Genomic DNA, 55,489 nt, shown 5'->3' with positions numbered 1-55,489 from the left:
CGCACCATGCTGCATCTGCCCGGGCCGATCTTTCCGTTTCAGGGCGGCATGGAGGTGTCTTTTGTCGGCCTTGCCGGCTGGGTGGCGATCGGCGTTTGTGCAGGACTTCTGTCGGGACTGCTGACGCAGATGGTCTATGCCTGCGAGGACGGTTTTCAGAAGCTGCCGATCCACTGGATGTGGTGGCCGATGCTTGGCGGCCTGGTGGTCGGCATAGGCGGGCTGATCGAACCGCACGCGCTCGGCGTCGGCTATGACAACATCACCGACATGCTGGATGGCCGCACCGTCGCGACGGCGGCACTCCTGCTGCTGGTGGTCAAGGCGATCATCTGGTCGGTAGCGCTCGGCTCGGGAACGTCGGGAGGTGTGCTGGCGCCGCTGTTGATCATGGGCGGGGCTATGGGCGCTGTGCTCGCCGGCGTTCTGCCTGCCGCGGATCCGGGTTTCTGGGCACTGCTGGCAATGGCCGCCACCATGGGCGGCACGATGCGCGCGCCGCTGACCGCCACGTTCTTCGCCGTCGAACTGACCGGCAACACACATATGCTGGTGCCGCTGATTGCTGCCTGCGCCGCGGCGCACGCCGTCACCGTGCTTCTGATGAAGCGTTCGATCCTGACCGAAAAGATCGCCAGAAGGGGACACCATCTGGTTCGCGAATACCGTGTCGACCCTTTCGCCCTGACCAGGGTGCGCGAGGTGATGACGTCGCAGGTCGAAAGCGTGCCGGCGACGATGACGCTGCATGGCGCAGCAGCCTTCCTGACGGCGCCGGAAACACGGCATCCGAGTTTCCCGGTGGTCGACGAGAACGGTCAGGTGCTGGGCCTCATCGATCCGCCGGCGATCTTGCGCTGGAGACGCGCCGGCACGCACCGCACCACCACGCTTGGCGCGTTGCTGGCCGGCAGCAAGGTGACGCTGGCCTATCCGGACGAATATCTCGAAGGCCTCTCCGACAAGCTGCTGATGGCCAACGTCTCCCATCTGCCCGTCGTCACTCGCGAAGGCTCGTTGCTGGTCGGCTATGTCGGCTGGAAGGATCTGATGCGCGTGCGGTCCAGGAAACAGGCCGAGGAGCGCGAGCGTTCGACCTTGCTTGGCTTTGGCACCAGACGCAGGAAAAAGGACGACGCGGTCGAAAGCCTTTAGATACTTTCTCCTCGCTTCGCCCACTCCAGCACATGGAGCCTCAACGCCGAGGACAGGTTGGTGTCGCGGGGCCGCGTCTCGTCGACTTCGGCGACAAGAGCAGCGAGCGTCAGCTCCCTGGTCGCCGCGATCGCGACGAGGTCGTCATAGAAGGGCTTTTCAAGCGAGTAGCTGGTGCGGTGGCCGCGAATGGTCACCGAACGCTTTTCGACCGGGCTCATTGACGGCCGGGGTCGCCGGGCTTTTCACGACGATGCCCGGCAACGAATTTTTCGCTCTTGTCGGCGGCGACGCGGTCGCGTTCCTTTTCGGCCTTGGAGCGGCCGTGCAGCGCGCGGTTCTGTTCGGCGGCGCGCAGCTTTTCGTCCCGCGCCTTTTGCTTGCGGGCCTGGCGGAGATTGACGATTTCGGCCACGGCGTAAGTCGCCGGCCTATTTCTTGCGGAAGGCGTCGAGCGAGACCACTTCGGCGCCCTTGGTAGCGGCGTCCGCGGCCGCGGGCTTCTTCTCCGCCTCGGCGGCGGCCTTCTTCTCGGCCTTCGGCTTTTTCTCGGAGACGATGGTCAACGGCTCCGGAGTTGGCGCAGCCGGTTCATCGGCTGCCGCACCATCCGTCTTGACGTCGAATTCGAGTTCGAAATTGACCGAGGGATCATAGAAGCCGCGCACGGCCGAGAACGGGATTTCGAGTTTTTCCGGCACATCGGAGAAGGACAGGCCAACCTCGAAGCCGGTATCGGTCACCTTCAGGTCCCAATACTGGAACTGAATGACGATGGTCATCTGCTCGGGATAGCGCTCGCGCAGCCGCGAAGACACGCGTACGCCCGGCGCGCCGGTCAGGAAGGTGATGAAGAAGTGGTGGTTGCCGGGGAGGCCGGTGCGCGCGACCTCGGCCAGGACCTTGCGCATGACGCCGCGCAACGCCTCCTGGGCCAGAATGTCGTAGCGGATGTGGTCGTCGGCCATGTGGCGGTCGGGTTCCGTTGAATCGTCCGCATAGCTGTAATCAAGCTTGAGCGCGGCGTAAACCGCATATAGATCACCCTCGCGCGGAAGCGAAGACTATTGCCAGCGATTTGATCGCTCAGGCGCTGGCGAGCGCGCTTTGCTTTTCGGACGATGCCGCGGAGCGGCGCTTGCCGAAGGCGCGCAGGAAGGTACGCACGCCATTGGTCGCGGATTGCAGCACCTCGTCCTCGCGCGGCGAGCCGCCAAGCATGAAGGTGGTCTGCAGTTCGGCATTGACGAGGCCAAGGAACTGGCGTGCCGCCACGTCCGGGTCCTCGATCGTGAGATAGCCGCCATAGGCGAGGCGGGCGAAGCGGGCGGCGATTGCCGGCCATGTCCTGCCCGGTCCCTGTTCGCGCCATTCGGCAAACAGTTCGGGATAGCGCTCGCCTTCGGTCTGGATCAGCTTGCGCAGGAATTTTCCATCGCGGTTGCAGATGCAATTCTGATTCAAACGCACCGCAAAGCCGATCAGGTCGGCTTCGAGATCCCCCGGCTGATCGGGGAAGGTGGCAATGGTGGCGAAGATGCCGGCATTGCAACGTTCGGTCAGATCACGGACCACAGCGACGAACAGTTTTTCCTTGTCGCCGTGATGGTTGTAGATGGTCTGGCGCGAGACGCCGGCTTCGGCGGCGATCAGGTCGATGTTGGCGCCGGCGAAACCTTCGCGGCAAAACACGGTGGCGGCGGAGTCGACGATCGACAGGCGCTTGGCCTCATGACCGCGTGGCGGGAAAATGTCAGGAGAAACGTGCAGCTTCATAAAAAACTATATAGAGGCGATTGACGATTTAGACAAGAGTGTCTAAATTTGTGGACACAAGATAAAGAGATTTCGCATGAGAGAGACGAACAGAACTCGCTCTCGAGGTGTCGGAATCTCACGGGATGGAACGTCCTAGGTTAGACGTCGCCTGGCGGCGGCAACCAGATTTGAAAGAAGCCTCTATCATGAGTCCCAAATTCCTCCGCATCGCGGTCGTGCTCGGCTTGTTGTCCGCCATCGGCCCGTTCGCCATCGACATGTATCTGCCCGCGCTGCCGTCGATCGGCGCCGATCTGCATGCCGGCACCGCTGCCGTGCAGATGAGCCTGTTGATCTTCTTCCTGTCGATGGGCTTTGGCCAGATCGTCGTCGGGCCGATCTCCGACATGGTCGGCCGCAAGCTGCCGCTCTACGGCGGCCTTGCGCTGTTCATGGTCGGCGGCATCGGTTCGGCAATGGCGCCGACCATCGAATGGCTGATCGCTTTCCGCTTCCTGCAGGGCCTTGGCGCCAGCGCCGGCATGGCCGTTCCGCGCGCCATCGTGCGCGACCTGCACACCGGCAATGAGGCTGCCAAGCTGATGTCCTTGCTGATGCTGGTATTTTCGGTGTCGCCGATCCTGGCGCCGCTGACCGGCAGCGTGATCATCGAGAATTTCGGCTGGCGTGCCGTGTTCTGGACGGTGACGGGCGCGGCTCTGCTGGCCACCATCCTTCTGGCGACCTCGCTCAAGGAGACGCGGCCGGTGGAAGATCGCGCCGGGTCCTCCTTCGGCACCGCGCTGTCGGCCTACCGCTTCCTGATGGGCGACCGTAACTTCCTCGGCCTGACGGCGATTGCCGGCTTCGGCATTGCCAGCTTCTTCGTCTATCTGTCGAGCTCGTCGTTCATCCTGATCGACCATTACGGCCTGTCGCCTTCGGTCTACAGCGTGTTCTTCTCGATCAACGCGGTCGCCTTCATCGGCATGTCGCAGATGACGGGGCTGCTGGCCGAGCGCTTCGGCCTGCGACGCGTGGTGCGCGTCGCGGTGACCGGCTATGCCACGACGATGGTGGTGCTGTTCGCGGTGATGGCGACGGGCATCGACCGGCTCGACGTGATGGCGGCGCTGCTGTTCGTCGGCTACGGCTTCCTTGGTCTGGTCATTCCGACCACGTCGGTGCTGGCCATGGAAGAGCATGGCGAGATTGCCGGCACGGCGTCAGCGCTGATGGGCACGCTGCATTTCGCCATCGGCGCACTGGCCATGGGTGTTGCCGGCGTGTTCTTCGACGGTACGCCGCTGCCGATGGTGGCCGGCATCACGCTCTGCGCGGTGATTTCCTTCACGCTGGCCAAGGTCACGCTCGGCCGCTCTCGCGAGGCCGTCGAGGCGCCGGCCGAGTAGGCACTGCTCGCAGGTATATGAAAAGGCCGGGTTTTCCCGGCCTTTTTTATGTCTGAGAAGCTGCGTCCGTCGCCTCGTTCATCACCTCGGTATCACGTTTAAGTTGGTACCTTGCATAAGAAGGTACCTGCCGATATGGTGTACTGGACTTGCCGGGAGCGACCGTGACCGATCCAAATGATGTCCAGCTGAAAAAGGGCGCGCTTGAACTGTGTGTCCTTGCCTTGCTCGCCCGGCGGGAAAGCTATGCCTACGAGATCGCCAGCACGCTGGCCGAGCGTGTCGGCATGGGAGAAGGGACGATCTATCCGCTGATGCGGCGCATGCAGAGTGACGGGCTTGTCGCGACATGGCTCGTCGAATCGACGAGCGGGCCGCCCCGCAAATATTACCGGCTCACCGCAGTCGGCAGGACAGTCTACGAGGCGCGCAGCCGGGAATGGCGAAGCTTTGTCGATGCCGTCGACCTTTTCCTGGGAGAGATGGAATGAACCGCGATGCCTTCTTGGTTTCCCTGCGCAACAGCCTGGCCGGAATGCCCGCGGGCGAAGTCGATGAAATCGTCGCCGACTACGGTGCCCATTTCGACGAGGCGCTAGCCTCCGGACGGAGCGAAGAGGATGTTGCCAAGGCACTTGGCGATCCGGCGCGGCTTGGGCGGGAGCTGCGGGCGGAAGCAGGGATTCGCCGCTGGGAGCATGATCGTGGTCCGGCCGGTGTTGCCGCCGCGCTGCTCGCCCTGACCGGGCTCGCCGCCTTCGACATTCTCCTGCTGCTGCCGGTTCTCATCGTCTTCTGCTTCGTCGTGCTTGGTCTCGGCATTGCGGCCCTGGCGCTCGGCGTCGCCAGCGTCGGGCTGCTGTTGAGTGTCGTGCCGTTCTGGCATTTCGCATCGTGGGCCACGCCATTCGCACGCTTGCTGGCCGCTGTCGGCCTTGCCGCCGCCAGCATCGGATTGGGCTCGCTGCTGCTGCTCGGCCTCAATATCGGGGTCAAGCTGCTGGGGGATTATGCGCGCCTGCATTACCGCCTGGTCAAACCACGCCAGCCCTGATCAACCCAGTGGCGCGTCGCCACGCAGAAATAACAGGTGCACCATGAACAAGACGCTTGCCTGGACCGCCGTGCTGTCGCTCGCAGTGGCCGTGATTTGTCTGTCGCTGGCGAATTCGATCGCCGGAAACGAGTGGAGAGGTGGCCGCTGGTGGAATTTTGCCTCCAGCTGCCGCGGTTCCGGTGATGGGACCAAGCCCGGATCGGTGACGCTGGCCTGGCAACCGGTCTCCAGCGAATTCCAGATTGCCCTGCCGGCAACGGTCACTTATCGGCCCGGCACGCCTTCCCAGGCTGTCGTCAGCGGCGATCCCGAGGCGGTTTCGCATGTTCGCCTGTCCGGCAATGTGCTGGCCTTCGACGACGGCTTCGATTGCGATGGCCGGCCGGTCAGCGTCCAGCTTACCGGTCCAGCGGTCCCCAGTTGGCGGTTGAGCGGCAGCGGCAGGCTCGAGCTTTCCGCTCTCGCCCAGGAGGCGCTGGACCTGCGCATCAGCGGCAGCGGCGATGTGCGCGCCAGCGGCAGTGTGCAGGATCTCTCCTTGCGCATCTCGGGCTCCGGTTCAGGTGACTTCGGCAAACTCACGGCGAAGACCGCCAGTGTCCAGATCAGCGGCAGCGGCAATGCCGATATCGCGCCGCGGGACCAGGCCGATATCCGCGTGTCGGGCAGCGGCAATGTGCAAGTCCACGGCAACCCGAAGATCAATTCCCATGTCAGCGGCAGCGGCAGGGTCGAGACGGTGCCCTGAGCGGCTGCAAAGCCGCGCGCACACGCGCTACTTCTCATCACACTGTATGCAGCCGGAAGGCGGGTCAGACCGCGGTCCGAGGATACCAATCTGTTTGAACATCGGAGACAGGAAAATGCGTTTGAAGAAGCTCCTGATTGCCGCCCTGGCAAGTCTGGCCGTCACGACAGCTCATGCCGCTGGTTTGAAATTCATCCAGATACCGGCCGATGCCGCCGGGCCGGCAATTGATGCTGCCATGTGGTCGCCCTGCGCCAGCCCGCCCGGCGAGGTGAAGGTCAAGCAGTCTACCGTTCCGGCTGTGCTCGACTGCCCCATCGAGGGCGGGAGATTGCCGCTCGTCGTCATTTCACATGGCTATGGCGGCTGGTACCTTGATCTCCACGATATGGCCGAGACGCTCGCGGATGCCGGTTTTGTCGTCGTTGCCATCAACCATCCGCACGCGAACCACGCCGATATGAGCCAGGCCAATGGTCTGGGCGTGCTGAGGCAGCGTCCGATCGATATCAAGCGCACCATCGATTTCATGCTCGGCAACTCGGCGGATTCGGCCAAGATTGATCCTCAGCGCGTCGGCTTCTACGGATTTTCGCAAGGCGGCTATACCGGCCTTGTCATCGGCGGCGCCGATCCGGATTTCAACAAACTGCCGCCGCGCTGTTCGAACCCGGCCGACACCGGCTGTCCGCCAGCCAACCAGCCCAAGCCGGCGAGCAAGCAATTGCCGCCGGAAACGCTGACCCAGGATACCCGCGTCAAGGCGATCGTGGTGGCGGATCCGCTGAGCGTCGTTTTCCAGACTGCCGACAGTGTCGAGAACGTCAAGGTGCCGCTCCAGCTCTGGAGTTCGCAGTTCGGCGGCGACGCTGTATCGCCCGTCGACGTGAAGCGACTGGCTGGATTGCTGCCGCGGACACCGGACTTTCACGTCGTGCCCAACGCCGTGCATCTCTCCTTCCTGACGCCATGTCCTGCCGACGACGCGCGCAAGCCATCGCCAGCTTGCATCGATGCTCCGGGTTTCGACCGGGTTGCCTTTCACAAGGCGTTCAATGCCGCTGTGCTTGCCTTCTTTCGCCAGCATTTGGCCGAAGACCAGGACCACGGGGCAAAGACGCCCGCGCCTGGCCACGAAGCAGCCGAAACAGCGGTGCAAAGGTCGGACTGTCGAGCCTTTCACGCCAATCCTGTCTCGGCCAGCACGAAGCGCAGCCGCGCCTCGACGGGGGCCAGCGGCAACGGAACCATCTCATAGCCCAGTTCCGTATAGACGCCGACCAGCGCATGGTGGGTACGCTCGGCCTCGTCGAGCGTCTGCCTGCGCTCTTTGTCCTGCGCGAAGATCTCCGGCCAAAGCGGGGCGACGAAGACGCGCCGATGATAGCGGAAGCGCTCTGCGGCAGCGTGGGCGTGTTCGGGTATCGGCAGGCCGCTCAGCCTGAGATAGCCGAGCGTGTCCGGAACGCCGCGATCGAAAAAAACAGGACGCCCGGTCTGTTCTTGCGCAATTTGATACGAGCGCATTTCCCATGACAGCATCAACTCGGCAAACAGGGCGCGATCGTGCCAGGGCAAAGCGGGTCCGCCAATGGCGGACTGGTCGCGGATAATGCCACGCCCGGCTTCGACCGAGGCGGCAAAGCCTGCGTGGCGCAGGGCTTCGATCAAGGTGGTCTTGCCGGAGCCGGGACCGCCGGTCAGCACAAAAAAGCGATCGGAATCGTTTTGCATGTTTTGTCCATGAAGAGGGAGCACGCGGCAGGGCGCGTTCGCGGCGGAACTGCCGTCGCGCATGCTGGATATCGGAGGAGGGGAGAAGTGGAGGTTTCTGTTGCCAGGTACCTCCGAACCCCGCCTAGAAGTGCGAACCTCTAGGGCTTGATTTGAAGCTATCGCACCGCTTACGCGGCGAGACGTGCTTCCGCATAGTTGTCATTTGCAACTACAGGTTTAGCCCGATGACGGTGGTACCATGCCGGGCAAAAGTACGATCTTTACACCTTCGTCGATCCTATTTCGCCCCCAGCAAAAACCGCTCTGTCGTCAACAGCGGCTTTTGGTGGAGGCGCCGGGTACCGCCCCCGGGTCCGAACGGCTTATTTCATCGCCCATTTATCGCCATAGTCGGTCAAGCCGACAAACCGAATATAGGGGGCGATCGCAGGAAATGAAAGGCCGCAATGGCACTTTGTTCCCGTGTCAAAACCGCAAGTCCGAAGGGTTGACTTGAGCGCGGTCTCAACCGAAGCTTTGCCACGGTGAGGAGTTATCGACATAGCGCACAAGTTGCAGCAGCGCGCCACAGCCCTCATCGATCGGATCCGTGGCGCCGACGAGGGGAATTTTGATGGCCGACTATCTTGCAGACGTGAAGAAATACGATGCCTCGGCGAGTGCCGACGTGGTCGACAAAATCGTGAAGCATCTTGGCATTGCGCTTCGGAACCGCGATTCCTCGCTGGTGTCTTGCACCGATCCGAAGGAATTGGAGCGCGTCAAGGCTGGCTGGGTTGCCAAGAAGCTCGGCATATCGGACGACAGCAAGGCCGACGCTTCGATCGAGAAGGTCTGCAAGGCGATGGCCGCCGACAACACCAAGAACCGGGTTACCTTCTACTACCTGGTTGCCAAGGACCTGGGTAAGCTCGGCTCCCTCTGACGGCCGCGCTTCAATTCGCCGGGCTGGCGCGGTCCATGCGCCAGCCGGTGATGTTGTTGGGGACTGACTGGCTTCGGGCATAGCTTGCGCGCTGCTTTGTGGTGTTCGATCGCCCGTCTGTCAGTTATGATGGCTGGACAACCGAATCGAGCCGGAACCGATGCGCCAGTATCTCGACCTCCTGCAGCACGTGCTGGACAACGGCGCCGACCGCGGCGATCGCACCGGCACCGGAACGCGCTCCGTCTTCGGCTACCAGATGCGTTTCGACCTGGCGCGCGGCTTTCCCGTCACCACAACCAAGAAGCTGCATCTCAAGTCGATCATCCATGAGCTTCTGTGGTTCCTGGCCGGCGACACCAACATCAAATATCTCACCGACCATGGCGTCTCGATCTGGGACGAATGGGCCGACGAGAATGGCGATCTCGGCCCGGTCTACGGCAAGCAGTGGCGTTCCTGGCCGGACGGCCATGGCGGCTCGATCGACCAGATCGCGAATCTTCTCAAGGAGATACGCAGAAATCCTCAATCGCGGCGGCTGATTGTTTCGGCATGGAACCCAGCCGAGGTGGAAGCGATGGCGCTGCCGCCCTGCCACTGCCTGTTCCAGTTCTATGTTTCGGAAGGGCGGCTTTCCTGCCAACTCTACCAGCGTTCCGCCGATATCTTCCTTGGCGTGCCGTTCAACATCGCGTCCTATGCCCTGCTGACCTTGATGGTGGCGCAGGTGACAGGGCTGAAACCCGGCGATTTCGTCCACACACTTGGCGATGCGCACCTCTACTCGAACCATTTCGAGCAAGCACGCGAACAGCTGCGGCGCACGCCGAGGACGCTGCCGACGATGTGGATCAATCCGGAGGTGAAGGACCTCTTCGCCTTCCGTTTCGGGGATTTCCGGCTGGAAAACTACGTCGCCGACGCGTCGATCAAGGCGCCGATCGCGGTCTAAGGCCGCAAATTTCAGTCGATGCCGACCATCACGTCCGAGGCTTTGACCACGGCATAGGCCTGCTTGCCCTTTTCGAGCTTGAGATCGGCGACGGCCTCGTTGGTGATCGAGGCGGTGACGATGGCGCCGCCGCCAATGTCGATCCTGACATGCGAGGTGGTGGCTCCCTTGACGATCTCGGCGATCGTTCCCTTGAGGACGTTGCGGGCGCTGATCTTCACCGGAGTTTCCTTTCCAAGGTTTCTTTTCCCGGTCTTACCAAAACAATTGGTGTCGTACAGACGCTTTCATGAGGCGCCGGGCCTTCCCTTGTTATATTCATACGGATATATCGGTCAGCAGGCTTCGAGCCGGCCGGATTTCAAACCAGGGAGAGTTTTCCATGACGCGCACAGGTTTTGGATCTAGGGCGATCGCCATTGGCGGTTTGGCTGCGGCGCTGATGGCAGTCGTGCCGGCAGCGCATGCGGAAGACAAGGTGGTGGTGTTTGCCGCAGCCAGCCTCAAGGACGCGCTCGACGCGGTGAACAAGGCCTGCGAGGCCGATGTCGGCGAGGCGGCGACTGTCTCCTATGCCGCGAGCTCGGCGCTGGCCAAGCAGATCGAGGGCGGGGCGCCTGCCGACGTCTTCATCTCGGCCGATCTCGACTGGATGAAATATCTCTCCGACAAGAAGCTGACCAAGCCGGACACCGAAGTGAAGCTGCTCGGCAATCGGATCGTGCTGGTGGCGCCGAAGGACTCGGCGGTCGACACCAGGATCGAGAAGGGTTTCGACCTCGCCAAGCTGATCGGCGACGGCAAGCTCGCCATGGGCGATTTCAAGGCGGTGCCGGCCGGCAAATACGGCAAGGCGGCGCTTGAATCGCTCGGCGTCTGGTCCTCGGTCGAGGGCAAGGTGGCGCAGGCCGAAAACGTGCGCGCGGCGCTGAAGCTGGTTTCGACGGGCGAAGCCGCCCTTGGCATTGTCTATGCCACCGACGCGCATGCCGAAAAGGGCGTCAAGGTGATCGGCACCTTCCCGGAGGATTCGCATCCGCCGATCATCTATCCGGTTGCCCAGACCGCCGATTCGAAGGACAAGGATACGCCGGCTTTCCTGAAATGCCTGCAGTCGGCCAAGGCGGCCGCGCTGTTCAAGGATCAGGGATTTACCGTGCTCGCGCCGAGCAACTGAGTTCCAAGGGGCACTATGAACTGGCTGCTGGACCTCACTCCCGACGAATGGAATGCGGTCCGGCTGTCCATCAAGGTGGCAACGGTGGCGATGCTCGCCAGCCTGCCGCCGGGCATCTTGATCGCGCTTCTGCTTGCCCGGGGACAGTTCTGGGGCAAGACCGTTCTCAACGGGCTGGTGCATCTGCCGCTGATCCTGCCGCCGGTGGTGACCGGCTATCTGCTGCTGCTCACCTTCGGCCGGCGCGGTCCGGCCGGTGCCTTCCTGGCAGAGCATTTCGGCATCGTCTTCTCCTTCCGCTGGACAGGTGCGGCGCTGGCTTGCGGCGTCATGGGCTTTCCCCTGATGGTGCGGGCGATCCGGCTGTCGATCGAGGCGGTGGACCGTAGGATGGAAGCGGCAGCGGGAACGCTCGGCGCCAATCCGCTCTGGGTGTTTGCCACCATCACGCTGCCGTTGATCCTGCCCGGGCTGATCGCCGGCGCCATGCTGGCCTTCGCCAAGGCGATGGGCGAGTTCGGCGCCACCATCACCTTCGTTTCCAACATTCCCAATGAGACGCAGACATTGCCGTCGGCGATCTACACCTTCACGCAGGTGCCGGGTGGCGATGAAGGGGCGCTCCGCCTGACGCTGATTTCCATTGTCATCTCCATGGCAGCACTTGTGGCTTCGGAGGTGCTGGCGCGGCGTGTCGGCCGGCGGCTGGACATCGAATGAGCGTTCTCGTCGACATCAGCCATCGGCTGGGCGGTTTCGCCATCGGCGCCCGCTTCGAAAGCGCCGGGCGGCTGACGGCGCTGTTCGGAGCGTCGGGGTCGGGCAAGACGACGCTGATCGGCATGATTGCCGGGCTGATCCGGCCCGACAAGGGACGCATCGAGGTTGACGGCCGTGTGCTGGTCGATACCGGTGCCGGCATTTTCGTGCCGAAGCACAAGCGCCGCATCGGCATGGTGTTCCAGGACGCAAGGCTGTTTCCGCATTTGAGCGTTGCCGGCAATCTTCGCTACGGCCGCTGGTTCACGCCGCCGGCGGAGCGCTACGCCGATATCGATGCCGTCGTCGACCTGCTCGGCATCGGGCCGCTCATGAACAGGCGGCCGGCAAAGCTCTCAGGTGGCGAGAAACAGCGTGTGGCGATCGGCCGGGCATTGCTTGCCAGCCCCAGACTGCTGCTCATGGACGAACCGCTGGCCTCGCTCGACGAGGCGCGCAAGGCCGAAATCCTGCCCTATGTCGAAAGGCTGCGCGACGAGATCAAAATCCCGATCGTCTATGTCAGTCATTCGGTCGCCGAAGTGGCGCGGCTGGCCAGCGACGTGGTGATGCTGGCGCAGGGCAATGTCGTTGCCAGCGGGCCGACCGAGGCGGTGATGCAAAGGCTCGACCTGTTGCCGGCGGAGGAGCGCGGTGAGGGCGGCGCCGTGCTGGACACCAAGGTGCTGCATCACGACGAGAGTTTCGGCATGACCGTGCTCGGCTCGGCTGCGGGCGAGCTCCGGGTGCCACAGCTGGCGATGAAGACAGGTACGCCGGTGCGCATCCGTATCCGCGCCCGCGATGTGATGATCGCCACCGAAAAGCCGAGGGGTCTCAGCGCGCTCAACATCCTGCCGGGAACCATTACCGCGATGAGCCCCGGCGAGGGACCGGCGGTCGAGGTCGGTATCGACTGCAATGGCGCAACCGTGCTTGCCCGCATCACCGAACAGTCGCGGCAGGCGCTGAAGCTTCATCTTGGCGGCAAGGTTTTCGCGGTGATCAAGACGGTGAGCTTCGATCGGGCGAACACCGGCGCCGGCCTGCCCGCCGAGACGGGTGGATGATCCCGCTATGTCTTTTTGGAATAGCGGTTTCGCCAGGGAGCTTCTAGTATGACATTGGGATGTGACCGCGGAGAGCAAAGATGCCGTCGCTGAGCTTGCGGATAAATCTCGATCCCGACGGGCGCGTCGGGCCGGGCAAGATCGAACTCCTGGAACAGATCGCCGCCTTCGGCTCCATCTCGGCCGCCGCGCGCGGCATGGAGATGTCCTATAAGCACGCCTGGGACCTGGTCGAGGACATGAACCGGGTATTCGGCAAGCCGCTGGTGGCGGCACAGACCGGCGGCCGCAAGGGCGGCGGCGCACAGTTGACGGCGGTCGGCCTGGCAGTGGTCAGCCGCTTCCGCGCCATCGAGCGCGCGGCGGCGGCCGCGGCAGCGACGCATATGGAGGCGTTGCAGGCGGAGATTGAGGCTGGGTGAGGGAGTAGGGCAGTAGGGCAGTAGGGCAGTAGGGCAGTAGGGCAGTAGGGCGGCATTCGCGTGCTGTCTTCCAACACAAAACGTCATTCACCTACTGCCCTACTGCCTTACTCCCCTATTGCCTTCCTATTCGGGCTTGCGCAGCAAATAGCTGTCCATGATCCAGCCCTTCCGCCGACGGGCTTCCTCTCGAACTTTTTCGATCTTTGCGCCGATGTCACCGATTCTGCCGGAGAGAGTGATCTCGTCTTCCGTTCCGAGATAGGCGCCCCAATGGATGACGACATCCTTGTCGGCCAGCGTGTTGAAGGCGCATTTGCCGTCCAGCAGGACGACCGCGCTGCCGGCATTGTCCGGCATGCCTTCTTCGGTCAGGCGGCGGCCGGTGGTAATGAGGACGGAATCGCCGATGCGGTTCAGCGCCATCTTGTGGCTGGCGGCAAGTGCCTGGACGGCGGTGATGCCGGGGATGACCTCAAGCTCGAACGCCACATCGCCTCGCAGGCGCACGCGCTCAAGGATGCGCAACGCGCTGTCATAGAGCGAAGGGTCGCCCCAGATCAGGAAGGCGCCGCAGCCGTCGCCTGCAATCTCGTCGCGGATCAGGCCTTCGTAAATGGCGGCGATGGCTTCATGCCAGTCATCGACGGTCGAGCGGTAGGAGGGCGCCGGACCATCTTCTACCGGGAGGTCTCGCACCGGCACGTCGAATTCGACGCGCCGCGACTTCGGATTGGTGACGAAGCGGTCGCAGATCTGACGGCGCAGTTCGGCCAATTCATTTTTTTTCGCGCCCTTGTCGGGAATGAACAGCACATCCGCCTGGTTCAGGCCTGATATGGCCTGAACGGTCATGTGGTCGGGATTGCCGGCGCCGATGCCGATGACGAGAAGCTTGCGCATGGGCGAACTCCTGCCCGATCGGAACCCGTTAGTCCAGACCGCACAGGCGCGTGTCCAGACCGCGCTGGCGCGTGTCCAGACCGCAGTCCAGCTCCCTTTGGTGCGTCCGCGGATACGGAAGGGCTTTGAACGCCACATTGAAACGGCTAGGGTCCTGCAGGCATTCCAGCCGAGGGGGCTTCCATGTTGCGATATGTTCTGACCGCCGTGCTGGCCTTGTCGTCCGCACCCGCTTTCGCCAATGATTCGGTTGCCGAACTTGGCACCGGCGGCCTGATCCTGTCGCGCAGCGATGCCGTGGCGATGCAAAGCGAGGACCTTTTCATCTCGCCGGAAAAGGTCACGGTCGACTATGTCTTCCACAACAACACGGATCAGGATGTCGCGGCCATCGTCGCCTTCCCGATGCCCGACATATCGGGCAATCCCGAAGAAATCCCGGCGATTCCTGAAAATCAGAGCGATAATTTCCTCGGTTTCGAGGTGACGATCGACGGTGTCGCCGCAAAGCCGCAGCTCGAGCAGAAGGTGTTGGCGCTCGGCATCGACATCAGCGCTGAGCTGAAGGCGCAAAACGTGCCGTTCTATCCTTTCGGCGATGCGGCGAAGGCGGCGCTGGCGAAGCTGCCGCAAGCGGTTGTCGATGACTGGGTCAACCGCGGCATCATCATCGAGGACACCGGCAGCGACGGCACCGAGACGAGCAAGGTCTACACCCCGTTCTGGCAATTGCGTTCGACCTACTGGTGGCGCTCGACCTTTCCGGCCAACAAGGACGTCCATGTTTCCCACCACTACAGACCGAGCGTCGGCGGCACGTCTTCGGTCAGCTTCTTCTACGACGGCAAATTCCAGGGTCAGTATGCGGCCTACAAGACCCGGTATTGCATGGACGGCACATTCGAAAATGCGGTGCGCAAGGCGGCCAAGGACGACCCTGACGGCTACCCCAAATATTTCGAGAGCCGCATCGCCTATATCCTGACCACCGGCGGCAACTGGGCTACGGGCACGATCGGCAAGTTCAAGCTCACGATCGACAAGGGCAATCCGAAAGCCCTGGTCTCGTTCTGCGGCGACAATGTCAAAAAGACCGGACCGACGACATTCGAGGTGACGGCGGATGATTTCTACCCCGAGCGCGACATCGACATCCTGATCCTCGAGCCGACGGACGAAAATTGATGCATGTCGCAATCTACGTTGCCATTGCCGAGAACGGCGTGATCGGGCGGGACGGCGGGCTCCCGTGGCGGCTCTCCACCGATCTCAAGCGCTTCAAGGCCGATACGATGGGCAAGCCTATCATCATGGGCCGCAAGACCTATGAGGGCATCGGTCGGCCGCTGCCGGGCAGGTTGAACATCGTCGTGACCCGCGACGAGACCTGGCGCGCCGAGGGCGTCGAGGTGGCACATTCGCTCGAAGCCGCGATCCAGCTGGCGACGGTGCGCGGGCGCGGCATGGCCGATGTCGACGAGGTGTGCGTCATCGGCGGCGGCGAAATCTATGCCCAGGCCATGCTGCTGGCCGACCGGCTGCACGTCACCCATGTGCTGGCAGCGGTCGACGGCGATGCGCATTTCCCGCCGATCGATCCCGATTCCTGGCGCATTGTCAGCTCGCAGGACGTCCCAGCCGGGGAAAAGGACAGCCACCCGACGCGCTATTCGGTTTACGAGCGGCGTCGCGAGAGACATTGAACGAAAAAAGAGCCATTGAAGGAAGACAAAGGGTCGCGACTGGACCAAATCGGACGAAGTCGGAAGCGCATCGCGTTGAAAGCGCCCCGTGGCGTGCCTATAGAAGAACAATACTGGATTTTGCGCCGTAATGCCGGCGCTTGAGGGAATTCCAAGCGAAAGGACATTCATGCCCTGGAACGACAAAAGCGGCGGTGGCGGCGGCCCATGGGGTGGCGGCGGCAACAATCAGGGACCCTGGGGGCAGGGTCCAAAAGGACCGAGCGGGCCGCAGGGCTCGCCTCCCGATCTAGAAGACATCATCCGCCGCGGCCAGGACCGGCTGCGGCGCGCTCTTCCGGGCGGCGGCGGCGCGAGCCCGGCTATCTTCGCGCTGATCGCGGCTGCACTTGTGGTGCTGTGGGCGTTCAAGGCGGTTTACACCGTGCAGCCCGATGAGGTCGCGGTCGAACTGCGCTTCGGCAAGCCGAAGACCGAACTGTCGCAGCCTGGCCTGCATTTCCATTGGTGGCCGCTCGAAACCGTCGAGACGGCCAAGATTTCCGAGCAGCTCGTCGATATCGGCGGTGGCGGCGCGACAAGTGGCAATACGTCCGGGCTGATGCTTACCGGCGACCAGAACATCGTCAACGTCCAGTTCTCCGTGGCCTATCAGGTCTCCGACCCGCGCGCGTATCTGTTCGATGTGTCCGATCCCGACGGCATGCTGAGGCAGGTTGCCGAAAGCGCCATGCGTGAAGCCGTCGGCCGCCGGCCGGCGCAGGACATCTTCCGCGACGACCGCCAGGGCATTGCCGCCTCGGTGCGTGAGATCATCCAGACGACGCTGGACGGCTACAAGGCCGGTCTCAACGTCAACGCCGTCTCGATCGAGGATGCGGCACCGCCACGCGAAGTGGCCGATGCGTTCGACGAGGTGCAGCGCGCCGAGCAGGACGAGGACAAGTTCGTCGAGCAGGCCAACCAGTACTCCAATCAGAAGCTCGGGCAGGCGCGCGGCGAGGCCGCACAGATCCGCGAAGACGCGGCCGCCTACAAGAACCGGGTCGTGCAGGAAGCCGAGGGTGAGGCGCAGCGCTTCATCTCGGTCTATGACGAATATGCCAAGGCGCCCGATGTAACGCGCAAGCGCCTCTACCTGGAAACCATGGAGAAGGTTCTGAAGGATTCGAGCAAGGTCATCGTCGAGCAGGGCAACGGGCAAGGGGTCGTTCCCTATCTGCCGCTGCCGGCATTGCAGCCGAAAGCGCCGGCACCGGCCGCCCCCGTTACGGGAGGTAACCAGTGATGGCCAACCGTCTTCCCATCATCGTCGTCGCAGCAGCGGTTATCCTGTTCCTGCTCTATTCGTCGGTCTTCGTGGTCAATGCGCGCCAGCAGGCACTGGTGCTCAGGTTCGGTGAGATTGTCGACGTCAAGAGCGAACCCGGCATCTACTTCAAGGCGCCGTTCTCGTTCTTCGACGCCGACACCGTGCAGCTGATCGAGAACCGGGTGCTGCGCTTCGATCTCGACAACATTCGCGTCCAGGTCTCGGGCGGCAAGTTCTATGAGGTCGATGCCTTCATCGCCTATCGCATCTCGGATCCGCGGGTCTTCCGCGCCGCGGTGTCCGGTCAGATCGAATTGGCCGAGGCCCGGCTCAGGACGCGTCTCGACGCTGCCTTGCGCCGTGTCTATGGTCTGCGTGATTTCGAGGCAGCACTCTCCGAAGAGCGCGGCGTGATGATGCGCGAAGTCCGCGACCAGCTCAGGCCCGATGCCACATCGCTCGGCCTGCAGATCGAGGATGTCCGCATTCGCCGCACCGATCTCACGGCCGAAGTCTCGCAGCAGACCTTCGACCGCATGAAGGCGGAACGCCTGGCGGAAGCTGCCCGGCTGAGGGCGCGCGGCAATGAGGCGGCACAGCGCATCACCGCCCGCGCCGATCGCGAAGTGGTCGAGATCGTCGCCGAAGCCCAAAAAGAGTCGGAAATCCTGCGCGGCGAGGGCGAGGCCCAGCGCAGCGCCACCTTCGCGGGAGCCTATCAGCGCGATCCGGCTTTCTTCGACTTCTACCGGTCGATGAATGCCTATGGCACGGCGCTGGACAACACCGGAACGACGATGGTGCTGTCGCCGAACTCGGAGTTCTTCCGCTTCTTCCGCAATCCCGACGGCAGCGAGGGATCGGCAAAGCCGGCTTCGCCTGCGCCAAACGCTCCGGCGACGGCACCCGCCGCGCCGGCGGCACAGCCCAGCACCGGCCAGTAGCGGCCGGTGCAGGATTTTCTTGCCGCCATGGGCCTCGTCCTCGTCATAGAGGGTCTGGTCTATGGCGGCTTTCCCGGCCTGGCCAGGAAGCTTGCCACCGAAGTGCTGTCGCTGCCCGAGAACGCGCTGCGGATTGCCGGGCTGGCGGCGATCGCGATCGGCGTCGGCATCGTCTGGCTGGTACGAGGCGCATGAGGGCGGCGATGATTTATCCTCTGCCGATAGTCATAGCCGCAAACGTGCCGTATTTTTTGCCAACATGGCGTGACGCGGCGTTTTCGTCGAAGCGCTTTTCTTTTCAAGAATACCGGGAGGCTTCTCGATGACATCCAATACAATTTTGCGCGCGGCGCGGCGGACATTCATCGCCGGCGCGGCGGCACTTCTTGTCAGCGCCGTCGCTGTCCCGTCCTTCACGGCGCCGACATTTGCCGCCGATGGGCCCGCTTCGGTCGCCGATCTGGCGCAAGGCCTGCTCGGCGCGGTGGTCAACATATCGACCTCGCAGACGGTCAAGGGTACCGAAGGCCCGGGCGCGGTGCCGATGCCGCAATTGCCCGAGGGTTCGCCCTTCCAGGATTTCTTCGACGATTTCTTCAAGAACCGCGGCGGTGACAAGGACAACGGCTCGCAGAAGGTGCAGTCGCTGGGCTCCGGCTTCGTCATCGATGCCGAGCAAGGCATCGTCGTCACCAACAACCATGTCATTGCCGATGCCGACGACATCGAGGTCAATTTCTCCGATGGCGTCACCTTGAAGGCGACGCTGGTCGGCACCGACACCAAGACCGATGTCGCCGTGCTCAAGGTCGATCCGAAAGGCCACAAGCTGACGGCGGTGAAGTTCGGCGATTCCACCAAGATGCGCGTCGGCGACTGGGTGATGGCGATCGGCAATCCGTTCGGCCTCGGCGGCACGGTGACGGTCGGCATCGTCTCGGCCCGCAACCGCGACATCAATTCCGGCCCCTATGACGACTTCATCCAGACCGATGCCGCGATCAACCGCGGCAATTCCGGCGGACCGCTGTTCAACAGCGCGGGGGAAGTCATCGGCATCAACACGGCGATCATCTCGCCATCCGGCGGCTCGATCGGCATCGGCTTCTCCATCCCGTCGCAGCTCGCGTCCGGTGTCGTCGACCAGTTGCGCCAGTTCGGCGAGACGCGGCGCGGCTGGCTCGGCGTGCGCATCCAGCCGGTGACCGACGACATCGCCGAAAGCCTCGGCATGGCGACCGCAAAGGGTGCGCTGGTTGCCGGCGTGATCAAGGGCGGCCCGGTCGACAATGGCACGATCCAGGCCGGCGACGTCATCATCAAGTTCGACGGCAAGGATATCCATGAGATGCGCGACCTGCCACGTGTCGTCGCCGAAAGCCCTGTCGGCAAGGCGGTCGACGTGCTGATCGTGCGCAAGGGTGTTGAACAGACGGTGAAAGTGACCCTCGGCCGGCTCGAGGATGGCGAGAAGGCCGCCAACGCCGAGGAGGGCAACACCGACCAGGACAAGGGCGACAAGGCTCCGGCCGTTTCCACTGCCTCGGTGCTCGGCATGACGGTCGGCGAACTGAACGACGAGACACGCAAGAAGTTCAGCATTGCGGCCGATGTTTCGGGCGTCGTCATCACCGACGTCACCAAGGACTCGGCCGCCGCCGAACGCGGCATCCAGCCCGGCGAGGTGATCACCGAGATCGCACAGGAATCGGTTGCTACCCCCAAGGACGTCATGGACCGCATCGGCGCCTTGAAGGAACAGGGGCGCAAGAATGCGTTGCTGATGCTGGCCTCGAAGACCGGCGAGCTCAGGTTCGTGACGATCAGGATGGACTGAGGTCCGGAAGATCGACAACACGACAACACTGAAAAAAGGGCGGCTAGCGAGCTGCCCTTTTTCTTGCCTGCCAGTCCTGGCGCGACAGTCTGTAGAGGACATGCCGTTTGAGATGCGGATGGCTGTCGGGAATGCTGGGGTGGTCGAAATCGCCGGACGGATCCGCGCTCATGCCGAGGCGTTGCATGACGGCGGTGGAGCGGCGGTTGGCCGCGACGGCGAATGACACGATTTCATCGAAGCCAAGCGTCTCGAAGCCGTAGGCCAGCCACGCTTCGGCTGCCTCCGTGACATAGCCTTTGCCCCAGAACTCAGGTGCCAGCCGCCAGCCGATCTCGATGGTGCCGGCTGGCAGGGATGGCACATGATCGGTGTCGAGGAGACCGATGAAGCCGATGCATTCACCGGTGGCGGTGATCTCGGCGGCAGCAAAACCGTATCCGTCGTTCGTGGTCCAGGCCCGGAGCTCGTCCATCTTGGCATCCGCCTGGGCGCGGTCACGGCGGAATGGAAAGAACTCCATCACCCGGTCGTCGGAGTTGATGCGGTGGAACAGGTCGCGGTCGCGATCCTCCCAGTTGCGCAGAATCAGGCGCTCGGTACGCATTGGTTTCATTGCACAAAGTCCTCCTGCCTGTAGCCCTGCATATAGAGCAGCGCGGTCAGGTCGCCATGATCGATGCGGACCTTGGCCTGTGCCGCCACCGTCGGCTTGGCGTGAAGCGCGACACCGGTACCGGCAAGGCGGATCATGTCGAGATCATTGGCGCCGTCACCGACGGCAATGGCGTCGGCGGGCGTCAGGCCGAGGCGCGCTGAAATTTCGATCAGCGCGTCGGCCTTGGCGGCGCGGCCGAGGATCGGTTCGCCGACCAGGCCGGTGAAGCGGCCGTCCTGTTCGAGCAGGCGATTGGCGCGGTTCTCCTGGAAGCCGAGCATTGCGGCGATGCGCGTCGTGAAGACCTCGAACCCGCCAGACACGAGTGCCGTCCAGGCACCGTTGGCGCGCATGGTCCGGACCAGAACACGGCCGCCCGAGGCCAGCGTCAGGCGATTGGCGACGATGCGATCGACCACGGTGGCGTCGAGGCCCTTCAGCAACGCCACCCGCTCGCGCAAAGCCGGTTCGAAGGCGATCTCGCCATTCATGGATCGCGCGGTAATCGTGGCAACATGATCCTTTACGCCGATCTCGTCGGCCAGCTCGTCGATGCATTCCTGGTCGATCATGGTCGAATCCATGTCGGCGATCAGGATTTTCTTGCGGCGGGTTTCTGCTTCTTGGACGATCACGTCGACCGCCTCGCTGGCGAGTGCCGTGCGCAAGACGGCACTCGCAGCGGCGGCGTCGGCTGCCTCAGGCAGGACGAGATCGCAGGCGATACCTTCAGCCAGCCAGACAACAGCGCTTGCGCCGACCGACCGTGAGGCCATATTCGCAAGCGACAGCGACAAAGCGCGCTCAGTGGGACGGGAAACAAGCGTGGCGATGAGCGGCATGGAACATTCCGGCGGGCAGGCGGGCAAGGGCCGCGTGAAGAACGCGATCCTGATAGCCGGGCCGACCGCCAGCGGCAAGTCGGCGCTTGCGCTCGATCTGGCCGAGCGCAGGGGTGGCGTGATCGTCAACACCGATTCCATGCAGGGCTATTCGGTGCTCGACGTGCTGACCGCCCGGCCGGAGGCGACCGACCTCGCCCGCGCACCGCATTTCCTCTACGGCCATGTCCATCCGGCGACGCCCTATTCCACCGGCGCCTGGCTGCGCGACGTGATGAAACTGATCGACGACGGCACATTCTCCGAACGGACAGCGATTTTTGTCGGCGGCACCGGGCTCTATTTTCGCGCATTGGCCGAGGGCATTTCGGAAATGCCCGACATTCCGCAACGGGTCCGCGACCGTTGGCGCTATGAATTGAAGGAGCAGGGCGCCGTCAAGCTGCACAGCCTGCTGCTGCGCGAGGATTCGGCGGCCGCCATGATGCTCAAGCCAACCGACAGCCAGCGCATCGTGCGGGCATTGGAGGTTCTCGATGCGTCTGGTCGTTCGATCCTGGAATGGCAGGCAGAGCGCGGCCAGCCGCTCATCGACAGGCAAAGCGCGCATTTCCTGGTGATCGAGCCGGATCGGGCGGCGTTGGTCGGACGCATCGACAAACGCTTCGACCAAATGCTGGACAAGGGCGCGCTGGACGAGGTCAAGCGGCTTGCGGCACTTGGCCTCGATCCCGAATTGCCGGCGATGAAAGCGATCGGCGTTCGCGAACTGCAGGCGGCGATGGCCGGAGGGATTGGCTTTCCCGAGGCAATCGAACGCGCCAAGATCGCGACCAGGCAATATTCCAAGCGGCAAACCACCTGGTTCAGGCATCAATTGGGGCCGGAATGGCTGAGGTTGCACCCCGGTGATGATCTGGAAACCACGATCTCAGCGCTTGCTTCCGATGCAACCTGAAAAGTTTACCTGCAAGGAAAGGTTCCCGTTGTGGTTGTCCAAATTAACCCTCCGTAAGCCCGCCCATGCCATAAGGTCGATGGGCACTTTTCCAACGGGGAGCAGATGCGTTTTCACAAGGCGGAATCAGCATTTTTCGTCTTTATATTCGTGATCCTGGCCGCCGGCCTGGTGACGCTGCATGCTTATGGACTTCTGCAGTCCTTCGCCGACGAGTTGCATACGGCTTCGGGTCTGGACAAGGTCATCTATCTCAACAAGCTCTTGTTCGCGACCGGCGTGCTCCTGGCCACCGCGCTGTTCTTCGGCATTTTCTTCATCTATCCGCTGATTCGAAAACAGGCGACGGAGGAGGGCAAGCTGCGCGCCATGACGGTCTCGCTCAGCGCGCGGTCGGAAACACTCGAGCATGCGGCGCTGACCGACGGCCTGACCGGCATGCAGAACCGGCGCTATTTCGATGATGCGCTGAAGGAGTATCTCGAGGAGTTCCGGCGCATCGAAAAGCCTGTCGGGCTGATGATCCTCGATCTCGACCATTTCAAGCAGGTCAACGACACCCATGGCCATGACGTCGGCGACGAGGTGCTCAAGGCGGTCGCGAGCTGTCTCAAGGATATGACGCGCTACCACGATGTGGTGGCGCGATTGGGCGGCGAGGAGTTCGCCGTGGTCACGCCCAACATGGACGCCGAGCTTCTGGGCAAGTTTGCCGAGCGCATCCGCAAGGCGATCGCCAACATGTCGGTGCTGTCGGGCAATGTCCGCCTCAAGATCACCACCAGCGTCGGGCTAGCCGTCTGGGACCGCAAGGAAACAGCGGAAGAGTTCTATCGCCGCGCCGACCGCCAGCTTTACGAGGCGAAGAGGCAAGGCCGTAACCGCGTCTGCGCCTAAAATCCCGTCCCTGAATTCGTGAGGCTGGCCGTCTGGCGCCGTTTTCTGTGCTTCCGATGCTCACGGACTCAAATGTCCGCTCCGCTTCGGTTCTCGAAAACAGCACCACCCGACTCGGCCTGACGAATTCCCTGACGGGATTTACCCAAGCGGTCCAGGCAGGGCGCGAGCTTAGCGCGGCTTCTCAATCGGCCGGCAGAACAGCCGGGTCGCAAGCTCAATCGTTTTGCGGGCGCAGGCCGAAGGTTGCGGGCTTGAGGCCGTAGCGCATGTCGAAATCGTCGTCCGATGGCGGGCGTGCGGCGGGTGGCTTGCGGTAGTCGGGGTCGCCGGCCTGGCGGCCTGAATCCACGACCTCGGCGAAGGCCATCGCCTGCTGCGTCGATTTCGGCACGTTGCGCAATCGTTCCACGATCGCCACCAGATCGACATCGTCGCCCGGCTTCGACGTGGCCTCTTCGCGTTTGGCGGTGCCGGGAAGCAGGTGGCTCGGCAGTTTTTCGAACTTCAGCCGCATGGTCGTCGCCACGCCTTCGCCGAAGGCGATGGCTTCGCGCTGGCCCATCGAGGACAGAAAGGCAAGCGTCGAGGCAGAAGAGTCGGCAATCGCCGAGCGGATGATCGCCTGGTCCTGCTCATTGGCAAGCCGCATGGCGAAGAAGGTCGAGCATTGCGACAGGATGGTCGGGTCGAGCTCGCCGGGGCGCTGGGTGACGACGCCGAGATAGCAGCCATATTTGCGGCCTTCCTTGGCAATGCGCGACAGCGCATGCCTGGTCGGCGCGAATCCGAGACGCGGGTCGGCCGGCATATAGCGGTGCGCCTCTTCGCACAAAAACAGAAGCTGCAGCTTGCCTTCGCTCCACAGAGCGAGATCGAAGGCCAGGCGCGCCAGCACCGAACAGACGGAATTGACCACTTCGGACGGCATGCCGGCCATCTCGAAGCAGGTCACGGGACGGCCATGATGCGGCACGCGGAAGATGTTGCCGATCGTCTCGTGGATGGTGTCCTCGATCAGGCGCGAGTTGAACATGAAGCGATAACGTGGATCGGCCGCCGCCGATTCGATGCGCGTCTTCAGCGATTTGAGCGTCGGGCGATCGGTCTTGCTTTCGAGCATGCCCATGCGCTCATCGATCTGCTTGAGCAGGTCGGCGATGCGGTAAGGCACTGGCGTATCGGCGGTCAGCGCATCGCTGCCGCGCCTGATATAGGAGCCCGAATTCGGGTTGCGGTAGAGATTCTTGGCGGCCGGGATCAGGTCGCGCAAGGCATCGATTTCTTCCGGCTCGGTCTCGCGGCCCCGGAACAGCACCTCGGCGAATTCCTCCAGCGTGAACATCCAGAACGGAAGATCCAAGGTTTTGGAATCGACCCTGACGCAGTATTCGGGCAGCGATGCCGCGAACTCGTTGTGCGGGTCGAGGATCAGGATGCGCAGATCCGGCCGTGCCGCGATCGACTTGCGCAGCAGCAGCGAAACGGCGGTGGATTTGCCGACGCCGGTCGTGCCGACAATGGCGAAGTGACGCGCCAGCGTATCGTCGATAGCGATGTTGGCGGCGATCGTCTCGTCCTGCGCGAGCGTGCCGATCGTGATCGAATGACGCCCGGCAAGGTCATAGACCGCCTGCAGGTCGCGGGTGCGGATGCGATGCGCAACGGCGCCGATATGCGGATAGGTGGTGATGCCGCGGTCGAAGACCGGTCTGGCGCCGGGCTCCGCACCGTCACGGACTTCGCCGATCAGCTCGATGCTGACCTCGATGGCGTTCTGGCCCTCATTGCTCCAGGCGCGGTCCGACTTGCCGATCGCGTAGACAAGGCCGACGGTTCGCGTCGATCCGAGATTGATGGAAATCATCTTGCCGACCGTCCACAGGCCGGTCACCGCGCCGTCGGCATCGTCCGCATAGGCGCTGATGGTGGCGCGAGCGCCGTCGCATTGCACGACATTGCCGAGGATGCGCTTGTCGTTCTGCTCGGTCTGGCGGCGCTCCTGCGAGGTCGGTTCCCCCACGGAGGCTTCGCGTTCGACATACATGGACAGGCCAATCCCCATTTCCCTGGAGAGTCGATCCTACCCGAATGGGGTTAAGGCCCGATGAGGTCGGATGGTGTAGAGAGCATTAAGGGGCCTGTGAAAATTGTCGCAAGGCGGCTCTTCTCCGGCGTCAATATTTCGCTATAATAGACATATGGATGATATAGCGAACGAAATTTCCTCGACGATAGGCCGCAGGATACACGCCGAAAGGGTCATGCGTGACTGGTCCCTGGCCGAACTGGCGGAGCATTCCGGCGTCTCGAAGGCGATGCTCAGCACGATCGAGCGAGGCAAGACCAGCCCGACGGCGGCGCTTCTGGTGCGCATTGCGTCGGCCTTCGGCATGACGCTGTCGACCTTGATCGCGCGCGCCGAGCTGCAGGGCGGCGGGCTGCTGCGCGAGGCCGACCAGCCGGTATGGCGCGATCCCGATACCGGCTATGTCAGGCGGCATCTTTCGCCGGCTGGCGATATGCCGCTGGAACTGATCAAGGTGCATCTGCCGGCGGGCGCCAGGGTCAGTTTTCCGGCTGCTTCATACGCCTTCATCAAGCAGCAGATATGGCTGATTTCCGGGCGGCTCGAATTCATCGAAGGCGATATGGCGCACAAGCTCGAGCCCGGTGACTGCCTGGCGCTTGGGGCGCCGTCGGACTGCACCTTCCATGCCCTGGAGCCCGGCGCCGACTATCTGGTCGCCCTGGTCAGAGGCTGACACAATGGCAAAGAGACCAAAGCGCTCCCACAATGGGGGGCCGCCTCTCGATGAGTACAAGGGCCCGCCATGGGGCACGGGCGATCCCTATATCTTCCTGGCCTGGCAGGCAGCGCACGCCAAGGCGTGGAAGGCGCCGAGCCACGAGGTCATGCTGTTGCGCATGGACAGAGCCGAGCGGCTTGGCCTGACCTACGAGGAGTACACGCTCGAGATTCTCGAGCGCGGACGGCACCTCGGCCACGAAGATGCCGACCGCATCAGCGCCATCAAGGCGGCGCGAAAGCGTCGCCGCGCGCGCCATCTGGAGTGACGGCAATGCGCCCGCTTCTATCGCAATCACGGGATATCCCGCACATGAACTCGATCGAGATCGCAACCCTGACCCCGGCTGCCGAGACGCAGGACGGGCTGGCCGAATTGCTGGTCGCAACGGTGGCGGCAGGCGGTTCGGTCAGCTTCATGCATCCGTTGGCGCCGCAGGCGGCGAGGGGTTTCTGGGAGAAATCGCTGGCCGCGGCGGCAAGGGGCGAAAGAGCGGTGCTTGGCGCCTGGGACGGCAAAAACCTGGTCGGCACCGTGACCTTGCTGCTCGACTGTCCGCCCAACCAGCCGCACCGGGCCGAGATCGCCAAGCTGATGACACGCACAGACTACCGGGGCAGGGGCGTGGGAACGCGCCTGATGCGGGCCGCCGAGAGCCTTGCGGTGGAGAAGGGCCGCACGCTGCTGGTTCTGGACACGGCAACCGAGGAGGGCGCCTCAGGCCTCTATGAGCGGTTGGGCTTCACGCTGGCCGGTGAGATACCGGACTATGCACTGAAGCCGCATGGCGGGCTGACCGGCACGCTGATCTACTGGAAGCGGATCGGGCAAATCTCGTAACCGGTCATGCCGGCGCGGAGAGGCGCGACAGCAACCACTGGCGGAAATCCTGCTCGGCGCCGGTTAGGCGCGCTGTCGACGCCTTGGTCAGAAAATGGCCCGATGTGCTGGAGAGTTCGAAGTCGGAAAGCCTGACCAGCGTCTTGCTGTCGAGCGCCGCATCGACCAGCGGCCGCGAGCCCAAAAGCACGCCGGCACCGGTCTTGGCCGCTTCCATGGCGGCAACGAAGCTGTCGAAGCGGTGCGATCGCCTGGGATGGCCGGCCAGCCTGGCGGCAGCGAACCATTCCGCCCACATCTCGCGCGCGCCGGCAACCAGAAGCAGCGGCAAGGAGGTCCAGTCTGCGTCGCCGACCAGACCCGGAGCCGCCACCGGCACAAGCCGCTCGGCGGTCAGCCTGTCGGCTTCGCGGCCGGGGAAGGATCCGTTGCCGAAACGGATATCGAGCACCGAGCCCGGCAGGTCGTAATCGGTAGGGCGATGGATCGTCACCAGGTCGAGCTGGATGCGCGGCAGTGCCTTCGCGAGATCGGGCAGCGCCGGAACCAGCATCAGCAAGGCAAAGGAAATCGGCGCCCGGATGGTCACGGTCTGGACGGCGCGCGGCTCGAACAGTTCCGCGGTGCTGTTGCCGATGGTGGCGAAGGCCGACTGGATGTGGGGGAGGTAGGCTGCCCCCTCCGGGGACAGGGCGACGCCGCGCGCCAGCCGCGAAAACAAACGTGTCTTCAGTCGCTCCTCGAGAAACCGGATGTGTTGGCTGACGGCCGCCTGGGTGAGGCCAAGCTCGGCTGCCGCAGCGGTGAAATTCGACAGCCGCGCCGCGGCCTCGAAACTGCGCAGCCAGTCGAGCGGCGGCAGGGGTGTGGTTCGAGCCATTAGTGTATCGCGGTCATTGGCCAAAATATGATAATTTGAATTATGCCTCTCGCGCGATCAACATGCAATCGAAACCCTGCGGATCAGCTGCGGGGGACGCAATGGACAGGAACGGATCTCCATGCTCACCCAGGCGCTGATCGGCGACGAAGGTAGAACAATCGAACTTGGCTGGAAGGACGGGTCGCGCAGCCGCTTTCACGCCATGTGGCTGCGCGACAATGCGCTGGACGACAAGACGCGCAGCGCCGGCAATGGCCAACGGCTGATCACCATCCTCGACATTCCCGCCGACACCAGGATCGGCGCGGCATCGGTCAAGGGCGGCGCCCTGGAAGTCAGCTTCGTGCCGGAGCAGAAAACAGTGAGTTTCCCGGCGGCATGGCTGAGCGCCAATGCCTATGATCGTGACGCGGCCCGCCAGCCCGGCTGGACGGACGAGGCCACCGTGCGATGGACCAAGGCCTCGATGCAGAATTCGGTGCCGCGCGCCGGTTATTCTGCTGCCAGTGGCGACCAAGCCGTCTTGCGGCAATGGCTGTCGGCGGTGAAAGCCTATGGCTTCGCGGTGATGGACGATCTGCCGGCCGAATCCGGAGCGCTGTGCAAGGTGTCCGATCTGTTCGGCTATATTAGGGAGACCAATTACGGGCGCTGGTTCGAAGTGCGCGCCGAGGTCAATCCGAGCAATCTCGCCTACACCAATCTCGGGCTCCAGGCGCATACCGACAATCCCTATCGCGACCCCGTGCCGACGCTGCAGATCCTGTCCTGCATCGAGAATACGGTTGAGGGAGGCGAATCCAGCGTCGTCGACGGATTTGCCGTCGCGGCTGCGCTGCAGGCTGAGAACCCGGAAGGCTTCCGGCTGCTGAGCTCATGCCCGGCGCGCTTCGAATATGCCGGCTCTTCCGGTGTGCGGCTGCAGGCGAAGCGGCCGATGATCGAGCTCGGGCCCGATGGCGAGCTGATCTGCATCCGCTTCAACAACCGCTCGCTGGCGCCGACGGTCGACGTGCCCTTCGCCGACATGGAAGCGTACTACGCGGCCTACCGCCGGTTCGCCGAACTGATCGAGGATCCATCCTTCGAAGTGACGTTCAAGCTCGAAGCGGGGCAGGCTTTCATCGTCGACAACACGCGCGTCATGCACGCCCGCAAGGCGTTTTCCGGAACCGGCAAGCGCTGGCTGCAGGGCTGTTACGCCGACAAGGATGGCCTGCTGTCGACGCTCGCGTCGATAGAACACGGGTTCAAGGAGGCGGCGGAATGAGCGGCCAGGATTTGAACGCGGACAATATCGTCGAATTCATCGCCGACATCTTCGAGCGCCGGGGTGCGGAATCCTATCTCGGCGAACCCGTCACCATGTCGGAGCACATGCTGCAGGGCGCCTGGTTCGCCGAAAAGGACGGCGCGCCGGACGAGCTGGTGGCGGCGGCGCTGCTGCACGACATTGGCCACTACACCAGCGAGTTCGGCACCTATTCGCCCGAGGATGTCGAGGACAAGCATCATGACGAAGCCGGCGGCGAAGTGCTGGCGCCGTTCTTTCCACCTGTCATCGTCGAATGCGTCAGGCTGCATGTCGCCGCCAAGCGCTATCTCTGCGCCACCGATCCGACCTATTTTGGCAGGCTGTCGCAGGCCTCGGTGCACACGCTGTCGCTGCAGGGCGGGCCGATGAATGCCGAGGAGGTGGCCGAGTTCCGCAAGAACCCGTTCCATGAGGAAGCGGTCCGGGTCCGCATCTGGGACGAGAGCGGCAAGATTGCCAACATGAAGACGCGGACGTTTCGCGATTACGTGCCGCTGTTGCAGCGGGTGGTGACGCAGTTCGCGGCGGGTAAGCCGGCGTAATTCCCTCAAAGGAAGGAGGCAGGGTGCAAGCCCTGCCTCCTTTCTTTCTTCCGGCTTCGCCGGAATCGCGCTCGCCTACCCCTTGTGATGCACCTGCTGCAGCCCGTAGACCGGCGTCGCCAAGCCGGCCTGCCTGGCCTTCAGCTGCAGCGCCAGGAATTGTGAATAGTGGCGTGACTGGTGCAGGTTGCCGCCGTGAAACCACAGCGCTTCCTGCTGTGTAGGCTTCCACATGTTGCGCAACTCGCCTTCCCAGGGGCCGGGATCCTTGGTGGTGTTCGAGCCGAGGCCCCAGCATTTGCCGACCTTGTCGGCGGTTTCGCGCGATATCAGATCGGCGGCCCAGCCGTTCATCGAGCCGTAGCCGGTGGCGTAGACGATGAGGTCCGCAGGCAGTTCCGACCCGTCGCTGAGCAGAACCGAGTGCTGCTTGATCTCTTCGACGTCGACGCCGCTCTTCAGCTTGATCGAACCATCGATGACCAACTGCGATGCGCCAACATCGATGTAATAGCCAGAGCCGCGCCTGAGGTACTTCATGAACAGGCCGGACTCGTCGTCGCCCCAGTCGAGCATGAAACCGGCCTTTTCCAGTCCCTTGTAGAATGCCGCATCGCGTTTCTTCATCTCGGCATAGGCCGGGATCTGGAACTCGTGCAGGATCTTGTAGGGCAGCGAAGCGAAGATGAGATCGGCCTTGGCGGTGGTGATGCCATTCTGCAGCGCCTGCTCCGAATAGAGCGAACCCAGTCCGATTTCCATCAACGTGTCGGACCTGGAGATATGGGTACTCGAGCGCTGCACCATGGTCACGTCGGCGCCGGCTTCCCAAAGTGCGGCAGCGATGTCATGGGCGGAATTGTTGGATCCGATGACAACGGCCTTTTTGCCGGCATAGGCGTCGGGACCCGGATGCTTCGACGAGTGGTGCTGATCGCCCTCGAAGGTCTCCATGCCCTTGAATTTCGGCAGATTGGCTTTGCCGGACTGTCCGGTCGCCAGCACCAGCTGCTTCGGCTTCAGCGTGATGTCCTTGCCGTCACGGTGGACGACAACGGTCCATTCCTTCGTCTTGTCGTCATAAGAGGCGCTTTTGGCCTCGGTCGAGGACCAGTAATTCAGCTCCATTACCTTGGTGTACATTTCCAGCCAGTCGCCGATCTTGTCCTTGGGCGAGAAGACCGGCCAGTTCTTGGGGAAATCGATATAGGGCAGATGGTCGTACCAGACCGGGTCATGCAGGCAGAGCGACTTGTAGCGCTTGCGCCAGCTGTCGCCGGCACGCTCGTTCTTCTCGATGATGATGGTCGGCACGCCAAGCTGCCGCAGCCGCGCGCCGAGCGCGATACCGCCCTGGCCGCCACCGATGATCACCGTATAGGGCTGCGTCTTGAAGCCGAGCTCGGCGGCTTCCCTCTCGCGCTCTTCCTTCCATGTCGGACGGTTCTTGCCCGAGCCGTGCCTGGCGCCCATCGGCCGCGCGAAGCCTGCCGGCTCCTCATGGCCTTTCAGTTCGGCCATGGTGGTCAGCAGCGTCCAGATCTTGCCGTTCTTCAGCCTGACATGGCCGAAGCCGCGTGCCGCCTCCGTCTCGAAGCTGATCCAGCCCTCGATCAGTTCGCCGCTCTCGGTCGCGTCCTCGCCCTTGGCGATGGCGAAGTGCGATGGCCTGGTGTTCGACAACTGGCTTTTCAGCATGTCGCGGACCTGGTCGCGGCCTTCCATGGTCTTGATGTTCCAGGTGAAGGTAACGAGGTCGCGCCAGTAGCAATCTTCTTGAAAGCAATCGACCGCCTTCTCGATGTCATTGGCAGCAAGCGCGGCGCCGAATTGGTCGAGTACGTCAGACAGTTTCTTGCTAGAGGGCTTGTCGAGCATCAGGTTTCCTCCCGTGAAATCCAGATCGTCATGGTGGTGGCTCCGACGGGCTTGCCGCCGGACGATCAAGTATCGTCAGAGATGGCGGCCCTCGTCACGCCCCACCATAGTTTCCAGCGGTTTCAATGGTTTATTCGCAAAATGGGATCACCCGGCGGTTTCGCAATCGCCCGGGCGCCGGAAACGACCGTCCCATTTGTGAATGCCGCGCCGGTCGCGCAAAGTTGATGGTCAAATGCCGCAATGCGGTCACCGGGGACGATGACAACCGATCGGTGAGAAGCCGGGAAGCGGTGGCGGGCAGCAGGGCGGTTCCTGGGATTTTCTGGATGCGGAACTCTGGAGCCCGTTATGATTATCATATCCTTTTTCCAAGCGTCTTCACGCCACTTTCTCGGCCGGCGTGGACGTGCTGCAGCAATGGCCGCGGTCATCGCCTTGAGTGCGACGCTGACCGGCCCGCTGGTGCTGCCCGGAACACAGGCGCATGCGGCGGAAATTTCCGTCACCGTCCGCGAAAGGCTTTCGAACTATGGCGGATGGCGAACCTCCAGCCGCTTCGGCGATGTCTGGGTTCCCTCGGTTCATACCCAATGGCGGCCCTACACCGAAGGCAGGTGGGTCTGGACTGACAATGGCTGGTACTGGCAGTCCACCGAGCCATTCGGCGATGTCGTCTATCACTATGGCCGCTGGGCGTATGATCCCGATTTCGGCTGGGTGTGGATCGCCGGCGATCAATGGGCGCCAGCCTGGGTGGTCTGGCGTCAGGGCGGCAATGATGTCGGCTGGGCTCCGGCGCCGCCCGACGTCGGTGCCGCCTTCGACGACGCCTGGTGGTGTTTCGTGCCGGTGGCGGCGATCGGCGCGGTGGATCTGGTCAGGGTGGTGCGGCCGGTTCAGGAGAACCTCGTCATCGTGCGCAACACGACATTCATCAACCAGACGGTCGTGGTCAACAATGCGCCACGCGTGCGGCTTGGCAACCAGGTGGTTGCAATCAATGCCGGACCCCGGCTGCAGCAACTCCCGAAGCCCGTCATGGAATCGATCAAGGCGGCAAAACTGGTTCCTCCGCCCAAAGGCGTGTTTGCCAGTGCACGTCTCGATGCTTCCAGGGGCGCCGAAATCAAGAAGCTTGCCGGCAATGCAATGCCTGCCGCCAAGGCGGCCAATGGGAACGGGCAAATCGTGGCGGGCCATGGCCCCAAGATTGCGAGCGGCGACAAGGCCACGTCTCCGAGCGCTGTGACAGCGAGCAATCCAGCCGTCGTGAAGCCTGGCAACACTGTGCGCAAGCGGATGGCCGCCGGCAACGGCGTGAAGGCCGATCCGCTCAAGCTGCATGCCGACAGGACCGCGGGCGATGGACGTATCGTCGTCAAATCGTCGGCCAAACCGGGTTCGGCCAAGCCGGTCTCGGGGCAGCGTCCTGCACGCGGTGCCGGACAACAGAAGCCGCATCAGCAGGCGATGGCAATGCACATGCCCCAGCACCATGGCCCGGCAAGGGTGGCACCTCACCATCCGCCAGCGAAGATGCAGGCGAGGAAGGTGTCCAACTGCGATCCGCGCGTTTCCCGCTGCAAGGCGCCGGGCTGATCGCCTCAATCGCGCCGGCACGCTGTGCGCGCCGGCGCGATTTTTCCCGTTGACAGGTCGCCTTGCCCGCCCTTAGTGTCCGCCACCATGAAAACAGCACTCATTCTCGTAGGAAAGCGCGTGGGCAAGGCGGTGTAACCGCCGGGCGAAAACCCCCCATGCGCAAGACACAGGCTCCCTCGGGGGCCTTTTTTATTGCCTGAAACACGACTAAACGACCAGCAAACGCCCAATGGCGACAGTACGGGACCAGACCGATGAGCAACGGACAGAACGAGCGGCGCGAGATGACGGGCGCCGAAATGGTGGTGCAGGCGCTGAAGGACAATGGCGTCAAGCATGTCTTCGGCTATCCCGGCGGCGCTGTCCTTCCGATCTATGACGAGATTTTTCAGCAAGACGAGGTCGAGCACATACTGGTGCGCCATGAGCAGGGCGCCGGCCATGCGGCGGAAGGCTATGCGCGTTCGACCGGTAAGGCCGGCGTGATGCTGGTGACCTCCGGCCCGGGCGCCACCAATGCGGTGACGCCGCTGCAGGACGCGTTGATGGATTCGATCCCGCTGGTCTGCCTGACCGGGCAGGTGCCGACCTCGCTGATCGGCTCGGACGCTTTTCAGGAATGCGATACGGTCGGCATCACGCGCCCCTGCACCAAGCACAACTGGCTGGTGAAGGACGTCAACGAGCTCGCCGCCACCATCCACGAGGCCTTTCATGTCGCGACCACCGGCCGTCCCGGTCCGGTCGTCGTCGACATCCCGAAGGATGTGCAGTTCGCCAAGGGATTCTATGTCCCGCCGCAGATCGCGCCACGCACCAGCTACCAGCCAAAGGTCCAGGGCGACCTGGAGAAGATCAAGGCGGCGGTCGAGTTGATGGCGGGCGCCAAGAAGCCGATCATCTACAGCGGCGGCGGCGTCATCAACTCCGGCCCGGAAGCGAGCCATCTGTTGCGCGAACTGGTCGATCTCACCGGGTTCCCGATCACCTCGACGCTGATGGGCCTCGGCGCCTATCCGGCATCGGGCAAGAACTGGATGGGCATGCTCGGCATGCACGGCACCTATGAAGCCAACATGGCCATGCATGATTGCGACGTGATGATCTGCATCGGTGCGCGCTTCGACGACCGCATCACCGGCCGGCTGACCGCCTTCTCGCCGAACTCGAAGAAGATCCACATCGACATCGATCCGTCGTCGATCAACAAGAACGTCCACACCGAGGTGCCGATCATCGGCGATGTCGGCCGGGTGCTGGAGGATATGGTGCGGCTGTGGCGGGCGAGCGCCAAGGCCGACAAGAAGGCGCTCTACCCCTGGTGGGAGCAGATCGCCAAATGGCGTGCGCGCGACTCGCTCGCCTACAAGATGAACAACGACGTGATCATGCCGCAATACGCCATCGAGCGGCTCTACGAACTGACCAAGGGCATGGACACCTACATCACCACCGAGGTCGGCCAGCACCAGATGTGGGCGGCGCAGCACTATCGTTTCGAGAAGCCGAACCGCTGGATGACGTCGGGCGGGCTGGGCACGATGGGTTATGGCCTGCCGGCAGCACTCGGCGTGCAGATCGCGCATCCCGACGCTTTGGTCATCGACATTGCCGGCGACGCCTCGGTGCAGATGACGATGCAGGAGATGAGCGCGGCGGTGCAGCACAATGCGCCGATCAAGATCTTCATCCTCAACAACCAGTATATGGGCATGGTGCGGCAGTGGCAGCAGTTGCTGCACGGCAACCGGCTGTCGCATTCCTATACCGAGGCGATGCCGGACTTCGTCAAGCTGGCCGAGGCCTATGGCGGCCACGGCATTCGCTGCGAAAAGCCGGACGAGCTGGACGACGCGATCAAGGAGATGATCTCGGTCAGGAAGCCGGTGCTGTTCGATTGCCGCGTGGCGACGCTCGCCAACTGCTTCCCGATGATCCCGTCGGGCAAGGCGCATAACGAGATGCTGTTGCCCGACGAGGCAACCGACGAGGCGGTGGCCAATGCCATCGACGCCAAGGGCAGGGAACTGGTGTAGCCGGCAGAACCAAGGCAGGGCTGTCGCGAGAAAGCCCTGCGCAAACAAAGAATTAGCTCAAGAGCTTGAAATCGAGATTCATGTCATGAACGCACAGCTACAACCGACCGGTTCGGCCTATTTTATCGCCAAGGAAACGGAAAAGCCGGAAAACCACACGCTTTCCGTGCTGGTCGACAATGAGCCGGGCGTGCTTGCCCGGGTCATCGGCCTATTTTCCGGGCGCGGCTACAACATCGAGAGCCTGACCGTCTCCGAGACCGAGCATGAAAAACACCTGTCGCGCATCACCATCGTGACGCGCGGCACGCCGCATGTGCTGGAGCAGATCAAGCACCAGCTGGAGCGCATCGTGCCGGTGCACCGCGTCGTCGACCTGACCGTGCGTTCGCATGAATCCGGCCAGGAGCGGCCGCTGGAACGCGAACTGGCGCTGGTCAAGGTCGCCGGCATCGGCGAGGCCCGGGTCGAGGCGCTGCGGCTGGCCGATGCGTTCCGCGCCAGCGTCATCGACGCCAACACCGAGCATTTCATCTTCGAGATCACCGGCAAGGGCTCCAAGATCGATCAGTTCATCGCCATCATGAAGCCGCTCGGCCTGGTCGAAATCTGCCGCACCGGCGTGGCGGCGTTGAACCGCGGCCCGCAGGCGATGTAGGCCTTCGGTGCTGGCGCCGGGCGCGCCAGCCAGCTTCCACAGTGAGGCTTCTGGCCCCGCTGTGGGCCGTCCGTGGGCCTTTGCGGGTTGCCTAGAAAAGACAACGATCCTGACTTGTCGGGGAGGATATCCATGTCGCTTGACGCTTTCCTTGCCCTGCTTGTCTACGCCTTGGTGACTTCGATCACGCCGGGGCCGAACAATCTCATGCTTCTGGCATCGGGCGTGAATTTCGGCATCGTCAGAACCGTTCCGCACATGCTTGGCATCAGCATGGGTTTCCTCGTGCTGCTGCTTGCCGTCGGTCTTGGCCTTGGCGCTGTGTTGACGGCGTTTCCGGCGCTGCATACCGCGCTCAAGATCGCCGGCGGCGCCTATCTTTTGTACCTCGCCTGGAAGATCGCCATGTCGCGCACGCTGACCGGCAAGGGCGAGACGAAGGCGCGGCCGATGCGCTTCATCGAGGCGGCTGCATTCCAGTGGGTCAATCCCAAGGCGTGGGTGATGGCGATCACCGCCATGGCCGTCTATGCCAATGCCGAGCACCCGTTCCTGTCGGTGGTGTTGATCGCTGTGGCCTTCACCATCGTTAATTTACCGAGCGTCTCGGTGTGGGCTGGGTTCGGCACCGCGCTGCGCGGTTTCCTGTCGGACCCGGTACGGCTGAAATGGTTCAACATCGCCATGGGCGTGCTGCTGGCGGCGACGCTTTGGCCGATGCTCAAATAGGCCGAGACGCGCAGATTCTGGTCGTCTCAGGCCGGAAGGCGATGGCTCGCAAGCCGTCGGATGGGGATTCAGCCCGTGTTGCACATCCATTGTGCAGTGCACATTAAATCTTCGTAATGCCGTGTTTTGGCCCTTTTCCGACAAAGGCGCGTCCTATCTATTCGGCGAAATCGCGGCAACGGGCCGTGATTTGCGCTAGAGTAGAACCATCGGACCACGACGTGTCGGGTGGAGAGGGCCTTTGACCATGCGTGGAAAAGTCGTTCTTTCGTTGCTTGCCGTCGCCTGTGCGGGCGCGGCCTGGCTCTATGTGTCTCCGGACGCGCTGAGCAAGGCTCAGCAGCTCATCGGCGCAAAGCAGGTCGCTGCCGCGGACAAATCGGCAACCGGCAAGCCGGCAGCGGGCGACAAGGCGGCAGGTGGCGGCGGTGCCGCCCGCTCGGCTTCCATCCTCTCGGCCGTCGCCTCGACAGCCGATTTCCCGATCCGGCGTTATGCGATCGGCTTCGTCTCGTCTCCCGCCGTCGTCAACATCAACGCGCGGGTGTCCAGCCAGATCGTCTCGATCGACGTCAAGGATGGGCAGATGGTCAGGGTCGGCGACGTTCTGTTCTCGCTCGATGACCGGGCGCTGAAGGCGCAGCTTGCCAAGGATCAAGCGGCGCTCGCCAAGGATCAGGCGATGCTCGCCAGCTCGCAGTCCGATCTCCAGCGCGCCAAGGATCTGGTTGCCAAGCAGGCCGGCACGCAGCAGACCTACGACCAGGCCGTCGCCGCGCAGAAGGCTGCCGCTGCGACCGTTGACGCCGACAAGGCGACAATCGACGCCGACAATGTCCAGCTTGGCTTCGCCACGATCACGGCGCCGATTTCCGGCAGGCTGGGTGCGGTCAGCGTCGCCGTCGGCGATCTCGTCACCGTCAGCAATGGCAACAGCAGCACGGCGACCCCGCTGGTGACCATCACCCAGATGGACCCGCTGCAGGTCAACTTCAATCTGCCGGAAAGCAATCTCGCCCTGCTGCACAAGGCGCTTGCCAATCCGCAGCAGGGCGCGGTGACACTGACCAAGGATGGTGACGCGACGCCGATCGGCAAGGGCACGCTCGATTTCGTCGACTCCAGCGTCGACACTGCGTCGGGCACTATCGCGACGCGGGCAAGTATTCCCAATGCCGACCTTTCGCTATGGCCCGGCCAGTATGTGAATGTCGTGCTCGACGCCGGCATCATGCCGCAGATGACATCGGTTCCTACCGTCGCCGTGCAGCCAAGCCAGAAGGGCCCTTTCGTCTATGTGGTCAAGCCGGACAACACGGTCGAGATGCGGCCGGTGCAGGTGGCGCTGACCGAAGGCGACAACAGCGCCATCAGCCAGGGGCTGAAAAGCGGTGAGAAGGTTGTCACCGAGGGCCAGACACGGCTGAAGGACGGCGCCGCGGTGCATGAAGGCAAGACCACGGCGGGTGCCGCTGCGCCCAAGGTGGCCGAGGCGACCAGCGCCGGCGAGGCCGCCCAATGATCTCCGAATTCTGCATACGCCGGCCCGTCGCCACCCTTCTGATGTCGTTCGCCCTCGTGCTGGGCGGGCTGTTCGCCTACAAGTTCCTGCCGGTGGCCGCACTGCCCAGCGCCGAATTCCCGGTGGTCAACGTCTCGGCCTCGCTGCCCGGCGCCTCGCCGGAAACCATGGCGACATCGGTGGCGACGCCGCTGATCAAGCAGTTCGCCACCATCGCCGGCATCGATTCGATCTCGACCACCAATTCGCTTGGCCAGACTTCGATCGCCATCCAGTTCGTGCTCAACCGAGACATCGACGCGGCGGCGGCCGACGTGCAGGCGGCGATCGCGCGCACGCAGAAATCATTGCCGCCGCAGATGACGGCGCCGCCGAGCTATCGCAAGGTCAATCCGGCCGACGCGCCGATCCTTTTGATGTCGCTGGTCAGCGACACGGTTCCGCTGACCGACCTCGATGCGTTCGCGGAAAACGTCATCTCGCCGTCGCTGTCGACCATCGACGGCGTGGCGCAGGTCTCGATCTTCGGCCAGCAGAAATACGCGGTGCGCATCCAGATCGACCCGACCGCGCTTGCCGCACGCGGCATCTCGATCGATCAGCTGCAGGCGGCGGTTGCCTCGGCCAACAGCAACACGCCGCTCGGCGTGCTCCAGAACGACAAGCAGCAGCTCACCATCACCGCCAACACGCAGCTGACCGACGCCGCCGGTTTCTCCAACATCATCATCGCCACCAAGAACGGTCACCCGGTACGGCTGGGCGAGGTGACCCGCGTGGTCGATTCGGTGCAGACGACCACGACCGCAAGTTGGTACGATGGCACCCGCGCGATCATCATGGCCGTGCAGCGCCAGCCCGACGCCAACACTGTCGACGTCGTCGACAAGGTCAAGGCGATGCTGCCGTCCTTCAAGGACCAGATGCCGGCCGCCGCCGACATCAAGTTGCTTAACGACCGCTCCAGTTCGATCCGGCAGGCGGTCAGCGACGTGCAGTTCACGCTGCTGCTCACCATTGCCCTGGTCATCATGGTGATCTTCGTGTTCCTGCGCCGGGTGACGGCGACAATCATCCCGGCCGTGGCGGTGCCGATCTCGCTGATCGCCACGCTCGGCGCGATGTTCCTGTTCGGCTTTTCCATCGACAACATCTCGCTGATGGGCCTGACGCTGGCGGTCGGCCTCGTCGTTGACGACGCCATCGTGATGCTTGAAAACATCTTCCGCCACATGGAGGAGGACGGGCTGTCGGCCTTCGACGCCTCGCTGAAGGGCGCGCGCGAAATCGGCTTCACCATCATCTCGATCTCGATCTCGCTGGTGGCGGTTTTCATCCCCGTGCTGCTGATGGGCGGCGTCATCGGGCGCATCTTCAACGAGTTCGCCGTGGTGGTGACGGTCGCCATCCTGGCGTCGATGTTCGTGTCGCTGACGCTGACGCCGATGCTGTGCTCGCGGCTGCTGTCGGTGACCAAAGCCGACCGCGACAAGCATGGCCCCGGTCACAAGCAGGACCTCGTCACGCGCGGCTACGACAGGGTCTTGAGCTTCTGCCTGCGGCACACCTTCCTGGTGTTCCTCGTCTTCGTCGGCACCGCGGCAGCGTCGGTGTGGCTGATCCAGATCTCGCCGAAGGGCTTCTTCCCGCAAGAGGATATCGGCCAGATATCGGTGACCACCATCGCACGTCAGGACATCTCTTTCGACGCCATGTCCAGGCTGCAAGGACAGGTCGCCAGCGTCTTCTCGCATTCGCCCTATGTCGACCATGTGGCGTGGTCGGCGGGCAGCGGCAACAACGCGCTCAACCAGGGGCAGCTTTTCGTCCAGCTCAAGGGCAAGGACCAGCGTCCCGCTATCGAGAAGGTGCTTGCGGATCTGCGCAAGCAACTGGCCGGCGTTGCTGGCATCGAGACCTACATGCAGCCGGTGCAGAATTTGAGGCTGGGCTCGCGGTCGTCCGCAAGCGCCTACCAGCTCGTGGTTCAGGGCCTTGATACCGGCCTCACCGATATTTGGGCGCAGAAACTGAGCGACGCGATGGCGGCCGACCATGCGAACTTCACCGACGTCACCAGCGACCTGCAGAACAATGCGCTGCAGGCGACGCTGGTGGTGGATCGCGACAAGGCCGCCCAACTCGGTATCGATACCGACACGTTGCGCTCCGCCCTCTATGGCGGGTTCGGCACCGACCAGGTTTCGACCATCTTCGGTTCGGCCGACAGCTATGAAGTCATCACCGAGCTCGATCCCAAGATCGAGTGGTCGCCCGAGCGGATGCTGGCCATCCAGATGAGGACGGCGAGCGGCAGTCTTGTTCCGCTCGGCGCCTTCGCCCGCGTCGATCGCACGGCCGGCGCCCTGACCGTCAACCAGCTCGGCCAGCTTCCAGCCGTGACCATCTCCTACAATCTGCCGCAGGGCGTGGCGCTGGGCGACAGCGTGACGCGCATCAATGCGCTGAAAGAGCAGATCGGCATGCCGACGGTGATCTCGACGACCTTTGCCGGCACGGCCAAGACCTTCCAGGATTCGCTGGCCAACCAGGGTTTTCTGGTCGGCGGCGCAATCCTGACCATCTACATCGTGCTCGGCATCCTCTACGAAAGCTTCATCCACCCGCTGACCATCCTCACCGGCCTGCCGTCGGCCGTGCTGGGAGCGGTCGTTGCGCTGCGCTTCGCCGGCATGGATCTGTCGGTCATCGCGGTGATCGGCATCCTGATGCTGATCGGCATCGTCAAGAAGAACGGCATCATGATGGTCGATGTCGCGCTTGAGTTGCGACGAGAAGGCATGTCGGCGACCGAGTCGATCCACAAGGCCTGCCTGATGCGGTTCAGGCCGATCATGATGACGACGCTGGCGGCACTCATGGGCACGTTCCCGATTGCGCTCGGCACCGGCGCCAGCGCCGAACTGCGCCAGCCGCTGGGCGTTGCCGTTGTCGGCGGCCTGCTTGCCTCGCAGGCACTGACCCTGTTCGTGACGCCGGTGATCTATGTCTACATGGAGAATTTCTCGGGCTGGCTGGTCGGGCTTTGGTCGAAGCGCAAGGGCGAGCCGGGCTCGGTCGAAGCGGGGGATCAGCCCTCGCTGTTCAAGCCCAGGGAAGACATGCTGCCCGAGCCGCAGCGGGCGGCCGCCGAATAGGGGGTAGAGCTGGCGCCATGTGCCGTTGGCCCAAGCCCTCATGCTTGCAGCGGCATCACTGCAAACGTAGTTTGTCGCCATGTCACACGATCATGATCACGACAACGAACTCGATCCGTTTGCCGCCCGCGTGCGTGCGCTGGAGACGATCCTCGCCCAGAAGGGTCTGATCGATCCGGCCGCGATCGACGTCATCGTCGACACCTACGAGACGAAGATCGGGCCGCGCAACGGCGCCAGGGTGGTGGCCAAGGCCTGGAGCGATCCTGCCTTTGCCGATTGGCTGAAGCGCGACGCGACGGCGGCGATCGCATCGCTGAGCTATACCGGCCGCCAGGGCGAGCACATGCAGGCGGTGTTCAACACGCAGGATACCCATAATCTCGTCGTCTGCACACTGTGCTCCTGCTATCCGTGGTCGGTGCTTGGCCTGCCGCCGGTCTGGTACAAGGCGCCGCCCTATCGTTCGCGCGCGGTGATCGATCCGCGCGGCGTGCTGGAAGAGTTCGGGCTGACGCTGCCGGCGGACAAGAAAATCCGCGTCTGGGATTCCACTGCCGAGCTGCGCTATCTCGTCGTGCCGATGCGGCCCGAGGGTACCGAGGGCTGGAGCGAGGAGCGGCTGGCGGAGCTGGTGAGCCGCGATGCGATGATCGGCACCGGCCTGGCGGAACAGCCGGCATGAACGGGCCGCAGGATCTCGGCGGACAGATGGGTTTCGGCCCGGTCGCGCCGGAAAAGGACGAACCTTACTTCCATGCCGCCTGGGAAAGGCGGGCGCTCGGCGTGACGCTGACTGCCGGCGCCATGGGCGCGTGGAACATCGACGAGAGCCGGCATGCACGGGAATCGCTGCATCCGGCTGTCTACTATTCATCGAGCTACTACGAGATATGGATCAAGGCGCTGGAGGTGCTGTTAAAGCGCCATGGCTTCGTCAGCCAGCGCGATCTCGAAGCGGGCAAGGCAGTCGATCCAGCAGCGACTCCCAAGAGGGTGCTGAAGGCGGAAAACGTGCCCGCAGTGCTGGCCAAGGGCAGCCCTTGCGACCGGCCGGTGGCGCAAGCGGCGCGGTTCAAGGCCGGAGACCCCGTGCGGACCAAGAACTTCAACCCGACCGGCCACACGCGGCTGCCGCGCTACGCACGCGGCAAGCACGGCGTGATCGAGGCGGTGCACGACGGTTTTGTTTTTCCCGACAGCAACGCGCATGGACACGGCGAAAATCCGCAATGGGTCTACACCGTGGTTTTCGAAGGATCGGAAATCTGGGGCGAGGGGGCCGACCCGACGCTAAGCGTGTCGATAGACGCCTGGGAGAGCTATCTTGAGCCGGCCTGAGGTGAATGGTCCCACCGCCGATTTGCCGCTTGGCGTCGAGGCCCCGGTGTTTGCCGAGCCATGGCAGGCCGAAGCCTTTGCCATGACAGTGGCGCTGCATGACAAGGGCCTGTTTTCGTGGAGCGAGTGGGCGCAGGCGCTGTCGAGCGAAGTGAAAAGACCGGGCGCCGCAGCGGACGGCCATGATTATTACGAACATTGGCTGGCGGCGCTGGAAAGCCTGCTTGCCTCGAAGGGACTGGCCGCCAAGGCCGATGTCGACGCGATGGCTGAGGCATGGGAGCGCGCGGCACATGCCACCCCGCACGGCAAGCCGATCCTGCTGGAGAACGATCCCCAGCGGATTCGATAAGGTCTGGGGTGAGCTTGTATGTTCCCTTTACGTTCTTGTCCGTGCCTGATAGCTTGACCCGTCGGCGGCACTGAAGCGTCCCGGCGCATCGATGATGATGGCGGCTGTCTTGTCTTTCCCTTGCGAATCCGGTCTCTCGCGCTGATGGAATTCTCTCCCCAACAGGACGAGGCGCTGCAAGCGGTTGCCCGCTGGCTCAAGACCGGCCAGCCGCAGCTGTTCCGTCTGTTCGGCTATGCCGGCACCGGCAAGACGACGCTGGCGCGCTATTTCGCCGAACATGTCGACGGCCAGGTGCAGTTCGCCGCCTTCACCGGCAAGGCCGCGCAAGTTCTGCGCTCCAAGGGGGCGGTCAACGCCCGCACCATCCATTCGCTGATCTATCGGCCGAAGGGCGAGGAATCGGTGGCCGACGAGGTCACCGGCAAGACCTCGATGTCGCCGACTTTTTCGCTCAACCGGCAGAGCCCCATCTCGCGGGCCAAGCTGGTCGTCATCGACGAATGTTCGATGGTCGACGAGCAACTCGGCCGCGACCTGATGAGTTTCGGCACGCCGATCCTGGTGCTCGGCGACCCCGGCCAGCTGCCGCCGATCTCGGGCGGCGGCTTCTTCACCGACCATGAGCCCGATTTCCTGCTCACCGAAATCCACCGGCAGGCGCGCGACAATCCGATCCTGCGGCTGGCGCTCGATGTGCGCGAGGGCCGCGAGTTCATGCGTGGCGACTATGGCACGGCGCAGGTGATCGGCAAGGAAGACGTTACCCAGGAACTGGTGCTGAAGGCGGACCAGGTGCTGGTCGGCACCAATCGCACGCGGCGCCGCTACAATCAGCGGCTGCGCGAGCTCAAGGGCTTCAACGCCGATTATCCGCAAGCCGGCGACAAGCTGGTCTGCCTGCGCAACGATCCGGCAAAGGGCCTGCTCAACGGCTCGCTGTGGAAGGTGATGACATCGTCGCGCGAGACGGTGAAGCCCGGCATCAACCTTCTGGTGTCGCCGGAAGAGGACGATCCGGATCGCGGCGTCGCCAAGATCAAGCTGCTCAAGGCGGCGTTCGAGGATCCGGACGCCGATATCCCCTGGCAGCAGAAGAAGCGCTTCGACGATTTCGACTATGGCTACGCGCTGACCGTGCACAAGGCGCAGGGCTCACAGTGGAACGAGATCGTGCTGTTCGATGAAAGCTGGGCCTTCAAGGAAACCCGCCAGCGCTGGCTCTACACCGCCATCACGCGGGCGGCCGAGCGGCTGACGATCGTCAGGTAGGGGCGCCGGATGCTGTTGCCCCGATAGGCTGTGCGGCAAGCCATTGCCAGGCGGCAGCCTCGTCCTCCGTCCTGAAATGCCTGATTTCGATGGGTGGTGAGGACGGCAGAAAGCGTTGTGCGTCCGCTATCCAGTCCGGTTCGCCGATCGTCGCGCAACGGTCGACATGTTCCAATGCATGAATGGCGCCCTGCTTCAGGGTCTCGTCAGCGATGTCGGCCCAGTCGACGCCGTCGTGGTCGACGAGGCGCACCAGCACATCGACGCGCGGATGCAGGGCGTAGGCTGCCTCCAGCAATCCGAAAAGATTTTCACCATCGGCCGCGGAAACGTGCCCGACGACATCGATGGCGAAAAGGTCGTCACGGCTGGTCTCGATACGGCGGATTGCCGGCACCTCATCAAGAAAATTCATCGGCGCTACCTTTCCCGGCTGGTTCATCAGGCTTGGAACACCCGAAACCCCCAGTCTGTTCCCACCAAAGGCATTACTGTTCCCGCCAAAGCCATTATAGGTGGGCGCGTCTAACGATTTCCGAGGCCACCCGCATGCCTGCAAAGCTCTCCGTCAACCTCAATGCCATCGCCATGCTGCGCAACCGGCGCGACCTGCCGTGGCCCAGCGTCACCGGCATCGGCCGCATCGCGCTGGCGGCCGGAGCGCATGGGCTGACGGTGCATCCACGCCCCGACGAACGGCATACAAGACACTCCGATCTGCCCGAGATTCGCTCGCTGATCGACGACGAGTTTCCGCGCGCGGAATTCAACATCGAAGGCTATCCGACCGAGGATTTCCTGTTGCTTGTGGAAAAGCATCAGCCCGAACAGGTGACTTTGGTGCCGGACGATCCGGCTCAGGCGACATCGGACCATGGCTGGAACTTCGCTACCCAGGCCGCGTTCCTCACACCGATCGTCAAGCGTCTGAAAAAGGGGGGCTTTCGCGTGTCGCTGTTTTCCGATCCGGACCCCGATTGGGTGGCGGCCGCATGCGACACCGGCGCCGACCGCATCGAGCTCTATACGGGTCCATACGGCAGCTATCACACAGATTCCGCCAAAGCGGCCAAAGAGCTGGAAAGGCTGGGAAAAACAGCCGACGCCGCGCTTGCCGCCGGGCTTCAGGTCAATGCCGGGCACGATCTGGTGGTCAGCAATCTGCCGGCACTTGCCAGGCGCATTCCGGCATTGGCCGAAGTGTCGATCGGACATGGGTTGACAGCCGACGCGTTGGAGTATGGCATGGCCGGCACGGTGGGTCGGTTCCTCAAGGCCTGCGGGTGGTAGCAATGGCAGCCTCGCATGGCAGGCATGGCTGCCATTACGCGACGGCACTTGATATTGCATTGCAGCAAGCGTAGAGCACCGCGCGCTTATCGGAGTGTCGTCCATGGCCCTTACCAATAATGGTAGTGAGGCAGAACCCGTCGAACAATCGAGCCATTCGGAAGTCGAACAGCACAGCACCAAGGTTCTGATGCTGGGCGCGCTCGGTGTTGTCTATGGGGATATCGGCACCAGCCCGATCTACGCCTTTCGCGAGGCGCTGGTGGCATCTTCCGGCGGAGAAGTGGCCGACCGCGGTGACATCCTGGGCGTTTTGTCGCTGATCATCTGGTCGCTGACCATCATCGTCACCATCAAATACATCATGTTCGTGCTGCGGGCGAACAACCGCGGCGAGGGCGGCGTGCTGTCGCTGATGGCGCTGGCGCGCGGCAGTTTCCCCAAGCGCTCGGCGCTGATGCTCGGCATCGGCATCGTCGGGGCGTCGCTTTTCTTCGGCGACGCCGTCATCACGCCGGCGATTTCGGTGCTGTCGGCGGTCGAAGGCATGAACGTCGTCACGCCGACCTTCCAGCCTTATGTCGTGCCGCTGACACTGGTCATTCTCGCCATGGTGTTCGCGGTGCAACGTTTCGGCACGGGCGGCGTGGGATTGGTCTTCGGTCCCGTGACGGCGGTGTGGTTCCTGGCGATCGGCCTTTCCGGCCTCAACCACATCATCGCCGATCCGGAAATCCTGTGGGCGATCAGCCCGCACTACATCGTCGCCTTCCTGATCAATTCGCCCGATGTCGCTTTCGTCACCATCGGCGCCATCTTCCTCGCCGTGACCGGCGCGGAAGCGCTCTATGCCGATCTCGGCCATTTCGGCCGCAAGCCGATCGTGCTCGCCTGGCTGTGGGTCGTGTTTCCGTGCCTGCTGCTCAATTATGCCGGGCAGGGCGCTTTCGTGCTGGCCAAGAACGGCGTCGTCGGCCATCCGTTCTTCGAAATGAATGAAGGCTGGACGCTGATCCCGATGGTCGTGCTGGCGACCGCCGCCACGGTCATCGCCAGCCAGGCGGTGATCTCGGGCGCCTTCTCGTTGACCAGGCAGGCGGTGCAGCTCAACATGCTGCCGCGCCTGGAAATTCTGCATACGTCGGAGAAACAGTCCGGCCAGATCTACATGCCGCGCGTCAACCTGCTGCTGGCGCTGGTGGTGATGATGCTGGTGGTGGGCTTCGGCGAGTCCAGCAGGCTGGCATCGGCCTACGGCATCTCGGTGACCGGCAACATGCTGGTGACCACGGTGCTGTTGTTTGTGGTCATGACGCGGATCTGGAAATGGAAGCTGTGGCTGGCGGTCTCGCTGACGGCGCTGTTCGGCTTCATCGACGTCGGTTTCTTTGCCTCCAACATCGTCAAGGTGTTTGAGGGCGGCTGGGCATCGCTGGCCGTTGCCTTCACCATCGTGCTGGCCATGTGGACCTGGGTGCGCGGCAGCCGCTATCTGTTCGACAAGACCCGCCGCAACGAGATCCCGCTCGATTTCCTGGCCGGCAATCTGTTGAAGAAGAAGCCGCAGCTGGTGTCCGGCACCGCCGTGTTCCTGACCAGCGATCCGCTCAGTGCGCCAACCGCATTGATGCACAGCCTGAAGCACTACAAGGTGCTGCATGAGCAGAACGTCATCCTTTCGGTGGTGACCGCGCCGCAGCCGGTGGTGCCCGACAGCGACCGGGTCAAGATGGAGACGGTCAACGAGCTGTTCATGCGGGTAACGCTGACCTTCGGCTATATGGAGCAGCCCAACATCCCGCGCGCGCTGGCGATCTGCCGCAAGCAGGGCTGGAAATTCGACATCATGACGACTTCGTTCTTCCTGTCGCGGCGTTCGCTCAAGGCCTCGCCCAATTCCGGCATGCCGGTGTGGCAGGACCGGCTGTTCATCGGCCTGGCGCGCACGGCGGCCGACGCGACGGAGTATTTCCAGATCCCGACCGGGCGCGTGGTGGAGATCGGCACTCAGGTGGCCATCTAGGACATGCCGATATTCAGGCCGGCCTGCGAACGGCAGGTTCCCGCGCTTCCGGTACTCACGGACTAGGTGTCCGCTCCGTTCCGGTTCTCGGAACCCACCATTCTCGGTCCAGCCTGACCTGAATCTCGACATGTCCTGGCGAATGAGCTGTGTCTTGCGGCACAGTCCATGTCACTCCGCTTCAACCGGCCAGCGCGGCCTTGTTCGCCTCGAGGAACTGCTTCAGCGTTTTTGGCTTGCGGCCGGAAAGCGTCTCGACCGAGTCCGTCACCATGGCGATGCGGCCGGAGCGCGTGTTGACGTCGAAGGACACGATGACTTCAGCAAAATCCTCGGGAACGCCTGATGCCTTTACCCCTTCGGTGAGCGCTTCATCCGGAACCTGCACGACATCGAGCGACTTGCCGGTGACCTCGCTTACCAGGGCGGCAATCTCTGCCGTGGTGTAGGCGTGCGGACCGGTCAAGGTGTAGGTCTTGCTTTCGTTTGAAGCGCCAGCGAGGCTGGCGGCGATCGCCGCTGCCATGTCGTCGCGCGCACCGTGGGCAATGCGCCCGTCGCCGGCCGACGTGTACCATTTTCCCGAGGCGATCGCGTGCGGCAGGGCCATGAACAGGTTCTCCTGGTACCAGCCGTTGCGGAAGATCGTGTAGGGGATGCCGCTCGCCTTGATCGCCTGCTCGGTGCTGTAGTGGTCATCGGCAAACAGGACCGGCGATACCGGCTCCGGATTGGGCATCGAGGTGTAGAGCAGATGCGAAATGCCGGCATTTTTGGCCGCGGCGACGGCATTTTCGTGCTGCTTCAGGCGCCTGCCGCTTTTGAGATCGAGATCGCCGGTCGAAATGATCAGCACCTTGTCGGCGCCTTTGAATGCGGTTTCCAGCGACGCCGCGTCGTTGAAGTCGGCGGCCCTGACAACGACGCCGCGCAACGCCAGATCGGCCACGCTTTCCGGATTGCGTGTGGCGGCGATGATGTTTGCCGGTGGAACTTTGTGCTTGTCCAGGAGATATTGGATGACGCCGCGGCCGAGCTGGCCGGAAGCGCCGGTGACGAGAAGGGTTTCGCTCATGGAAGGTCCTGACATTGCGCCGCTAAGGCGGTTCGAGTGGCAGTCTCAAAAAGAGACCAGCACTAAAATAGGAATTGACCTGGTGCCGTAAAGAAGGCAGTTTTTCGGGAGGTAGGCACACGCAGGGAACCAGCCATGGACGGCAAGGTCATCAATCTGAAGTCGAAGTTGGAGGTCTACAAGGCCATCTCAGGCGGCGGTAATATTGCCAATTGTCCGGTTCGCGAGGTCATCCAGGGGGTGAGCGGCAAATGGAGGTCGCTGCTGATGATGGCGCTGGCTGAAAAACCCTATCGCTTCGGCGAGTTGCGGCGCCTTGTGCCCGACATTTCGCAGCGCATGCTGACCCAGACGCTGTACGATCTTCAGCGCGATGGCTATGTGCATCGTGAGGTGTTCCCGACCAAACCACCAAGCGTTGAATACAGCCTGACCGATCTCGGGCGCTCTATGTTCGGCGCCTTTCATCAATTGATTCTGTGGGCCGAACTCAACCATGATGCGGTGCGCGCAGCGCGCGCCGATTTTGATGCTTCCCAGGCTTGAACGGCCGCCAAGGCCCTGGCTTGAACGACCGCTAAAGCCCCAGGGTGCGGCTTGATTTCGCCGGGCTGCTGAAGGATTGTCCCGGCCAGTTCGGCTTTGGGGGCATTGGCATTTCCTACGACATCGCAATAGCAGGCGCCGGGCCGGCGGGACTGGCCATGGCGCTCTATCTCAAGCGCGCCGGGCATCGGGTCACGGTCTTTGAACGCTTCGATGAGCCGAAGCCGGTCGGCTCCGGGCTGATCCTGCAGCCGACAGGGCTGACGGTGCTGGCCGATCTTGGCCTGCTCGACGACATGCTGGCGCTGGGCAGCCGCATCGACCGCCTGCATGGCGCCGATGCCACCACAGGCCGTACCGTGCTCGATGTCCGCTACGATGCGCAGCGCGGTGGCCGCTTCGGGCTGGCGGTGCACCGGGCGGCCTTGTTCGGCGTGCTCTTCCGCGCCGCCCAACGCAAAGCGATCGCCATCGAAACCGGCGTCGAGATCGAGGCCTTGGAGACGGGCGAACGGACGACGCTGATCTGCGGCAACGGACGAAGGACGGGGCCGTTCGACCTCGTCATCGACGCCAGCGGTTCGCGCTCGAAACTGCGCGGCGCAAGCGCTGCAGGCGAGCCACGACCGCTCACCTATGGCGCGTTCTGGGCCTCGCTTGGCTGGCGCGGCGACGGTTTCGATGAGCGCGCGCTGCTGCAACGCTACGACAGAGCGAGCGTGATGATCGGCGTGCTGCCGATCGGCCGGCCGCAGCCGGGCGCTGAAAAGATGGCGGCCTTCTTCTGGAGCCTGAAGCCGTCGGACGCCGATGAGGTGCGCGTCCGGGGCCTGGATGCCTGGAAGGACAGGGTGATCCGGCTGTGGCCGCAGAGCGAGGCGTATGTCAGCCAGATCGACAGTTTCGACCAGCTCTCGCTGGCGCGCTATGGCCACCACACGATGAAGCGGCCGGTTGGGCGGCGGCTGGCCATCATCGGCGACGCGGCGCACTCGACCAGCCCGCAGCTCGGGCAAGGGGCCAATATGGCGCTGCTCGACGCCGCGGCGCTCAGCCATGCGCTGGCGCGGACGGACAGTGTCGAAGCGGCACTTGAAGCCTATGCGAGGGCGCGGCGCTGGCATGTCCGCATCTTCCAGGCGCTGTCGCTGGCGTTCACGCCGTTCTACCAGTCGGATTCGGTGGCGCTGCCCTTCATCCGCGACAGGCTGGTGGCGACGGTGGCAAAAATCCCGCCGGCGCCGCAGTTTCTCGCCTCGATGGTGGCCGGCACCGTAATCGATCCGTTCAAGCGGATAGGACTGGTCGAAGCGCGGTGGCCGGATCGTTTTGGCCAATGAGGCTCGAAAGGTACGATCCCTTTGCCCGCAGGAAGGTATGCAGGCGCTGTGGGTAGTCCGGCGCCACGGCTTGCCTGATCGACGGGCGTTCACTCAAAGCCTGGCGCCAGGCGCGGACGAGGGGCTTACGGTCAAGAATGCCGAAATCACCGATCCGGTCGAAGACATCGAGATAGCGGAAGACCGGACCGTAAACGGCGTCGACCAGCGAGAAGTGCTTGCTGGCGAACCAGGGGCCGCCAGGCTCGTCCGCCAGCTCGGCTTCGAGACGGTCGAACATGGCGGACAGCGCGCTGGATTCGTCAAGGAAGCCGGCCTCGGTCGATGTTGAATAGAACCGGCCGATGGCATTGAGGGTTGCCGAACCGAACTCGATCCAGGCGCGATGCCGGGCGCGGGCATAGGGATCGGCAGGGTGGAGGGGGTTGGCTTGCGTCTCTTCGAGGAATTCGAGGATGACGGCCGATTCGAAGATCACCGTTTCCTCGCCATTTCGCTGCACGCGCAGCAGCGGCACCTTGCCGAGCGGCGAGATCGCCTTGAACCAGTCCGGCTTGTTGGCGAGGTCGATATCGACGCGCTCGAACGGCACGCCCTTTTCGGTGAGCGAAATCGCGGCGCGTTGCACATAGGGGCAGAGGTGATGGCTGACGAGAATGAGCTTGTCGGCGCGTTTGCAGATTTCGTGTTTCATCGGATTGGCTTTCCCTGATTAATGCAATTGCATCTATGTAGATGCATATGCATTGATCGTCAAGCTTGATGCAATTGCATCTATCGTCTAAGGTGCGCCATGACCGAGAAAGCCACGCCTTCGCCCGAAGCCATCAAGGCTTGGGCTCGCCTGATGCGCGTATCGCGCCAGTTGATGGAGAGCGCCGAAGAGGCATTGAAGGCCGTCGGTCTGCCGCCGCTTGCCTGGTACGACGTGTTGCATGAGCTTGCCGAGGCGGGCGAGGGCGGGTTGCGGCCGTTCCAGCTCATCGAGCGCACGCTGTTCGCGCAATACAACATTTCGCGCCTGCTGGCCCGGCTCGAGGCCGATGGGCTCGTCGAGAAACTGCCGGTGGCCGATGACGGCCGTGGCCAGACCATCCGCATCGCGGCCAAGGGGCGAGAGACACGCCGCCAGATGTGGGCTGTGTACGGACGCTCGATCGCCGAACTGATTGGCGCCAAACTGTCGGCAGATGAGCTGACCATGGTCTCGGCACTGCTTGGACGGTTGCGCCATCCGCCAGCCAGCGATTAAGCGAGCCTGTCGCGCCAGCGCCTGTCCATTTTGCAGATATTTTGCTCTCGTCCTCTTGCGCACGGCCTCGGATCGCGCAATAAGCCGAACCGTAACGTACGGTACGGCTTATCGGGAATGCCGACCTTTCGAGAGAAGAGCGTGTTGCACATCGTGCCTGACATCGACACCAGCGAAGCGCTGACAGAGCGGCAGAAGGCCGTGCTCGACGCGGCGTTGCGGCAGCTGGTCGAGGAAGGCGACCAGCTGACCATGACCGCCGTGGCGCGCCGCGCCAGCTGTTCCAAGGAAACGCTCTACAAATGGTTCGGCGACCGCGACGGGCTGCTGACGGCGACGGTGCAATGGCAGGCCTCGAAAGTGCGGGTGGCACCGGTCGACCGCAAGGGGCTCGATCTTGCCTCGCTGACCGCGAGCCTCGAGCGCTTCGCCTCGGATTGGCTCAAGGTGATTTCCAGCGACACGTCGATCGCGCTCAATCGGGTGGCGGTCAGCCATGCCGGTTCCGGCAAGGACAATCTCGGCGCCGTGGTGCTGGAGAACGGCCGCTTCGCGCTGGCCAAACGGCTGAAGCCGGTGCTCGAGGCCGGCCGACGGACCGGGCTTTTGGATTTCGCGGATGCCGAGACGGCGTTCCGCACCTTTTTCGGGCTGGTCGCCCGCGATGTGCAGATCCGTCTGCTGCTCGGCGACCGGCTGGAATTGACTGAGGCGGCGATCGGCGGCGATGCCGCACGGGCGACGCAGCAGTTTCTCGCTCTTCATGGAGCAACAACCGGCCGCAAGGCCCTAGAGCCGGATGATTTCAGGTCAAGTCGACCTGAAATCTGAATCCGTCTCTAAATCAAGAAGATAGAGCATGATGTCGTCCGAAAACCGCTTCACACTTTTCGGCATCATGCTCTGATTTATAAACGGGAAGGAAGACAAAATGCGCGTCTATTACGATCGTGATGCCGATCTCAATCTGATCAAGGGCAAGAAGGTCGCCATCATCGGCTATGGCAGCCAGGGCAGGGCGCATGCGCTCAACCTCAAGGATTCCGGCGCCAAGGAGATCGCAATCGGCCTCAAGGCCGGCTCGGCAACCGCCAAGAAGGTCGAGGCCGACGGTCTCAAGGTGATGAGCGTGGCGGACGCGGCCAAATGGGCCGACTTGATGATGATGGCAACGCCGGACGAACTGCAGGCCGACATCTACAAGAACGAGATCGCCCCGAACATCCGCGATGGTGCCGCGATCGCCTTCGCGCACGGCCTCAACGTGCATTTCGGCCTGATCGAGCCGAAGCCGACGGTCGACGTCGTCATGATCGCGCCGAAAGGTCCCGGCCACACGGTGCGCGGCGAATACCAGAAGGGCGGCGGCGTGCCGTGCCTGGTCGCCGTCAACCAGGATGCCTCGGGCAATGCGCTCGACCTGGCACTGTCCTACGCCTGCGGCGTCGGCGGCGGCCGTTCGGGCATCATCGAGACCAATTTCCGCGAGGAATGCGAGACCGATTTGTTCGGCGAGCAGGTCGTGCTGTGCGGCGGCCTGGTCGAACTGATCCGGGCCGGTTTCGAGACGCTGGTGGAAGCCGGCTACGCGCCTGAGATGGCCTATTTCGAGTGCCTGCACGAGGTCAAGCTGATCGTCGACCTGATCTATGAAGGCGGCATCGCCAACATGAACTACTCGATTTCGAACACCGCCGAATGGGGCGAATATGTCTCGGGTCCGCGCATCATCACCGCCGAGACCAAGGCCGAGATGAAGCGCGTGCTGAAGGACATCCAGACCGGCAAATTCACCTCGGAGTGGATGCAGGAGTACCGCGCCGGCATGTCCCGCTTCAAGGGCATCCGCCGCAACAATGACAGCCACCAGATCGAGGAAGTCGGCGCCAAGCTGCGCGCGATGATGCCGTGGATTTCCAAAAACAAGCTGGTCGACAAGGCGAAGAACTGAGCGAAATCCACAAGCGCTCGAAAATAGCAGCTTCCATGAACAAGAAACGGCGCCACGTGGCGCCGTTTTTTCATTCTGTCGGTCAGCTCAGCTACAGGGCCAGCCCATCAATAGGGTGAGTAGCACTGCTGGCGGGGGCCGTTGTAGGGCTGGAACGTGTTGTCATAGGCCCGGTACGACCGGTAGCGGTTGTAGCACCATTGGACATGGGCGCTCGAAAGCCGTCCCGCGCGGTAGTAGCGGCGCGGCGCCGGCCGGTCATAGTAGTCGTAGTTGTTGTACATGCTGCCGAGGCCAAGCCCCAGGCCAAGGCCCAGGATCGCGGCACTCGCGCCATCATCGTAGTAACGGCCGCCGCGATAGTGATGGCGACCATGGCGCCAACGCCAGTTGTCTCCACCATTCCAGTGACCGCCGCCGCCGTGCCAGTGCCGACGGCCGCCGTCCCAATTGCCCGACCGGCGCCATCTCCAATTGTCGTTGTTGAACTGACGGTTGTTGTTGCCGCCCGCCCAGCTGTCGCGGACCGGCGTGACATTCGGCGCCGCGGTGCTGGTGGGAATCGACAGGTCCGGTTGCATGATCGGGCCGGCGGCGGACGGTGCCGTGACGCCGGAGAGGATACCCAGGGCTAGCAGCCCCGATTTGACCGTGGAAGAAAAGAGCGAATTCATTGCACTCTCCAAGAGTTACAGGCCCCACGCCCACCCGAGGAATGGGGCAACAATGGATGTTTGCATCTGAACGGCGGATGAACGGAAAGGTTCCGTCAACCATGACGCGAACGCACCCAGGACCAATCGATCTCAGATGGTGGTCCTGCGCGCTTGTTTTCCGAAGCACTTGCGGGCAAAGGTCATGGCATGTCGCTGCGCCTTGCCACCTTCAATGTCGAGAACCTGATGAACAGGTTCGATTATTCCGGCTATCGCAACCAGCTCAACGAGGATCGAACGCTGGCGCTGTTCGATATCCAGAGCGAGGCGGAATACAGGCTGCTGGAGCAGGCCCGCGCCATCGCCCAATCCGACGACACGCGCCAGCTGACGGCGCTGGCAATCGCTGCCACCCGGGCCGACATCATCTGCATGCAGGAGGTCGACAACATCGAGGCGCTGAAGGCCTTCGAATATGGCTATCTGTTCAAGATGGTGGGGCAGGGCTACCGGCAGAAATACACCACATCGGGCAATGATTCACGCGGCATCGACGTTGCCGTGATGATGCGCAATGAGACCGCCCAGGGCCAGCCGATCGAATTCGTGCGCATGACCAGCCACGCCTATGTCACCTACGAGCAGTTCGGGCTGCACACGCCGGAACTCGAGGCACTGGGCAATCAGGCCAATGAGCGCATTTTCCGGCGCGACTGCCTGGAGATCGACGTCACCGTGGGCGGCGTGCCGCTGACGCTCTATCTCGTGCATTTCAAGTCGATGGGTTCGCCGCGCAACGGGCTCGACGGGCGCGAGGCGACGATGCCGGTGCGCATCGCGGAGGCGCAGGCCGTGCGGCGCATCATCGAGGAGCGCTTCGGCAAGGACTATGCCGCCGACAAGCGCTGGGCAATCTGCGGCGACATGAACGATTACCGCCAGCGTGTGAAGGTGGCCGGCGATGCGATCGACGGCTATCGCTTCGAGGTGGTCGACGAAGCCCTGTCCTGCATCAACGTGCTGACGGCCGGCGGCTTCTGCGAAAACGTCGTCGAGCGGCGGCCGGAGATGAACCGCTGGAGTTTCTACCACACGCGCGGACCGGAAGAGCGGCATCTGTGCCAGCTCGACTACATCCTGCTGTCGAAGGGGCTCGCCGCCAGCAACGCGACGGCTGTTCCCGACA

General features: G+C 63.1%; 59 protein-coding genes and 1 other RNA gene (2 of these 60 only partly in view). 43 read left to right on the top strand and 17 right to left on the bottom strand.

All coding sequences use genetic code 11. The features are described from left to right. Positions 1-1,155, top strand: partial view of a chloride channel protein gene (locus tag LB519_RS22940; protein ID WP_013531013.1) — the 3' portion only. It extends 648 nt beyond the left edge of the window; the window shows 1,155 of its 1,803 coding nt (coding positions 649-1,803); the start codon falls outside the window, past its left edge; its stop codon occupies positions 1,153-1,155. On the opposite strand, the gene LB519_RS22935 is transcribed toward LB519_RS22940, so the two are convergent. From LB519_RS22935 to LB519_RS22920, 4 genes are all read right to left on the bottom strand, one after another. Further along, complete coding sequence (locus LB519_RS22935; protein ID WP_013531014.1) at positions 1,152-1,376, bottom strand: ribbon-helix-helix domain-containing protein; 225 nt, start codon at positions 1,374-1,376, stop codon at positions 1,152-1,154. The two genes, LB519_RS22940 and LB519_RS22935, sit on opposite strands and share 4 nt — an antisense overlap. Beyond that, positions 1,373-1,570, bottom strand: coding sequence for a DUF4169 family protein (locus tag LB519_RS22930; RefSeq protein WP_024501426.1), 198 nt, complete (start codon positions 1,568-1,570; stop codon positions 1,373-1,375). The genes LB519_RS22935 and LB519_RS22930 overlap by 4 nt, the downstream gene beginning before the upstream one ends. Before the next feature lie 16 nt (positions 1,571-1,586). Beyond that, on the bottom strand, positions 1,587-2,123 hold the full coding sequence (locus LB519_RS22925; RefSeq protein WP_013531016.1) for an SspB family protein: 537 nt from the start codon (positions 2,121-2,123) through the stop codon (positions 1,587-1,589). Between the two features lie 118 nt (positions 2,124-2,241). Next, a complete protein-coding gene (locus LB519_RS22920) occupies positions 2,242-2,931 on the bottom strand; it encodes a TetR/AcrR family transcriptional regulator (protein WP_013531017.1) in 690 nt (229 codons plus the stop codon). A 188-nt stretch (positions 2,932-3,119) separates the two neighbouring features. On the opposite strand from LB519_RS22920, the gene LB519_RS22915 reads away from it, so the two are divergent. The 5 genes from LB519_RS22915 to LB519_RS22895 all read left to right on the top strand — a co-directional run bounded on the left by LB519_RS22915 (position 3,120) and on the right by LB519_RS22895 (position 7,388). Further along, positions 3,120-4,325, top strand: a complete 1,206-nt coding sequence (locus tag LB519_RS22915; protein ID WP_013531018.1) for a multidrug effflux MFS transporter — start codon at positions 3,120-3,122, stop codon at positions 4,323-4,325. A 164-nt stretch (positions 4,326-4,489) separates the two neighbouring features. After that, a complete protein-coding gene (locus tag LB519_RS22910) occupies positions 4,490-4,816 on the top strand; it encodes a PadR family transcriptional regulator (protein ID WP_024501425.1) in 327 nt (108 codons plus the stop codon). Beyond that, the gene (locus tag LB519_RS22905) at positions 4,813-5,379 is read left to right on the top strand and encodes a DUF1700 domain-containing protein (RefSeq protein ID WP_127367610.1); all 567 of its coding nucleotides are present in this window, start codon (positions 4,813-4,815) and stop codon (positions 5,377-5,379) included. Before LB519_RS22910 ends, LB519_RS22905 begins: the two co-directional genes overlap by 4 nt. Positions 5,380-5,422: 43 nt before the next feature. Further along, positions 5,423-6,130 (top strand): GIN domain-containing protein, encoded by a 708-nt coding sequence (locus tag LB519_RS22900; RefSeq protein ID WP_224621279.1) that lies wholly within the window; start codon positions 5,423-5,425, stop codon positions 6,128-6,130. Between the two features lie 115 nt (positions 6,131-6,245). After that, a complete protein-coding gene (locus tag LB519_RS22895) occupies positions 6,246-7,388 on the top strand; it encodes a dienelactone hydrolase (protein ID WP_318011952.1) in 1,143 nt (380 codons plus the stop codon). Here the strand turns inward: LB519_RS22895 and LB519_RS22890 are convergent. Together LB519_RS22890 and ssrA are read right to left on the bottom strand one after the other, a co-directional pair. Further along, positions 7,310-7,864 (bottom strand): AAA family ATPase, encoded by a 555-nt coding sequence (locus LB519_RS22890; RefSeq protein WP_224621308.1) that lies wholly within the window; start codon positions 7,862-7,864, stop codon positions 7,310-7,312. The two genes, LB519_RS22895 and LB519_RS22890, sit on opposite strands and share 79 nt — an antisense overlap. Positions 7,865-7,950: 86 nt before the next feature. Beyond that, positions 7,951-8,310: a transfer-messenger RNA gene (ssrA, locus tag LB519_RS22885) on the bottom strand. Between the two features lie 170 nt (positions 8,311-8,480). Between ssrA and LB519_RS22880 the strand changes: the two genes are divergently transcribed. Next, entirely contained in the window at positions 8,481-8,792 is a 312-nt protein-coding gene (locus LB519_RS22880) for a DUF2853 family protein (RefSeq protein ID WP_013531020.1), read from the top strand. Between the two features lie 160 nt (positions 8,793-8,952). Then, positions 8,953-9,747 (top strand): thymidylate synthase, encoded by a 795-nt coding sequence (locus tag LB519_RS22875; RefSeq protein WP_224621278.1) that lies wholly within the window; start codon positions 8,953-8,955, stop codon positions 9,745-9,747. Positions 9,748-9,758: 11 nt separating this feature from the next. Here the strand turns inward: LB519_RS22875 and LB519_RS22870 are convergent, their stop codons facing one another. Further along, entirely contained in the window at positions 9,759-9,968 is a 210-nt protein-coding gene (locus LB519_RS22870; protein ID WP_024501417.1) for a molybdopterin-binding protein, read from the bottom strand. A 161-nt stretch (positions 9,969-10,129) separates the two neighbouring features. Here LB519_RS22870 and modA point away from each other — a divergent pair, with 161 nt between their 5' ends. The 4 genes from modA to LB519_RS22850 all read left to right on the top strand — a co-directional run bounded on the left by modA (position 10,130) and on the right by LB519_RS22850 (position 13,175). Next, on the top strand, positions 10,130-10,924 hold the full coding sequence (gene modA, locus LB519_RS22865; RefSeq protein ID WP_224621277.1) for a molybdate ABC transporter substrate-binding protein: 795 nt from the start codon (positions 10,130-10,132) through the stop codon (positions 10,922-10,924). A gap of 15 nt (positions 10,925-10,939) precedes the next feature. After that, entirely contained in the window at positions 10,940-11,644 is a 705-nt protein-coding gene (modB, locus tag LB519_RS22860; protein WP_224621276.1) for a molybdate ABC transporter permease subunit, read from the top strand. Further along, a complete protein-coding gene (gene modC / locus LB519_RS22855) occupies positions 11,641-12,753 on the top strand; it encodes a molybdenum ABC transporter ATP-binding protein (protein ID WP_064993785.1) in 1,113 nt (370 codons plus the stop codon). The genes modB and modC overlap by 4 nt, the downstream gene beginning before the upstream one ends. Before the next feature lie 80 nt (positions 12,754-12,833). Continuing rightward, entirely contained in the window at positions 12,834-13,175 is a 342-nt protein-coding gene (locus tag LB519_RS22850; RefSeq protein WP_013531026.1) for a winged helix-turn-helix domain-containing protein, read from the top strand. 126 nt (positions 13,176-13,301) lie between these two features. On the opposite strand, the gene cobF is transcribed toward LB519_RS22850, so the two are convergent. Further along, positions 13,302-14,078: a precorrin-6A synthase (deacetylating) gene (gene cobF, locus LB519_RS22845; protein ID WP_013531027.1), complete on the bottom strand. Its 777-nt coding sequence runs from the start codon at positions 14,076-14,078 to the stop codon at positions 13,302-13,304. A gap of 183 nt (positions 14,079-14,261) precedes the next feature. Between cobF and LB519_RS22840 the strand changes: the two genes are divergently transcribed. From LB519_RS22840 to LB519_RS22815, 6 genes are all read left to right on the top strand, one after another. Further along, the gene (locus LB519_RS22840) at positions 14,262-15,263 is read left to right on the top strand and encodes a DUF4424 domain-containing protein (protein ID WP_224621275.1); all 1,002 of its coding nucleotides are present in this window, start codon (positions 14,262-14,264) and stop codon (positions 15,261-15,263) included. After that, on the top strand, positions 15,263-15,781 hold the full coding sequence (locus LB519_RS22835; RefSeq protein WP_013531029.1) for a dihydrofolate reductase: 519 nt from the start codon (positions 15,263-15,265) through the stop codon (positions 15,779-15,781). Before LB519_RS22840 ends, LB519_RS22835 begins: the two co-directional genes overlap by 1 nt. A gap of 169 nt (positions 15,782-15,950) precedes the next feature. Further along, a complete protein-coding gene (hflK, locus tag LB519_RS22830; protein WP_013531030.1) occupies positions 15,951-17,069 on the top strand; it encodes an FtsH protease activity modulator HflK in 1,119 nt (372 codons plus the stop codon). Continuing rightward, positions 17,069-18,037, top strand: coding sequence for a protease modulator HflC (gene hflC / locus LB519_RS22825; protein WP_063168276.1), 969 nt, complete (start codon positions 17,069-17,071; stop codon positions 18,035-18,037). The genes hflK and hflC overlap by 1 nt, the downstream gene beginning before the upstream one ends. Before the next feature lie 6 nt (positions 18,038-18,043). Further along, on the top strand, positions 18,044-18,232 hold the full coding sequence (locus LB519_RS22820) for a DUF2065 domain-containing protein (protein WP_013531032.1): 189 nt from the start codon (positions 18,044-18,046) through the stop codon (positions 18,230-18,232). A gap of 127 nt (positions 18,233-18,359) precedes the next feature. After that, positions 18,360-19,874 (top strand): DegQ family serine endoprotease, encoded by a 1,515-nt coding sequence (locus LB519_RS22815; RefSeq protein WP_013531033.1) that lies wholly within the window; start codon positions 18,360-18,362, stop codon positions 19,872-19,874. A gap of 43 nt (positions 19,875-19,917) precedes the next feature. On the opposite strand, the gene LB519_RS22810 is transcribed toward LB519_RS22815, so the two are convergent. Both LB519_RS22810 and serB read right to left on the bottom strand, forming a co-directional pair. Beyond that, entirely contained in the window at positions 19,918-20,490 is a 573-nt protein-coding gene (locus LB519_RS22810) for a GNAT family N-acetyltransferase (protein WP_024501412.1), read from the bottom strand. Next, positions 20,487-21,374: a phosphoserine phosphatase SerB gene (serB, locus tag LB519_RS22805; RefSeq protein WP_024501411.1), complete on the bottom strand. Its 888-nt coding sequence runs from the start codon at positions 21,372-21,374 to the stop codon at positions 20,487-20,489. The genes LB519_RS22810 and serB overlap by 4 nt, the downstream gene beginning before the upstream one ends. Here serB and miaA point away from each other — a divergent pair. Together miaA and LB519_RS22795 are read left to right on the top strand one after the other, a co-directional pair. Continuing rightward, positions 21,364-22,332, top strand: coding sequence for a tRNA (adenosine(37)-N6)-dimethylallyltransferase MiaA (miaA, locus tag LB519_RS22800; protein WP_024501409.1), 969 nt, complete (start codon positions 21,364-21,366; stop codon positions 22,330-22,332). The genes serB and miaA overlap by 11 nt on opposite strands. A 105-nt stretch (positions 22,333-22,437) precedes the next feature. Beyond that, complete coding sequence (locus LB519_RS22795) at positions 22,438-23,229, top strand: GGDEF domain-containing protein (RefSeq protein ID WP_013531037.1); 792 nt, start codon at positions 22,438-22,440, stop codon at positions 23,227-23,229. A 217-nt stretch (positions 23,230-23,446) separates the two neighbouring features. Here LB519_RS22795 and LB519_RS22790 read toward each other — a convergent pair whose 3' ends face one another. Continuing rightward, on the bottom strand, positions 23,447-25,276 hold the full coding sequence (locus LB519_RS22790; RefSeq protein ID WP_024501408.1) for an ATP-binding protein: 1,830 nt from the start codon (positions 25,274-25,276) through the stop codon (positions 23,447-23,449). A 154-nt stretch (positions 25,277-25,430) separates the two neighbouring features. On the opposite strand from LB519_RS22790, the gene LB519_RS22785 reads away from it, so the two are divergent. The 3 genes from LB519_RS22785 to LB519_RS22775 are packed head-to-tail and all read left to right on the top strand — an operon-like array spanning position 25,431 to position 26,879. Next, entirely contained in the window at positions 25,431-25,994 is a 564-nt protein-coding gene (locus LB519_RS22785; protein WP_027160588.1) for an XRE family transcriptional regulator, read from the top strand. A gap of 4 nt (positions 25,995-25,998) precedes the next feature. Next, on the top strand, positions 25,999-26,307 hold the full coding sequence (locus tag LB519_RS22780; RefSeq protein WP_013531040.1) for a hypothetical protein: 309 nt from the start codon (positions 25,999-26,001) through the stop codon (positions 26,305-26,307). A 44-nt stretch (positions 26,308-26,351) separates the two neighbouring features. Beyond that, complete coding sequence (locus LB519_RS22775) at positions 26,352-26,879, top strand: GNAT family N-acetyltransferase (protein WP_013531041.1); 528 nt, start codon at positions 26,352-26,354, stop codon at positions 26,877-26,879. Between the two features lie 4 nt (positions 26,880-26,883). Here the strand turns inward: LB519_RS22775 and LB519_RS22770 are convergent, their stop codons facing one another. Continuing rightward, entirely contained in the window at positions 26,884-27,759 is an 876-nt protein-coding gene (locus LB519_RS22770; protein WP_224621274.1) for a LysR family transcriptional regulator, read from the bottom strand. Positions 27,760-27,880: 121 nt separating this feature from the next. Here LB519_RS22770 and LB519_RS22765 point away from each other — a divergent pair, with 121 nt between their 5' ends. Continuing rightward, a complete protein-coding gene (locus LB519_RS22765; protein WP_224621273.1) occupies positions 27,881-29,032 on the top strand; it encodes a gamma-butyrobetaine dioxygenase in 1,152 nt (383 codons plus the stop codon). After that, the gene (locus LB519_RS22760; protein ID WP_224621272.1) at positions 29,029-29,619 is read left to right on the top strand and encodes an HD domain-containing protein; all 591 of its coding nucleotides are present in this window, start codon (positions 29,029-29,031) and stop codon (positions 29,617-29,619) included. Before LB519_RS22765 ends, LB519_RS22760 begins: the two co-directional genes overlap by 4 nt. Before the next feature lie 75 nt (positions 29,620-29,694). Here LB519_RS22760 and LB519_RS22755 read toward each other — a convergent pair whose 3' ends face one another. Then, the gene (locus LB519_RS22755; RefSeq protein ID WP_224621271.1) at positions 29,695-31,497 is read right to left on the bottom strand and encodes an NAD(P)/FAD-dependent oxidoreductase; all 1,803 of its coding nucleotides are present in this window, start codon (positions 31,495-31,497) and stop codon (positions 29,695-29,697) included. Positions 31,498-31,917: 420 nt separating this feature from the next. Here LB519_RS22755 and LB519_RS22750 point away from each other — a divergent pair, with 420 nt between their 5' ends. The 10 genes from LB519_RS22750 (at position 31,918) to LB519_RS22705 (ending at position 44,170) form a co-directional block, all read left to right on the top strand. After that, complete coding sequence (locus tag LB519_RS22750; protein ID WP_224621270.1) at positions 31,918-33,099, top strand: DUF6600 domain-containing protein; 1,182 nt, start codon at positions 31,918-31,920, stop codon at positions 33,097-33,099. A gap of 257 nt (positions 33,100-33,356) precedes the next feature. Continuing rightward, on the top strand, positions 33,357-35,138 hold the full coding sequence (locus LB519_RS22745) for an acetolactate synthase 3 large subunit (protein WP_082826477.1): 1,782 nt from the start codon (positions 33,357-33,359) through the stop codon (positions 35,136-35,138). An 85-nt stretch (positions 35,139-35,223) separates the two neighbouring features. After that, complete coding sequence (ilvN, locus tag LB519_RS22740) at positions 35,224-35,796, top strand: acetolactate synthase small subunit (RefSeq protein ID WP_013531048.1); 573 nt, start codon at positions 35,224-35,226, stop codon at positions 35,794-35,796. 132 nt (positions 35,797-35,928) lie between these two features. Next, entirely contained in the window at positions 35,929-36,525 is a 597-nt protein-coding gene (locus tag LB519_RS22735) for a LysE family translocator (protein ID WP_024501399.1), read from the top strand. A gap of 247 nt (positions 36,526-36,772) precedes the next feature. Continuing rightward, complete coding sequence (locus tag LB519_RS22730; protein WP_063168269.1) at positions 36,773-38,047, top strand: efflux RND transporter periplasmic adaptor subunit; 1,275 nt, start codon at positions 36,773-36,775, stop codon at positions 38,045-38,047. Then, complete coding sequence (locus LB519_RS22725; protein ID WP_224621269.1) at positions 38,044-41,205, top strand: efflux RND transporter permease subunit; 3,162 nt, start codon at positions 38,044-38,046, stop codon at positions 41,203-41,205. Before LB519_RS22730 ends, LB519_RS22725 begins: the two co-directional genes overlap by 4 nt. A gap of 79 nt (positions 41,206-41,284) precedes the next feature. After that, positions 41,285-41,890: a nitrile hydratase subunit alpha gene (gene nthA / locus LB519_RS22720; RefSeq protein ID WP_224621268.1), complete on the top strand. Its 606-nt coding sequence runs from the start codon at positions 41,285-41,287 to the stop codon at positions 41,888-41,890. After that, positions 41,887-42,546 carry a nitrile hydratase subunit beta gene (gene nthB / locus LB519_RS22715; protein ID WP_224621267.1) on the top strand — a complete coding sequence of 220 codons (660 nt, stop codon included), beginning with the start codon at positions 41,887-41,889 and terminating at the stop codon, positions 42,544-42,546. The genes nthA and nthB overlap by 4 nt, the downstream gene beginning before the upstream one ends. After that, positions 42,533-42,898: a nitrile hydratase accessory protein gene (locus LB519_RS22710; RefSeq protein ID WP_224621266.1), complete on the top strand. Its 366-nt coding sequence runs from the start codon at positions 42,533-42,535 to the stop codon at positions 42,896-42,898. Before nthB ends, LB519_RS22710 begins: the two co-directional genes overlap by 14 nt. A 144-nt stretch (positions 42,899-43,042) precedes the next feature. Continuing rightward, entirely contained in the window at positions 43,043-44,170 is a 1,128-nt protein-coding gene (locus LB519_RS22705) for an ATP-dependent RecD-like DNA helicase (RefSeq protein ID WP_013531055.1), read from the top strand. Here LB519_RS22705 and LB519_RS22700 read toward each other — a convergent pair. Then, entirely contained in the window at positions 44,163-44,585 is a 423-nt protein-coding gene (locus LB519_RS22700; RefSeq protein ID WP_013531056.1) for an STAS/SEC14 domain-containing protein, read from the bottom strand. The genes LB519_RS22705 and LB519_RS22700 overlap by 8 nt on opposite strands. Positions 44,586-44,719: 134 nt before the next feature. Here LB519_RS22700 and LB519_RS22695 point away from each other — a divergent pair, with 134 nt between their 5' ends. Then, complete coding sequence (locus tag LB519_RS22695) at positions 44,720-45,460, top strand: pyridoxine 5'-phosphate synthase (RefSeq protein ID WP_224621265.1); 741 nt, start codon at positions 44,720-44,722, stop codon at positions 45,458-45,460. A 103-nt stretch (positions 45,461-45,563) separates the two neighbouring features. Then, on the top strand, positions 45,564-47,483 hold the full coding sequence (locus tag LB519_RS22690; protein ID WP_013531058.1) for a potassium transporter Kup: 1,920 nt from the start codon (positions 45,564-45,566) through the stop codon (positions 47,481-47,483). A gap of 181 nt (positions 47,484-47,664) precedes the next feature. Here the strand turns inward: LB519_RS22690 and LB519_RS22685 are convergent, their stop codons facing one another. Then, on the bottom strand, positions 47,665-48,558 hold the full coding sequence (locus LB519_RS22685; RefSeq protein WP_063172436.1) for an SDR family oxidoreductase: 894 nt from the start codon (positions 48,556-48,558) through the stop codon (positions 47,665-47,667). A 135-nt stretch (positions 48,559-48,693) separates the two neighbouring features. On the opposite strand from LB519_RS22685, the gene LB519_RS22680 reads away from it, so the two are divergent. Both LB519_RS22680 and LB519_RS22675 read left to right on the top strand, forming a co-directional pair. Further along, the gene (locus LB519_RS22680; RefSeq protein WP_013531060.1) at positions 48,694-49,104 is read left to right on the top strand and encodes a winged helix-turn-helix transcriptional regulator; all 411 of its coding nucleotides are present in this window, start codon (positions 48,694-48,696) and stop codon (positions 49,102-49,104) included. A gap of 44 nt (positions 49,105-49,148) precedes the next feature. Continuing rightward, positions 49,149-50,444: an FAD-dependent oxidoreductase gene (locus LB519_RS22675; RefSeq protein ID WP_224621264.1), complete on the top strand. Its 1,296-nt coding sequence runs from the start codon at positions 49,149-49,151 to the stop codon at positions 50,442-50,444. Here LB519_RS22675 and LB519_RS22670 read toward each other — a convergent pair. After that, complete coding sequence (locus tag LB519_RS22670) at positions 50,392-51,138, bottom strand: glutathione S-transferase family protein (RefSeq protein ID WP_027160572.1); 747 nt, start codon at positions 51,136-51,138, stop codon at positions 50,392-50,394. The genes LB519_RS22675 and LB519_RS22670 overlap by 53 nt on opposite strands. Before the next feature lie 99 nt (positions 51,139-51,237). Here LB519_RS22670 and LB519_RS22665 point away from each other — a divergent pair, with 99 nt between their 5' ends. The 3 genes from LB519_RS22665 to ilvC all read left to right on the top strand — a co-directional run bounded on the left by LB519_RS22665 (position 51,238) and on the right by ilvC (position 53,647). Next, entirely contained in the window at positions 51,238-51,696 is a 459-nt protein-coding gene (locus LB519_RS22665) for a MarR family winged helix-turn-helix transcriptional regulator (protein WP_063172435.1), read from the top strand. Positions 51,697-51,813: 117 nt separating this feature from the next. Then, complete coding sequence (locus LB519_RS22660) at positions 51,814-52,527, top strand: TetR/AcrR family transcriptional regulator (RefSeq protein ID WP_224621263.1); 714 nt, start codon at positions 51,814-51,816, stop codon at positions 52,525-52,527. Between the two features lie 100 nt (positions 52,528-52,627). Further along, the gene (ilvC, locus tag LB519_RS22655; RefSeq protein WP_224621262.1) at positions 52,628-53,647 is read left to right on the top strand and encodes a ketol-acid reductoisomerase; all 1,020 of its coding nucleotides are present in this window, start codon (positions 52,628-52,630) and stop codon (positions 53,645-53,647) included. 107 nt (positions 53,648-53,754) lie between these two features. On the opposite strand, the gene LB519_RS22650 is transcribed toward ilvC, so the two are convergent. After that, the gene (locus LB519_RS22650) at positions 53,755-54,321 is read right to left on the bottom strand and encodes a BA14K family protein (protein ID WP_013531066.1); all 567 of its coding nucleotides are present in this window, start codon (positions 54,319-54,321) and stop codon (positions 53,755-53,757) included. Between the two features lie 189 nt (positions 54,322-54,510). On the opposite strand from LB519_RS22650, the gene LB519_RS22645 reads away from it, so the two are divergent. Next, positions 54,511-55,489, top strand: partial view of an endonuclease/exonuclease/phosphatase family protein gene (locus LB519_RS22645; protein ID WP_224621261.1) — the 5' portion only. It continues 134 nt past the right edge of the window; the window shows 979 of its 1,113 coding nt (coding positions 1-979); its start codon is at positions 54,511-54,513; its stop codon lies off the right edge, out of view.

Source organism: Mesorhizobium sp. AD1-1, from assembly GCF_020164655.1.
GTDB classification, from domain to species: Bacteria; Pseudomonadota; Alphaproteobacteria; order Rhizobiales; family Rhizobiaceae; genus Mesorhizobium; species Mesorhizobium ciceri.
This window is presented reverse-complemented; position numbering and strand designations above follow the sequence as displayed.

Bases quoted from the DNA above. Each gene is read 5' to 3' on its own strand.
- LB519_RS22935 (WP_013531014.1), bottom strand. From the start codon at position 1,376: ATGAGCCCGGTCGAAAAGCGTTCGGTGACCATTCGCGGCCACCGCACC.
- LB519_RS22925 (WP_013531016.1), bottom strand. From the start codon at position 2,123: ATGGCCGACGACCACATCCGCTACGACATTCTGGCCCAGGAGGCGTTG.
- LB519_RS22920 (WP_013531017.1), bottom strand. From the start codon at position 2,931: ATGAAGCTGCACGTTTCTCCTGACATTTTCCCGCCACGCGGTCATGAG.
- LB519_RS22915 (WP_013531018.1), top strand. From the start codon at position 3,120: ATGAGTCCCAAATTCCTCCGCATCGCGGTCGTGCTCGGCTTGTTGTCC.
- LB519_RS22905 (WP_127367610.1), top strand. From the start codon at position 4,813: ATGAACCGCGATGCCTTCTTGGTTTCCCTGCGCAACAGCCTGGCCGGA.
- LB519_RS22900 (WP_224621279.1), top strand. From the start codon at position 5,423: ATGAACAAGACGCTTGCCTGGACCGCCGTGCTGTCGCTCGCAGTGGCC.
- LB519_RS22895 (WP_318011952.1), top strand. From the start codon at position 6,246: ATGCGTTTGAAGAAGCTCCTGATTGCCGCCCTGGCAAGTCTGGCCGTC.
- LB519_RS22890 (WP_224621308.1), bottom strand. From the start codon at position 7,864: ATGCAAAACGATTCCGATCGCTTTTTTGTGCTGACCGGCGGTCCCGGC.
- LB519_RS22880 (WP_013531020.1), top strand. From the start codon at position 8,481: ATGGCCGACTATCTTGCAGACGTGAAGAAATACGATGCCTCGGCGAGT.
- LB519_RS22875 (WP_224621278.1), top strand. From the start codon at position 8,953: ATGCGCCAGTATCTCGACCTCCTGCAGCACGTGCTGGACAACGGCGCC.
- modA (WP_224621277.1), top strand. From the start codon at position 10,130: ATGACGCGCACAGGTTTTGGATCTAGGGCGATCGCCATTGGCGGTTTG.
- modB (WP_224621276.1), top strand. From the start codon at position 10,940: ATGAACTGGCTGCTGGACCTCACTCCCGACGAATGGAATGCGGTCCGG.
- modC (WP_064993785.1), top strand. From the start codon at position 11,641: ATGAGCGTTCTCGTCGACATCAGCCATCGGCTGGGCGGTTTCGCCATC.
- LB519_RS22850 (WP_013531026.1), top strand. From the start codon at position 12,834: ATGCCGTCGCTGAGCTTGCGGATAAATCTCGATCCCGACGGGCGCGTC.
- cobF (WP_013531027.1), bottom strand. From the start codon at position 14,078: ATGCGCAAGCTTCTCGTCATCGGCATCGGCGCCGGCAATCCCGACCAC.
- LB519_RS22840 (WP_224621275.1), top strand. From the start codon at position 14,262: ATGTTGCGATATGTTCTGACCGCCGTGCTGGCCTTGTCGTCCGCACCC.
- LB519_RS22835 (WP_013531029.1), top strand. From the start codon at position 15,263: ATGCATGTCGCAATCTACGTTGCCATTGCCGAGAACGGCGTGATCGGG.
- hflK (WP_013531030.1), top strand. From the start codon at position 15,951: ATGCCCTGGAACGACAAAAGCGGCGGTGGCGGCGGCCCATGGGGTGGC.
- hflC (WP_063168276.1), top strand. From the start codon at position 17,069: ATGGCCAACCGTCTTCCCATCATCGTCGTCGCAGCAGCGGTTATCCTG.
- LB519_RS22815 (WP_013531033.1), top strand. From the start codon at position 18,360: ATGACATCCAATACAATTTTGCGCGCGGCGCGGCGGACATTCATCGCC.
- LB519_RS22810 (WP_024501412.1), bottom strand. From the start codon at position 20,490: ATGAAACCAATGCGTACCGAGCGCCTGATTCTGCGCAACTGGGAGGAT.
- miaA (WP_024501409.1), top strand. From the start codon at position 21,364: ATGAGCGGCATGGAACATTCCGGCGGGCAGGCGGGCAAGGGCCGCGTG.
- serB (WP_024501411.1), bottom strand. From the start codon at position 21,374: ATGCCGCTCATCGCCACGCTTGTTTCCCGTCCCACTGAGCGCGCTTTG.
- LB519_RS22795 (WP_013531037.1), top strand. From the start codon at position 22,438: ATGCGTTTTCACAAGGCGGAATCAGCATTTTTCGTCTTTATATTCGTG.
- LB519_RS22790 (WP_024501408.1), bottom strand. From the start codon at position 25,276: ATGTATGTCGAACGCGAAGCCTCCGTGGGGGAACCGACCTCGCAGGAG.
- LB519_RS22785 (WP_027160588.1), top strand. From the start codon at position 25,431: ATGGATGATATAGCGAACGAAATTTCCTCGACGATAGGCCGCAGGATA.
- LB519_RS22780 (WP_013531040.1), top strand. From the start codon at position 25,999: ATGGCAAAGAGACCAAAGCGCTCCCACAATGGGGGGCCGCCTCTCGAT.
- LB519_RS22775 (WP_013531041.1), top strand. From the start codon at position 26,352: ATGAACTCGATCGAGATCGCAACCCTGACCCCGGCTGCCGAGACGCAG.
- LB519_RS22770 (WP_224621274.1), bottom strand. From the start codon at position 27,759: ATGGCTCGAACCACACCCCTGCCGCCGCTCGACTGGCTGCGCAGTTTC.
- LB519_RS22765 (WP_224621273.1), top strand. From the start codon at position 27,881: ATGCTCACCCAGGCGCTGATCGGCGACGAAGGTAGAACAATCGAACTT.
- LB519_RS22760 (WP_224621272.1), top strand. From the start codon at position 29,029: ATGAGCGGCCAGGATTTGAACGCGGACAATATCGTCGAATTCATCGCC.
- LB519_RS22755 (WP_224621271.1), bottom strand. From the start codon at position 31,497: ATGCTCGACAAGCCCTCTAGCAAGAAACTGTCTGACGTACTCGACCAA.
- LB519_RS22750 (WP_224621270.1), top strand. From the start codon at position 31,918: ATGGCCGCGGTCATCGCCTTGAGTGCGACGCTGACCGGCCCGCTGGTG.
- LB519_RS22745 (WP_082826477.1), top strand. From the start codon at position 33,357: ATGAGCAACGGACAGAACGAGCGGCGCGAGATGACGGGCGCCGAAATG.
- ilvN (WP_013531048.1), top strand. From the start codon at position 35,224: ATGAACGCACAGCTACAACCGACCGGTTCGGCCTATTTTATCGCCAAG.
- LB519_RS22735 (WP_024501399.1), top strand. From the start codon at position 35,929: ATGTCGCTTGACGCTTTCCTTGCCCTGCTTGTCTACGCCTTGGTGACT.
- LB519_RS22730 (WP_063168269.1), top strand. From the start codon at position 36,773: ATGCGTGGAAAAGTCGTTCTTTCGTTGCTTGCCGTCGCCTGTGCGGGC.
- LB519_RS22725 (WP_224621269.1), top strand. From the start codon at position 38,044: ATGATCTCCGAATTCTGCATACGCCGGCCCGTCGCCACCCTTCTGATG.
- nthA (WP_224621268.1), top strand. From the start codon at position 41,285: ATGTCACACGATCATGATCACGACAACGAACTCGATCCGTTTGCCGCC.
- nthB (WP_224621267.1), top strand. From the start codon at position 41,887: ATGAACGGGCCGCAGGATCTCGGCGGACAGATGGGTTTCGGCCCGGTC.
- LB519_RS22705 (WP_013531055.1), top strand. From the start codon at position 43,043: ATGGAATTCTCTCCCCAACAGGACGAGGCGCTGCAAGCGGTTGCCCGC.
- LB519_RS22700 (WP_013531056.1), bottom strand. From the start codon at position 44,585: ATGAATTTTCTTGATGAGGTGCCGGCAATCCGCCGTATCGAGACCAGC.
- LB519_RS22695 (WP_224621265.1), top strand. From the start codon at position 44,720: ATGCCTGCAAAGCTCTCCGTCAACCTCAATGCCATCGCCATGCTGCGC.
- LB519_RS22690 (WP_013531058.1), top strand. From the start codon at position 45,564: ATGGCCCTTACCAATAATGGTAGTGAGGCAGAACCCGTCGAACAATCG.
- LB519_RS22685 (WP_063172436.1), bottom strand. From the start codon at position 48,558: ATGAGCGAAACCCTTCTCGTCACCGGCGCTTCCGGCCAGCTCGGCCGC.
- LB519_RS22680 (WP_013531060.1), top strand. From the start codon at position 48,694: ATGGACGGCAAGGTCATCAATCTGAAGTCGAAGTTGGAGGTCTACAAG.
- LB519_RS22670 (WP_027160572.1), bottom strand. From the start codon at position 51,138: ATGAAACACGAAATCTGCAAACGCGCCGACAAGCTCATTCTCGTCAGC.
- LB519_RS22665 (WP_063172435.1), top strand. From the start codon at position 51,238: ATGACCGAGAAAGCCACGCCTTCGCCCGAAGCCATCAAGGCTTGGGCT.
- LB519_RS22660 (WP_224621263.1), top strand. From the start codon at position 51,814: ATGCCGACCTTTCGAGAGAAGAGCGTGTTGCACATCGTGCCTGACATC.
- ilvC (WP_224621262.1), top strand. From the start codon at position 52,628: ATGCGCGTCTATTACGATCGTGATGCCGATCTCAATCTGATCAAGGGC.
- LB519_RS22650 (WP_013531066.1), bottom strand. From the start codon at position 54,321: ATGAATTCGCTCTTTTCTTCCACGGTCAAATCGGGGCTGCTAGCCCTG.